This window comes from Reinekea thalattae, assembly GCF_008041945.1.
Classification (GTDB): domain Bacteria; phylum Pseudomonadota; class Gammaproteobacteria; order Pseudomonadales; family Natronospirillaceae; genus Reinekea; species Reinekea thalattae.
In genome coordinates, this window is the sequence record NZ_VKAD01000001.1 from 922,744 (window position 1) to 980,414 (window position 57,671).

General features: G+C 45.3%; 48 protein-coding genes (1 of these 48 running past the window's edge). 27 read left to right on the forward strand and 21 right to left on the reverse strand.

All coding sequences use genetic code 11. The annotated features are described in order from the left end of the window. The first annotated feature begins 121 nt into the window (after nucleotides 1-121). The 5 genes from FME95_RS04195 (at nucleotide 122) to FME95_RS04215 (ending at nucleotide 10,593) form a co-directional block, all read left to right on the forward strand. On the forward strand, nucleotides 122-1,843 hold the full coding sequence (locus tag FME95_RS04195) for a proline--tRNA ligase (RefSeq protein ID WP_147713166.1): 1,722 nt from the start codon (nucleotides 122-124) through the stop codon (nucleotides 1,841-1,843). Nucleotides 1,844-2,113: 270 nt separating this feature from the next. Then, nucleotides 2,114-2,515 (forward strand): CBS domain-containing protein, encoded by a 402-nt coding sequence (locus FME95_RS04200; RefSeq protein WP_147713167.1) that lies wholly within the window; start codon nucleotides 2,114-2,116, stop codon nucleotides 2,513-2,515. Between the two features lie 189 nt (nucleotides 2,516-2,704). Further along, complete coding sequence (ydiJ, locus tag FME95_RS04205; protein ID WP_147713168.1) at nucleotides 2,705-5,737, forward strand: D-2-hydroxyglutarate dehydrogenase YdiJ; 3,033 nt, start codon at nucleotides 2,705-2,707, stop codon at nucleotides 5,735-5,737. A gap of 125 nt (nucleotides 5,738-5,862) precedes the next feature. Then, nucleotides 5,863-8,031 carry an acetyl-CoA hydrolase/transferase C-terminal domain-containing protein gene (locus tag FME95_RS04210; protein ID WP_147713169.1) on the forward strand — a complete coding sequence of 723 codons (2,169 nt, stop codon included), beginning with the start codon at nucleotides 5,863-5,865 and terminating at the stop codon, nucleotides 8,029-8,031. A 207-nt stretch (nucleotides 8,032-8,238) separates the two neighbouring features. Beyond that, a complete protein-coding gene (locus FME95_RS04215) occupies nucleotides 8,239-10,593 on the forward strand; it encodes a putative bifunctional diguanylate cyclase/phosphodiesterase (RefSeq protein WP_147713170.1) in 2,355 nt (784 codons plus the stop codon). A 117-nt stretch (nucleotides 10,594-10,710) separates the two neighbouring features. Here FME95_RS04215 and FME95_RS04220 read toward each other — a convergent pair whose 3' ends face one another. Further along, complete coding sequence (locus FME95_RS04220; RefSeq protein WP_187265438.1) at nucleotides 10,711-11,868, reverse strand: M15 family metallopeptidase; 1,158 nt, start codon at nucleotides 11,866-11,868, stop codon at nucleotides 10,711-10,713. A 200-nt stretch (nucleotides 11,869-12,068) separates the two neighbouring features. Next, nucleotides 12,069-12,500, reverse strand: a complete 432-nt coding sequence (locus FME95_RS04225) for a tellurite resistance TerB family protein (protein WP_147713172.1) — start codon at nucleotides 12,498-12,500, stop codon at nucleotides 12,069-12,071. A gap of 185 nt (nucleotides 12,501-12,685) precedes the next feature. Between FME95_RS04225 and FME95_RS04230 the strand changes: the two genes are divergently transcribed. Next, on the forward strand, nucleotides 12,686-13,084 hold the full coding sequence (locus FME95_RS04230) for a DUF2721 domain-containing protein (protein WP_147713173.1): 399 nt from the start codon (nucleotides 12,686-12,688) through the stop codon (nucleotides 13,082-13,084). Nucleotides 13,085-13,153: 69 nt separating this feature from the next. Here FME95_RS04230 and dapE read toward each other — a convergent pair whose 3' ends face one another. Continuing rightward, a complete protein-coding gene (gene dapE, locus FME95_RS04235) occupies nucleotides 13,154-14,287 on the reverse strand; it encodes a succinyl-diaminopimelate desuccinylase (protein WP_147713174.1) in 1,134 nt (377 codons plus the stop codon). Nucleotides 14,288-14,356: 69 nt separating this feature from the next. Between dapE and FME95_RS04240 the strand changes: the two genes are divergently transcribed. Together FME95_RS04240 and FME95_RS04245 are read left to right on the forward strand one after the other, a co-directional pair. Further along, entirely contained in the window at nucleotides 14,357-14,662 is a 306-nt protein-coding gene (locus tag FME95_RS04240; RefSeq protein ID WP_147713175.1) for a hypothetical protein, read from the forward strand. Then, nucleotides 14,640-15,029 (forward strand): hypothetical protein, encoded by a 390-nt coding sequence (locus FME95_RS04245; protein ID WP_147713176.1) that lies wholly within the window; start codon nucleotides 14,640-14,642, stop codon nucleotides 15,027-15,029. Before FME95_RS04240 ends, FME95_RS04245 begins: the two co-directional genes overlap by 23 nt. 189 nt (nucleotides 15,030-15,218) lie before the next feature. Here FME95_RS04245 and FME95_RS13760 read toward each other — a convergent pair whose 3' ends face one another. Beyond that, nucleotides 15,219-15,677: a cold-shock protein gene (locus FME95_RS13760; protein WP_147713177.1), complete on the reverse strand. Its 459-nt coding sequence runs from the start codon at nucleotides 15,675-15,677 to the stop codon at nucleotides 15,219-15,221. Between the two features lie 231 nt (nucleotides 15,678-15,908). On the opposite strand from FME95_RS13760, the gene FME95_RS04255 reads away from it, so the two are divergent. Both FME95_RS04255 and plsB read left to right on the forward strand, forming a co-directional pair. Further along, complete coding sequence (locus FME95_RS04255) at nucleotides 15,909-16,115, forward strand: SlyX family protein (RefSeq protein WP_147713178.1); 207 nt, start codon at nucleotides 15,909-15,911, stop codon at nucleotides 16,113-16,115. A 107-nt stretch (nucleotides 16,116-16,222) separates the two neighbouring features. Continuing rightward, a complete protein-coding gene (plsB, locus tag FME95_RS04260; RefSeq protein ID WP_147713179.1) occupies nucleotides 16,223-18,670 on the forward strand; it encodes a glycerol-3-phosphate 1-O-acyltransferase PlsB in 2,448 nt (815 codons plus the stop codon). Here plsB and FME95_RS04265 read toward each other — a convergent pair. The 5 genes from FME95_RS04265 to FME95_RS13610 form a co-directional block, all read right to left on the reverse strand. Next, nucleotides 18,667-19,446 carry a class I SAM-dependent methyltransferase gene (locus FME95_RS04265; RefSeq protein ID WP_147713180.1) on the reverse strand — a complete coding sequence of 260 codons (780 nt, stop codon included), beginning with the start codon at nucleotides 19,444-19,446 and terminating at the stop codon, nucleotides 18,667-18,669. The genes plsB and FME95_RS04265 overlap by 4 nt on opposite strands. 24 nt (nucleotides 19,447-19,470) lie before the next feature. Then, complete coding sequence (locus FME95_RS04270) at nucleotides 19,471-19,860, reverse strand: hypothetical protein (RefSeq protein ID WP_147713181.1); 390 nt, start codon at nucleotides 19,858-19,860, stop codon at nucleotides 19,471-19,473. A 69-nt stretch (nucleotides 19,861-19,929) separates the two neighbouring features. Continuing rightward, nucleotides 19,930-20,742, reverse strand: coding sequence for an undecaprenyl-diphosphate phosphatase (locus FME95_RS04275; RefSeq protein ID WP_147713182.1), 813 nt, complete (start codon nucleotides 20,740-20,742; stop codon nucleotides 19,930-19,932). A gap of 114 nt (nucleotides 20,743-20,856) precedes the next feature. After that, nucleotides 20,857-21,561: a tRNA (adenosine(37)-N6)-threonylcarbamoyltransferase complex dimerization subunit type 1 TsaB gene (gene tsaB, locus FME95_RS04280; RefSeq protein ID WP_147713183.1), complete on the reverse strand. Its 705-nt coding sequence runs from the start codon at nucleotides 21,559-21,561 to the stop codon at nucleotides 20,857-20,859. A 200-nt stretch (nucleotides 21,562-21,761) separates the two neighbouring features. Beyond that, the gene (locus tag FME95_RS13610; protein ID WP_187265439.1) at nucleotides 21,762-22,466 is read right to left on the reverse strand and encodes a hypothetical protein; all 705 of its coding nucleotides are present in this window, start codon (nucleotides 22,464-22,466) and stop codon (nucleotides 21,762-21,764) included. 694 nt (nucleotides 22,467-23,160) lie between these two features. Between FME95_RS13610 and FME95_RS04290 the strand changes: the two genes are divergently transcribed. Continuing rightward, a complete protein-coding gene (locus tag FME95_RS04290) occupies nucleotides 23,161-24,195 on the forward strand; it encodes a class I SAM-dependent methyltransferase (RefSeq protein WP_147713184.1) in 1,035 nt (344 codons plus the stop codon). Nucleotides 24,196-24,456: 261 nt separating this feature from the next. Here FME95_RS04290 and FME95_RS04295 read toward each other — a convergent pair whose 3' ends face one another. The 5 genes from FME95_RS04295 to FME95_RS04315 form a co-directional block, all read right to left on the reverse strand. Continuing rightward, nucleotides 24,457-25,185, reverse strand: a complete 729-nt coding sequence (locus FME95_RS04295; protein WP_281289387.1) for a winged helix-turn-helix domain-containing protein — start codon at nucleotides 25,183-25,185, stop codon at nucleotides 24,457-24,459. Nucleotides 25,186-25,493: 308 nt separating this feature from the next. Next, complete coding sequence (upp, locus tag FME95_RS04300) at nucleotides 25,494-26,123, reverse strand: uracil phosphoribosyltransferase (protein ID WP_147713185.1); 630 nt, start codon at nucleotides 26,121-26,123, stop codon at nucleotides 25,494-25,496. A gap of 4 nt (nucleotides 26,124-26,127) precedes the next feature. Further along, nucleotides 26,128-29,757 carry an ATP-binding protein gene (locus tag FME95_RS04305; RefSeq protein ID WP_147713186.1) on the reverse strand — a complete coding sequence of 1,210 codons (3,630 nt, stop codon included), beginning with the start codon at nucleotides 29,755-29,757 and terminating at the stop codon, nucleotides 26,128-26,130. Between the two features lie 6 nt (nucleotides 29,758-29,763). Next, nucleotides 29,764-30,501: a DUF4194 domain-containing protein gene (locus tag FME95_RS04310; RefSeq protein ID WP_147713187.1), complete on the reverse strand. Its 738-nt coding sequence runs from the start codon at nucleotides 30,499-30,501 to the stop codon at nucleotides 29,764-29,766. 47 nt (nucleotides 30,502-30,548) lie between these two features. Then, complete coding sequence (locus tag FME95_RS04315; protein WP_246109318.1) at nucleotides 30,549-32,039, reverse strand: Wadjet anti-phage system protein JetA family protein; 1,491 nt, start codon at nucleotides 32,037-32,039, stop codon at nucleotides 30,549-30,551. A 196-nt stretch (nucleotides 32,040-32,235) separates the two neighbouring features. On the opposite strand from FME95_RS04315, the gene bcp reads away from it, so the two are divergent. After that, nucleotides 32,236-32,712: a thioredoxin-dependent thiol peroxidase gene (gene bcp / locus FME95_RS04320; RefSeq protein ID WP_147713188.1), complete on the forward strand. Its 477-nt coding sequence runs from the start codon at nucleotides 32,236-32,238 to the stop codon at nucleotides 32,710-32,712. A 151-nt stretch (nucleotides 32,713-32,863) separates the two neighbouring features. Further along, nucleotides 32,864-33,844 carry an asparaginase domain-containing protein gene (locus FME95_RS04325; RefSeq protein ID WP_147713189.1) on the forward strand — a complete coding sequence of 327 codons (981 nt, stop codon included), beginning with the start codon at nucleotides 32,864-32,866 and terminating at the stop codon, nucleotides 33,842-33,844. Between the two features lie 80 nt (nucleotides 33,845-33,924). Here FME95_RS04325 and FME95_RS04330 read toward each other — a convergent pair whose 3' ends face one another. After that, entirely contained in the window at nucleotides 33,925-35,703 is a 1,779-nt protein-coding gene (locus tag FME95_RS04330) for an ATP-binding protein (RefSeq protein ID WP_147713190.1), read from the reverse strand. After that, complete coding sequence (locus FME95_RS04335; protein WP_147713191.1) at nucleotides 35,700-36,893, reverse strand: SIR2 family protein; 1,194 nt, start codon at nucleotides 36,891-36,893, stop codon at nucleotides 35,700-35,702. The genes FME95_RS04330 and FME95_RS04335 overlap by 4 nt, the downstream gene beginning before the upstream one ends. A 308-nt stretch (nucleotides 36,894-37,201) precedes the next feature. Here FME95_RS04335 and FME95_RS04340 point away from each other — a divergent pair, with 308 nt between their 5' ends. Beyond that, the gene (locus FME95_RS04340; RefSeq protein WP_147713192.1) at nucleotides 37,202-37,591 is read left to right on the forward strand and encodes a hypothetical protein; all 390 of its coding nucleotides are present in this window, start codon (nucleotides 37,202-37,204) and stop codon (nucleotides 37,589-37,591) included. A gap of 86 nt (nucleotides 37,592-37,677) precedes the next feature. Here the strand turns inward: FME95_RS04340 and FME95_RS04345 are convergent, their stop codons facing one another. Both FME95_RS04345 and FME95_RS04350 read right to left on the reverse strand, forming a co-directional pair. Further along, a complete protein-coding gene (locus FME95_RS04345) occupies nucleotides 37,678-38,052 on the reverse strand; it encodes a hypothetical protein (protein ID WP_147713193.1) in 375 nt (124 codons plus the stop codon). A 178-nt stretch (nucleotides 38,053-38,230) separates the two neighbouring features. Further along, nucleotides 38,231-38,545, reverse strand: coding sequence for an ArsR/SmtB family transcription factor (locus tag FME95_RS04350; RefSeq protein ID WP_147713194.1), 315 nt, complete (start codon nucleotides 38,543-38,545; stop codon nucleotides 38,231-38,233). Between the two features lie 432 nt (nucleotides 38,546-38,977). Between FME95_RS04350 and FME95_RS04355 the strand changes: the two genes are divergently transcribed. The 5 genes from FME95_RS04355 (at nucleotide 38,978) to yfbR (ending at nucleotide 45,359) form a co-directional block, all read left to right on the forward strand. Further along, nucleotides 38,978-40,444 carry a leucyl aminopeptidase gene (locus FME95_RS04355; protein ID WP_147713195.1) on the forward strand — a complete coding sequence of 489 codons (1,467 nt, stop codon included), beginning with the start codon at nucleotides 38,978-38,980 and terminating at the stop codon, nucleotides 40,442-40,444. A 185-nt stretch (nucleotides 40,445-40,629) separates the two neighbouring features. Then, on the forward strand, nucleotides 40,630-41,064 hold the full coding sequence (locus FME95_RS04360) for a DNA polymerase III subunit chi (RefSeq protein WP_147713196.1): 435 nt from the start codon (nucleotides 40,630-40,632) through the stop codon (nucleotides 41,062-41,064). Beyond that, nucleotides 41,061-41,660 (forward strand): hypothetical protein, encoded by a 600-nt coding sequence (locus FME95_RS04365; RefSeq protein ID WP_147713197.1) that lies wholly within the window; start codon nucleotides 41,061-41,063, stop codon nucleotides 41,658-41,660. Before FME95_RS04360 ends, FME95_RS04365 begins: the two co-directional genes overlap by 4 nt. Nucleotides 41,661-41,780: 120 nt before the next feature. Further along, nucleotides 41,781-44,669 carry a valine--tRNA ligase gene (locus FME95_RS04370; protein WP_147713198.1) on the forward strand — a complete coding sequence of 963 codons (2,889 nt, stop codon included), beginning with the start codon at nucleotides 41,781-41,783 and terminating at the stop codon, nucleotides 44,667-44,669. Between the two features lie 81 nt (nucleotides 44,670-44,750). Next, nucleotides 44,751-45,359 carry a 5'-deoxynucleotidase gene (gene yfbR / locus FME95_RS04375; RefSeq protein WP_147713199.1) on the forward strand — a complete coding sequence of 203 codons (609 nt, stop codon included), beginning with the start codon at nucleotides 44,751-44,753 and terminating at the stop codon, nucleotides 45,357-45,359. A gap of 118 nt (nucleotides 45,360-45,477) precedes the next feature. Here the strand turns inward: yfbR and FME95_RS04380 are convergent, their stop codons facing one another. From FME95_RS04380 to FME95_RS04390, 3 genes are all read right to left on the reverse strand, one after another. Continuing rightward, complete coding sequence (locus tag FME95_RS04380) at nucleotides 45,478-46,143, reverse strand: TetR/AcrR family transcriptional regulator (RefSeq protein WP_147713200.1); 666 nt, start codon at nucleotides 46,141-46,143, stop codon at nucleotides 45,478-45,480. 69 nt (nucleotides 46,144-46,212) lie between these two features. Then, entirely contained in the window at nucleotides 46,213-46,884 is a 672-nt protein-coding gene (locus FME95_RS04385) for a sensor histidine kinase (protein WP_147713201.1), read from the reverse strand. Nucleotides 46,885-46,893: 9 nt separating this feature from the next. Next, nucleotides 46,894-48,513, reverse strand: coding sequence for a response regulator (locus FME95_RS04390; RefSeq protein WP_147713202.1), 1,620 nt, complete (start codon nucleotides 48,511-48,513; stop codon nucleotides 46,894-46,896). Between the two features lie 345 nt (nucleotides 48,514-48,858). On the opposite strand from FME95_RS04390, the gene FME95_RS04395 reads away from it, so the two are divergent. The 8 genes from FME95_RS04395 to FME95_RS04430 form a co-directional block, all read left to right on the forward strand. Continuing rightward, nucleotides 48,859-49,938, forward strand: coding sequence for a tetratricopeptide repeat protein (locus FME95_RS04395; RefSeq protein ID WP_147713203.1), 1,080 nt, complete (start codon nucleotides 48,859-48,861; stop codon nucleotides 49,936-49,938). Nucleotides 49,939-50,058: 120 nt separating this feature from the next. Next, on the forward strand, nucleotides 50,059-50,577 hold the full coding sequence (fabA, locus tag FME95_RS04400) for a bifunctional 3-hydroxydecanoyl-ACP dehydratase/trans-2-decenoyl-ACP isomerase (RefSeq protein ID WP_147713204.1): 519 nt from the start codon (nucleotides 50,059-50,061) through the stop codon (nucleotides 50,575-50,577). Between the two features lie 10 nt (nucleotides 50,578-50,587). Beyond that, on the forward strand, nucleotides 50,588-51,811 hold the full coding sequence (fabB, locus tag FME95_RS04405) for a beta-ketoacyl-ACP synthase I (protein WP_147713205.1): 1,224 nt from the start codon (nucleotides 50,588-50,590) through the stop codon (nucleotides 51,809-51,811). 285 nt (nucleotides 51,812-52,096) lie between these two features. Beyond that, complete coding sequence (gene mnmL / locus FME95_RS04410) at nucleotides 52,097-53,014, forward strand: tRNA modification radical SAM protein MnmL/YtqA (protein WP_147713206.1); 918 nt, start codon at nucleotides 52,097-52,099, stop codon at nucleotides 53,012-53,014. Between the two features lie 264 nt (nucleotides 53,015-53,278). Continuing rightward, nucleotides 53,279-53,473, forward strand: coding sequence for a hypothetical protein (locus FME95_RS04415; RefSeq protein WP_147713207.1), 195 nt, complete (start codon nucleotides 53,279-53,281; stop codon nucleotides 53,471-53,473). A 296-nt stretch (nucleotides 53,474-53,769) separates the two neighbouring features. Continuing rightward, nucleotides 53,770-55,251 (forward strand): GLUG motif-containing protein, encoded by a 1,482-nt coding sequence (locus FME95_RS04420; RefSeq protein ID WP_147713208.1) that lies wholly within the window; start codon nucleotides 53,770-53,772, stop codon nucleotides 55,249-55,251. 327 nt (nucleotides 55,252-55,578) lie between these two features. Continuing rightward, the gene (locus FME95_RS13615; protein ID WP_187265440.1) at nucleotides 55,579-57,003 is read left to right on the forward strand and encodes a GLUG motif-containing protein; all 1,425 of its coding nucleotides are present in this window, start codon (nucleotides 55,579-55,581) and stop codon (nucleotides 57,001-57,003) included. A gap of 328 nt (nucleotides 57,004-57,331) precedes the next feature. Continuing rightward, a protein-coding gene (locus tag FME95_RS04430) for a hypothetical protein (protein WP_147713209.1) crosses the window boundary here: on the forward strand, nucleotides 57,332-57,671 show its start. It continues 1,121 nt past the right edge of the window; only the first 340 of its 1,461 coding nucleotides appear in the window; its start codon is at nucleotides 57,332-57,334; its stop codon lies beyond the right edge, outside the window.

The window sequence follows — 57,671 nt, forward strand, 5'->3', positions numbered from 1 at the left end:
TTCAACTGGTCTTACCTTCTGAAAAGCTGGTAAACTTCGCGATCGAAAATTTCTTGTTCTAATTCCCGTCAAGGCATGAGAGTAACGCTGCCTTGGCGACTTCTAACATAAGGATCGCTCAATGCGCGCAAGCCGCTACCTTCTGTCGACGGTTAAAGAAACCCCAGCCGATGCTGTCATCGACAGCCATAAACTCATGATTCGTGCGGGCCTAGTTCGCCAACTTGCTTCTGGTCTATACAGCTGGCTGCCGACAGGGCGACGCGTGTTATCTAAGGTCGAAAAAATCATTCGCGAAGAATTGGATCGAGCTGGCGCCCAAGAAGTGCTCATGCCAACGGTACAGCCTGCTGAGTTGTGGCAGGAGTCTGGTCGTATCGATCAGATGGAAGGCCAAATGCTGCGTATTAAAGACCGACACGATCGTGACTTTGTTTATGGCCCAACACACGAAGAAGTGATCACCGATATTGCTCGCAACGAACTCAAAAGCTACAAGCAATTACCGATCAATCTGTATCAGATCCAAACCAAATTCCGTGATGAGTTCCGTCCTCGCTTTGGTGTAATGCGCTCTCGTGAGTTCATCATGAAAGATGGCTACTCCTTCCATGTTGATCAACAAAGCCTGAGCGAAGAATACGACAACATGTATCAAGCCTACAGCCGCATTTTTCAACGCTTAGGTCTGGACTTCCGCGCTGTACTGGCCGATACCGGTGCAATGGGCGGTAAAGCCTCACACGAATTCCAAGTTTTAGCCGACTCTGGTGAAGACTTTATTGCTTACGCCGTCGGTGGTAGTTATGCGGCAAACATTGAGCAGGCTGAAGCGCTGATGCCAGCAGGTGAACGCGCAGCACCAAGCCAAGAAATGACTTTAGTCGATACGCCAGATGCTAAAACCATCGACCAGCTGGTTGAACAATTTAACCTACCGATTGAGAAAACGGTGAAAACACTGATCGTTGAAGCCAGCGAAGACAGCGAGCACGAGTTGATTGCTCTGATTATCCGTGGTGATCACGAACTCAACGAGCTAAAAGCTGAGAAGCTTGCGCAGGTTAAAGCGCCGCTGACCATGGCCGACGAAGCCGCGATTAAACAAATCATTGGTGCAGCGCCAGGCTCGCTTGGCCCTGTTGCTCTAAAAGTGCCATTTATCGTCGATCGCGCTGTTACACTGATGTCTGATTTCGGTGCCGGCGCCAATATCGATGGTAAGCACTACTTTAATATTAACTGGGATCGTGACGTCGCCTTAGGTGAGGTTGCCGACTTACGCAATGTTGTCGCTGGTGACCCAAGCCCTGATGGCGTAGGCACGCTCGACATCGTTAAGGGTATCGAAGTCGGCCATATCTTCCAGCTTGGCGATAAATACGCCAAGGCACTGAACGCAAACGTACTGGATCAGGCCGGTAAAGCCAGCACCATGCTAATGGGCTGTTATGGCATTGGCGTAACCCGAATCGTTGCTGCGGCTATTGAACAGAACTTTGATGAGAACGGCATTAAATGGCCAGGTGCCATTGCACCGTTCCATGTCGGCATCGTGCCGTTGAACGCCCATAAGTCGCCACAGGTGATGGAAGTCGCAGAGAAGCTTTACCAAGAGCTACAGGATGCAGGCTTCGATGTGTTACTGGATGATCGCGACAAGAAAACCAGCCCTGGCGTTAAGTTTGCCGATATGGAATTGATCGGCATTCCACACCGTTTAGTGGTTAGCGATCGCGGCCTCGAAAACGGCATGATTGAATACAAAGCAAGAAATGAAGCCGACAAGGTTGAGATTGCATTAAGCGAAGCCATCAGCCATATCAAGGCGCAGATGAACTAGCCGGTTTAAGTAGCAGAAAACCTCCAATCCCTAAAAACCGAGCACTGCTCGGTTTTTTTTCGCTTGCGGTCAGCCCCCTACCGCTCAAGTATCTAAATCTAAGCACTTAATAAACCTAAGCACTTATAAACCTAGGCACTTATAAACCTAGGCACTTATAAACCAAAGCACGACAAATCGAGTCACCTGACAACATTTACAACAGCCACAAGTCTGACTAGTGTTAAACAAAGCAGTACTCAATAACAACAACCAAAAAGGAGCTGACTTATGGCTGTTCATGCTATGACAGTGGCCGACTGTATGGTGCCACCCAAACTGACCTTGAAAGCTGAAATCACCATTCACGATGCGGTACGTAAAATGATTCAGGCGCACGTTATTGGTGCTGCGGTATTAGACGAACAGGCGCATGTTGTTGGCTACATATCCGAACAAGACTGCCTGCAACACTTACTGAACGAAAGCTACCACCACGAAGGCCAAATGCTGGTCAACGATGTGATGCATAAAGATGTGCTCTTTGCCCTGCCTGATATGTCGATTGTCGATCTAGCGCAGCTAATGTGCGGCAATAAGCCTAAGAAATACCCAGTCTGTAGCCCTAGTGGCCGCTTACTTGGCATCATCACCCGCACACAGGTATTGCAAGCCTTACTAAAACAGGGCTGAGTGCTGCCATCTAACCCAAGAGATTATTCAATATCTCTTTTATACAGTCGCCTAGCCAGCCATTGGCGACTTAGCGGATTCACTGACCCTAAGTTCACAGATTGATGCCCTGTTTTACCTCAATGACTCGATATTCACGTCATTTTCATTAAAATAGCGCCCCTTATTGTTTTTGGAGCCAAAACCCTGATGCTACCCCGCCTACACGAGATCGACTCGGTACAGCAGTCTTACCTTGCTTTTTTAAAAGCATTGCAAGAATGTGGGTTCTCAGGTGAGCTTTGCCCAGACTACGCCAACCGTACGGTACTGGCGACGGACAACTCCATATACCAAGTTCTGCCGCAAGCGGTTGTCTACCCAAAAAACACCCAAGATGTGCAACATATTTGCCGCCTAGCCGCGACCGATGAATGGCAGCACATCGTGCTTTCTCCTAGAGGTGGCGGCACCGGCACCAACGGCCAATCGTTAACCGATGGCATTGTCGTCGACCTATCTCGCCATATGAACCAGCTGTTGGAAATCAACGCTAAAGAGGGTTGGGTACGGGTGCAAACCGGCGTCATTAAAGACCAGCTAAACCAAGCTCTAAAGCCGTTCGGTTTGTTTTTTGCACCTGAACTTTCAACCAGTAACCGAGCAACCATCGGCGGTATGATCAATACCGATGCCAGCGGCCAAGGCTCAGTTAGATATGGCAAAACTCGCGATCACGTGCTGCAACTCTCTACCGTATTGTTAGGTGGCGAACTCATGCACAGCGCTGCAATGTCGAAACAGCAATTAGAGCCGATGCTGTCACAGCAGGATCGTATCAGCCAGGTACACGCTACCGTCAACGATATCTATCAGCGTCGCGAACAGGATATCAAAGCCAAATTTCCACCACTGAATCGCTGCCTGACAGGCTACGATTTAGCGCATATTTATGAACAGGATCACTTCAACCTCAACAGCGTGTTGTGCGGCTCCGAAGGCACCCTAGGCTTTATTGTTGAGGCCAAGCTCAATGTCTTGCCTATTCCGAAAACCTCGGCTCTGGTTAACGTTTTTTATGACTCATTTGAAGCTTCGTTGCGTGATGCACAATCGCTAATGAGTGCCAAACCAGCATCGATTGAAACCATCGACAGCACGGTATTAGGTTTAGCTAAGCAAGACATCATCTGGCATACCGTCAGCCAGCACTTCAATGCGCCTGCTATTGAAGGCATTAATTTGGTCGAATACACCGGCGACAGCGAAGAAGAACTGCAACAGCAGCTTCAGCAACTGACGCAAAGGCTCGAGTCAGAAACCGGCAAAGCCGGTAAAAACACCGGCTTTTCTATTGCTATGGGCAGCATTGATGTCAAACAGATTTGGACGATGCGTAAAAAAGCGGTCGGCCTATTAGGCAACGCCAATGGTGAACGACGTCCTGTCCCCTTTGTTGAAGACACCGCAGTACCACCTGAAAATCTTGCCGACTTCATTATGGAATTCAGAGCCGTACTGGACAGAGAAAAACTGCGCTACGGCATGTTTGGCCATGTCGACGCTGGTGTTTTACACGTTCGCCCTGCTCTGGATTTAAAAGACGAGCAACAGTTTAAATTAATTCGAAAAATCACCGCCGAAGTCGTTGAGCTTGTTAAGAAATATAATGGCTTACTTTGGGGTGAACACGGTAAAGGTGTGCGTTCAGAATTCTCACCAGATTTTTTTGGTGATCTGTACCCAGAACTGCAAAACCTAAAGCGAGCGTTCGATCCCTTTAATCAGCTAAACCCCGGCAAAATTGCCAACGCCGACGATAAGGTAGAGCTGCTAAAAATCGATCAGGTAACAACACGTGGTGAGCTGGACAGAACCATCTCATTAAAAAACTGGAGCCAGTTCAGCAGCGGTATGTATTGCAACGGCAACGGCGCCTGTTTCAATTACGACCCGCTCGATGCGATGTGCCCGTCCTATAAAATAAGCCTAGACCGCAAGCAGTCACCTAAAGGTCGGGCCTCATTAATTCGTGAATGGTTGCGTTTGTTAGAAAACAAATCTTACGATACAACCGAATTAATAAAGCAGCGCCAACTGCCGCTACTGCATTTTATTCCTCGGGCGTTTAACAGCTTGACGAAAGGCTTTGGCCAATACGATTTTAACCATGAAATCGAAAGCGCAATGTCGACCTGTTTATCGTGCAAATCCTGTAAAGGCCAATGCCCTGTTAAGGTTGATGTTCCGGAGTTTCGATCGCAGTTTTTGCAGCACTATTACAGTCGCTACCTAAGGCCGCTGAAAGATTATTTTATTGGCATGCTCGAATTTATTATGCCGCTATTAACGTTAACGCCCGTTAAATGGCTGTATAACTTCTTTATGTCTCAACGGCCTATCAAGGCGCTGTTAAAACACATTGCAGGTATGGTCGACAGCCCACTGCTGTCGTCAGTTAATTTTAAACAGGAATTAAAAAAGCGCGATGTCCATTACGCCACAGCGAAAAACATCGATGGCCTCAGTGACACTGAAAAAGCACGCTCATTAATTATTGTGCAAGATGCTTTCACCAGCTTTTTTGAAACTGAAACCTTTATGGATATTGTCGACTGTCTTAAGTTACTTGGCTTCAACGTCTTTATAATGCCCTATCAGCCGAACGGAAAGCCGCTGCATATTCATGGTTTCCTTAAACTCTTTAAAAGGGTTTCAAATAAAGCCTTAAAGAGATTAACCGCGTTGCAGCAAAGCGGCATTGCTTTGGTTGGTATCGATCCGGCGATGACACTAACCTACCGAACTGAATACCAAAATTACACGGATGGATCAGCCGTTAACGTCCAGCTGTTGCAAGAATTTTTACTGCAAAACCGGCCTTTATTGCAGAGTCACGCACAGTACTTCAAACCAGGAGTCGCTAAACTGTTAGGCCATTGTACTGAAAAGACCAATGCACCTGCAGCGGTGAAAGACTGGGTCGCGATATTTAGCGCTCTCAATCAAGAACTACGCGAAGAACAGGTTGGTTGTTGCGGCATGGCGGGAACTTTCGGCCACGAAACACGCAACCGAGACAATTCTGAACAAATTTATAACCTCTCTTGGCGCAATGTCATCCAAGAGAACGAGCCTGAAACGCTACTTACCACCGGTTACTCTTGTCGCTCACAAGTAAAGCGACTTAGCCACCAGCAACTTGCTCACCCACTGCAATACTTATTAAAACAGGCTGTCTAAACATCAGCCAACCGATTTCCATGAACCGCGACGAAAACCAAATCGTACGATAAAACAGACTAAACAATCAGTTTAGCACCGCCTAACGGCGCTAAATAAAAGAGAGATTAAGGACCCGATTGATCATGTGTTCGACATTAAAAACTACAGATTACACCAACCTTTTGGAACTCGCTGAGGAGCTTTTCAAAAAACTCGACGGCAATATTGTTATGGGCGTGCCCATTGGTATTGGTAAAGCAACACACATGATTAATGCAGTCTATAACGTTGCTAAAAAGAACCCTCAGTACCGTCTAGAAATTAATTCAGCCTTGTCGTTAAACCGACCTAAATTAAAAACCGACCTTGAGCGCCGACTACTAGAGCCGTTCTTTGACCGTCAGTTTAAAGATTTACCCGAATTAGAATTTGCTAACGATGTTCTTAGTAAAAAATTACCTGCTAACGTCTCCATTGTTGAATTCTATTTTAAGCCGGGTGAAGTATTAAAAAACCCAAAAGCTCAGCAATATGCACTGTCCAGCAACTACACTCACGTACCGCGTGATTTGATGGCTCGAAATTGTAATCTGGTTTGTCAGATGATCGGCAAAAAAGAAGAGCAAGGTCGCACTCGTTACAGCCTAGGTTCCAACCCAGACGTTACCATCGACGTACAAAATATGATGCGTGAGGCAACTGCTCAAGACGGCAAACCACGCTTCATGATTGGTCAGGTCAACGACCAAATGCCATTCATGCCAAACGATGCTGAAGTAGCTGCAGACTTTTTCGATCTTATTCACGACGATTCAGCGCTGTACAGTCCGATCTTTGCAACGCCTTATACTCCAGTAACACCAGCTGATCACATGATTGGTTTTTACACCAGTCTGTTAATTAAAGATGGTGGCTCGTTACAAATTGGTATTGGTTCATTAGGCGATGCCATTGTTAACTCTTTGTTGGTCAGAAACAGCCAAAACGACATCTACCAACGTCTCATTGGTCAAACCGAAGCTTTGTCGAAATTCCCAGTCGTAAAATCCATTGGCGGCTCAGAACCATTTGAGCAAGGGCTATACGGCAACACAGAAATGCTCGTACCAGGCTATCTGGAACTGAAAAAGGGCGACATCTTAAAGCGTAAAGTTTACGACGACCTGCACATCCAAGAACTGGTTAATCAAGGCTTAGATCCAAACCAGCCATCATTAGAGTGGCTAGACGCCTTAATTCAGTTAGAAAGAATCACTCCGCACTTAACACAAAGTCACGTTGACTACCTAAAACAGTGGGGTCTACTAAAAGCGGAAGTGAGCTACAACGATGAAACGCTGAGCTATGAAGGCAAGTCCGTTGCCGCGTCATTAACAGCCGACGAAACTCGTCAATGGCTGACACAACATGGTTTAGGCGATCGCATTTTAGGAGCCCGAGTTATTCACGCTGGCTTCTTTGTTGGTGGCCACCAGTTCTATGATTCGTTGCGTAACATGCCAGAAGCTGAACTCAATGAATTCAATATGACGTCGGTAATGTTCACAAACCAAATTAAGGGCAACGAAGAGCTGCGTATTAAGCAATTGCAGCACGCGCGCTTTATTAACACCTGCATGAAAACAACTCTCTCTGGTGCTGCCGCAAGTGATGGCTTAGCAGATGGTAAAGTTGTTAGTGGTGTCGGTGGCCAGTTTAACTTTGTCACCATGGGTCATGAAATTCCTGACGCTCGCTCTATTCTAATGATGCGTTCTTGCCGCCGCCGTGGTGCCGAAGCAGTCAGTAATATTGTTATGAATTATGGTCACGTCACCGTACCACGCCATATGCGCGACATTGTGGTCAGCGAATACGGCATTGCCGACTTACGTGCAAAAACCGACCAAGAGATCATTGAAGAGTTGCTAAAAATCACCGACTCACGCTTCCAAGAAGATCTGATCCAAAAGGCCAAGCAAGCGGGCAAGTTGCGTCCAGATTACAAACTGCCTGAAAGCGCCAAGCACAATACCCCTGAAGCACTCAGCCAGCTGTTAGCAGACTTTAAAGAACAGTTCCCTGCCTTCCCGTTCGGTTGCGATCTAACCGACCAAGAAGTGGCTATTGGTGGCGCATTGCGCCAGCTAAAAACCAACGTCGATAAAAAATGGCCATTGGTAAAAGCGTTGCTGTCTAAGGTGTCTGTAGAGCGTAAAATGGAAACCAAGGAATACTTAGAACGACTTGGCTTGTATGAGGTTAAAGGCATCAAGCAACGCATTCTAAGAAAGCTGGTTATCAGCGTTTTACCATCCCAACTAAATCGCTAAATTAAACGCGCAAATGTAATCAACTGATAGGATTCTGGCTCAGACTCTGCTATATCTTAATAGCAGTGGCTGGGTCAGTGTTCTATTTGTTCAGCCGATATTGTCTATACTGATAACGGTTCAAAGCAGCCGATAAACAGAGGCAACAGGGTTACATCAGCCTATTTTTAGTGCCTTTTAGCAAGCACCCAGAAAATTGAGTCGTCGATGAAGTTACAAAACAGATTTATTACAAACATCGGGTTTCTAGTTGGCATCATCTCACTGCTCTGTATTTTCTTTATTCAAAAAAATATTCGCCAATACAACTCCGAACAATTGGATCGCCAATTGTCAGCTCAACTAACCACCAGTAGCGACTACTTTAATGAGGTTATAAATAACACCCAGTCCAATCTAAACCTAATTGGACAAAATATCCTGGTGCAAGATTACCTCGCTGCAACACAAGTGGATCATAAGCAATACGCACAGGCGTTGATCGTCCGTCTATTCAATCAATACATTACTCTGAATGATGTTTACTCTGAAATCAGCATCATATTACCAGACGGACAAGAGGCTATTTCGGTTCAGCAGACGCCTTCTGAAAATGAACCTATTAGCTACGACTCAAGTCTTGCACGAATAGAGTCAGACCACCTAGAGTACATCAATAACATTTCGTTTCTCTTGGAACATACTCAAGAGGATGATCGCCTTGCTGCCTATTACCCTATTATCAGTATTCCGCAACAGCATCCGCTAGGCTTCCTCAAAATATCCATTAGTCTGCCGTTGATCTCAAACAAGCTCAGCTCTAAGTTATTTATTATCGGCTTTTATTACGACAGTAAAAATATAATAGACGACACCATCAGCGCTGAATTTGGCCTCAGCATGACAGATAATCTGGATAGCAAAGATTACTTTTATCAGCAGAACGAAATTTTTGATGATTTTTATATTCGCACTATTCGCAAGGTCGATGTCTTAAGCGCAGAAACAAAGGCGCTAATATTAAGCAGCTGGCTGTATATTGCTCTGGCGATTATCCTAATTGTGCTTATCAGTATCATTATTTTAAGAAAAACGATTCTAGAGCCTTTAGACCTATTTGCAGGCCTAGTAGAGCGGTCTGATATCTACAGTCATAAACCAGAGAAGTTCGAAAAATTTAATGACTATGAATTTAAAGCCCTCACCCGCAGCCTCAATAAACTCATGGTTCGCTTGCAGCGTTCATCTGACACCCTTAAAAAACAAGCGCTGACCGATGAACTAACTGGCTTGCCTAACCGCGCCGCCTTTTATGAGCTCATTGAAATTCATAAAAAAAGAGACAACCCTGATCGTCTATCGGTTATGTTTTTAGACCTCGATGGCTTTAAACAGATCAACGATAACTACGGCCACCTAACCGGTGACCTGTTATTAAAAGCCGTTGCAGAAAAATTAAAATCCTGCATCCGCAGAGATTATAGAAACAAAGATTCATCGCGCCGAGATACTGTTATTCGGTTAGGTGGCGACGAATTTGCCATTATCATTAATAAAGACAGCCAAGCCGATGTGGTCGCCAATAAAATTATTAATGAGCTTAGAGAAGGCATCGAGATTGCCAATCACACCCTCTATACCGGCGTTAGTATTGGCATTGCGATTTATCCTGACCACACCATCGATCCAGAACTGCTCATACAGTACGCCGACATTGCGATGTACGATGCCAAGCGAAACGGTAAGATGCGCTACTCTTTCTTTTCTGAAGAACTGGCCGAAGGCGAACGTGAAAAAATGTCGATTGAAACGGCAATTCGCCAAGGCATTCAACACAAGCGTTTCTTTGCTTATTTTCAGCCAAAGATCAATTGCCAAACAGGCGAAATTGTTGGCGTTGAAGCATTAGCTCGGCTGAAAGACGAACACGGAAATCTCATTCCGCCTTCCAGCTTTGTACCGTTGGCGCATGAATTTGGCATGCTCGATCACATTACATTAACCATGGCGGAACAAACCTGCCAAATGTTACAGATCATTCAGAACCCTGAGCTGGTGATATCGCTAAATATTACGCCATCACAATTAAATGACTCAAAATTAATCGTCGATATCCGAAAAATTATCCATCGCTACCGAGTCTTTACGCGCCAAATTGAGTTTGAAATTACTGAAGAAGAGCTGATTAATAACGAGCTTGAAACCAAGAATAATCTCGACTTTATTCGTCAGTTCGGCTTTAAGACTGCGCTGGATGATTTTGGTGCTGGTTATTCTTCTTTGGGTTATCTGAAAAAATTCCAGTTCGATACCCTGAAGTTAGATAGAGCCTTTATCAGTACTGACGATTACGACAGTGAAGCCTCTATTGCGGTGATAAAATCGATCAAAACATTGGCGACAACACTGGATATGGACATTGTCTCTGAAGGCGTCGAAACACAACGGCAAGTCGACTTTGTTGAAAGTTTAGGCATCCATATTATCCAAGGCTACTACTACTCTAAACCGATTCCTGCGGCGGACTTTTTAAAGATGTATGAACGAAACACCAAGATGTTTACAGAACAAAGCAACTCCTAGTCAGTAATAACCAAGCTGCACTGTTAGTTGTTAGTTGCTAGAGCAAGCACGCTATCGATAAAAACAACAGCACAAAAAAAGCCCAACAATGGGCTTTTTTTAAAATTTAATATGCGATTAGACGACGCGAATATGCCAAGGCTCGTAACGTACACCGAGTTTATTATCGGCCGTATATCGAATACGGACATAACCTAAGCTCTGTAGCTTTTTAAACTCGTCTGTTTCAGCAAAGGCTGCAGTAAAGTTGCTTAAGCCTGCCCCAACCTGACCAACATCGAAATCACCGACAGCATGGTAGGAGTGCCCTGGCGGCGCAAGAGAGCGAGAAGCACGAGACATGTTACCGCTGGCATGAACCACCTTTGCCAAAAACAGTTGTGATTGCTTAACGATATTGCGCACACCACTGGTTAGGATCAGTGTTGGACCAATTTCGTTACGAATCTTGTAGTAAAACTCTTCCGAATGCCCGCGATAAACAAAGTGACCTGTTTTTGGCACCTTGACGACATCGCTGGTTGCAATGATGTTGGTTGGATTATCGACGACCTTATCGCCATAAAAACCTAACCGGCTGGAATCTGCATAGAACAACATTTCTAAAAAGGCTTTTTCTTCTGCAGTGAATGCGCCTATTTGTGGAGCTGAATTGGCGTATTTCATAGCATCATCTAATGAAATGAGGTTAAAGTTGCCAAAGCCGACATAACGTTGAACGCGGTTAATACGCTCCAACGTCTGTACTAAAATACGGTATTCGTCTTCAATCAAGATAACATCATCAGTGAAGTCTTGTTCAAAGTTGTTAATTTTTTCTTGCGTCGTCTGAGCAGAAGCAACCGGTACGGCGATTTTAGCTTTTTCTGCGGCTTCTTTGTCGGCTTCAGAAAGTACGATTTCCTCTACCGGCTCAGGTTGTGGGCCTACCGCAGGGAAAGGTTCGTTTTGAGCAACCGGTGCTTGTGGGAATTCAGAAGGAGTCAGCGATTCCGCTTTCTGCTGTTGCGCATAAGACACGGCCGGTCTTGAATGCACTGGCGATGCTGGCGGCTCAGCCAGTTGCAGCGCTGGGCTTGGACTGGTCAATAAGCCTTCATCACCAATAGCTTCAAAGGCTTCAGGAACCTCTAATGTCGCCTGTGTCGCTCGCGCCTCAATATCAGGTCGATACGGCGAAGAACGGCGTAAGAACATATCTAAGGATGCGTAGCCGGCACTGGCAACTACCGCAGACGCTGACAACGATTGAATAATAAAATCACGGCGCTTCACTAAACTTCCCCAAATCCAGATTTCTTTGCAAAAACTGACACAATACTGACTTAAGTATCGCTTATTTTCAAAAAATCGCGAATATTTTTCAACGGCATAGGCTGTACACCGCATTATCGCTCGAATTTACCATAAAAATCAGTTAAACGATGCCTAAGATTGAAGCATATCAGGGATTGGTTCTCATTTCGAACAGTGCTTTAGTGCTGCGCAGCTGACTTAGCCTTAATAAAGTGAGAATGATAAAGGTGCAGCAGCTCATTGACTCGGCGTATGCGGTGATCTTCGTATTTATCTAGATCACCATCGGCTAAGGCCACTCGCCACATATCCACGATCAATTCGAAGCGCTGCTCTTCATCCCAATTATCGGTAATCACCTTAGTGAATTGATACAGATCGTGTGATTCCTGCTGCTGTTGGTAAGCCGTATCGATAAGCTGCAATACTTCCACCAATGGGCTGCCGGTACGTCGCACTAAGATATTGGCAATGCAATCCCGCTCGCGTTGATCGGCATCCAAATCTGCCAGCATAACTTCGATTAGCAGCGCAGCGGCGCATTCGTCCACCGACAACGGCTGATCCGGCTCAGACTTGTTTTCAAAAAAGGCCAAAATGCGATCTAACATGGTTATCTCCTATCTACTACCTATTATTTACAGAGCGAGTCTAGGGCCAATCTAAGGTAAAAAATGACCTATGCATTGAGTCAATTGCCCAGATCAACCGTTAGGTGGCTAACAAACTATACTATTTGCCGTTGTTTCATTATCTTTCAATCGTGGCTTGCTTATTTTTGGAGTAAATATTCAGTATGACTATCACGACACCTGCTCTACTTTTTCCAGCAATATCACTGTTACTGCTGGCCTACACCAACCGTTTTTTAGTCATTGCCCAGCTGATTCGATCTCTCTACAAGCAAAACGATGAAAACCCCGACATGGATATACGCAACCAAATACTGCATCTCAGAGTACGTATTATCGCCATACGCCGCATGCAAGTGGCCGGCATTCTGTCGTTTATTCTCTGTGTTATTACCATGTTCACCATCTACATTGAGCGCGAAGTGATCGCACATCTCATGTTTGGCGCATCACTGATTTTGCTGCTAGCGTCTCTGTGCTTTAGCCTTTACGAAGTTCAAATTAGCGGCCAAGCACTGAATTTGCAGTTGAAGAATCTGGAAAACAAAAGCGAAGATAAATAATGGCCTATGTTTTTGCCTAACTCACTCTTGCCTAGCTTCAGTAAGCTACACCAAAGCTAGGCAGAAAGATTAAGCCAGCAAATTAACCATCAGCTGATAATAAACCTCGGTCAGGGTATTAAGATCATCAACACTGACGCATTCATCAACCTGATGAATAGTTTTATTCAAAGGTCCCAATTCCAAAACCTGAGCGCCCGTTGGCGCAATAAAGCGGCCATCTGAGGTACCACCGGCGGTCGATAATTCAGGCTCACGGCCGGTTGTCGATTTCACTGCGGCAATAGCCGCTTCAACCAATTGGCCACGCTCTGTTAAAAACGGTAAACCCTTGAGCTCAAAGTTAAGTTCATATTCAAAATCGAATTGATCCAGCAATTCGGCCACGCGCTGCTGCAATTGCTCTGCTGTAACTTCGGTGCTAAAGCGGAAGCTAAACATAATTTCAGCTGAGCCCGGAATAACATTCGTTGCCCCTGTGCCCGCCTTAATATTTGAAATCTGGAACGATGTCGCGGGGAAAAACTCATTGCCCTGATCCCAAACTTCTTTGCTTAATGCTTCGATTGCAGGCGCAGCAAGATGAACCGGGTTCTTCGCCAAATGCGGATAGGCAACATGGCCCTGAACACCCTTTACGGTTAAGTAACCCAGCATAGAGCCACGTCGTCCATTCTTAATAACGTCACCAAGTTGCTCAGTACTAGAAGGCTCACCGACCAAAGCCCAATCGATTTGCTCGCCTCGACGGGTCAACTCTTGCATCACGGCATCGGTACCGTGGTAAGCATCACCCTCTTCATCGGAGGTGATTAAATAACCTAAGCGACCCTTATGATTTGGGTAATCGCGGATAAATCGTTCGGTGGCAACGACAAACGCAGCGACACTGCCTTTCATATCGGCAGCGCCACGGCCGTATAGCATGCCCGCATCGATAGTGGCTTGAAACGGAGGGAAACGCCACTGATCAGCGTCACCTGCGGGAACAACATCGGTGTGTCCAGCAAACACTAAAAAAGGCTCGCGCTGTTCACCATGTACAGCCCAAAGGTTATCGACATCTTCTATGCGCATGTGCTCTATATCGAAGCCACATTGGCTTAAGCGGTCCGCGATCAGAGGCTGACAACCCTCATCCTTTGGCGTAACAGATTGACGTTGAATTAGCTCGCAGGCCAGCTGAATGGTTTCAGAGTTCATAAAAGACTTACTCAATTAACATAAAGGTCGTTATCATACGCATTTACAGTCCCATAATTAAGGTTAAAAATGAGCGCCAGAAACAAAGTCGTTTTATGGCTAAAAGAACATACCGAAAACAGCGCCCGAGCGATTCGCCAATTCACCACCGGCGGTTTTATCTTTAGTTTTGGGTTGTTCATTATCATTTTGGCAGAAAGGCTGATACCGCCGAGCCTGCAACAAGAGCTGGCAGCATTACTCGGTCTGCTACTGTTAATCACGGGCGCTGCCATCGCATTATGGGGCTATCTCAGCCTTAGCCTGTTTAAAATCGCCCTACACCTACTCGATAAAGAAGAGCCAAAAACTGATGACTCAAGCGCCAGACATTGAAATCTACATACCAAAACTCACCACCGAGGCTGCCATTCAATGGTTGCAGGGTTGCTTTAGTCAAGTGCAATTAACGGCTAAAAAGAAAGGCATGCCTAAGCATGCTCAGCCGATTTTATGTCAGCATCAGCAACAAGAGATTGCCGGACTGGTTTTCGAGAAGGTATCTGGTCACTACACCAGCATTTGGCTCGACTCCAACCAACTGCCTTGGCGCAATGACCAAGAATTTGCCTACGCCGCAGCACAACACTTTAACTGCGCTGTACGCTTTGTTGCGCAAAGCTGGCAACAGCAACAAGACCCTGATGCATGGTCAGAAATCACCCCCCAAGGCGATGTACAGGAGCTGATTTGGGCTTCTTAACGCTGCGACTCTCGCCTCTGCCTGCCAAGTAACAACCAACGATCAAGACCAAAGACTGTCTTTTAAAGCATTCGTGTTTTAAAGCATCCGTCTTTTGAACAGTCGGCCTGAAAAGCAGGCATAAAAAAAGCGGCTAATGCCGCTTATCGTCAACTACTCACGCTATCCCGATGAGCGGGACACACATGATTAATGGTTTTGACGCAAAATAGTAACGTCTTCTGCTTGCAAGCCTTTAGAGCTTTCAACCACACCAAACAGTACTCGTTGACCTTCCTGTAACGAACGGTGACCTCGGCCACGAATTGAGCGAAAGTGGACAAAAACATCCTCGCCATCTTCTCGGGTTAAAAAGCCAAAACCCTTGCTGACGTTAAACCATTTCACCACGCCTTCTTCACGGTCGTCTTCTTCAAGCACTTCTGACTGTGAAATAACAATGGCTAAAAAGCTAACAAGTGCCACAACCGCCACAATAAGTACGAACGCTATGCCTTTAGCAGGCGTAAAAGAAAAATCAGCCAACTCAACAATCGTTAACTCAGCAACACCCGTCACCAACGTTAACAAGGCCGTAATGACAAACGGCACAGGTAAGGCGACTAATAAACATATACCAACACGAACTAACCAAAACTTAAACTTCATAGTAAACACTCATATTCCTATCAAAGATAAACATCTAACAAAAATAAACACCTAACAAAACAAACTCAGCTGGCCTCTGTCATAATAGTTTAGTCGTTCTTTATAAAATAATGTCAATGAAGCAGAACGGGATCATCACTATTATCAAAAAAGTTAACCAAAAAGCGCAACCAAGTAGGCATAATGCCAAACTTTACGGCAAAATGGCAATGAAACTAACGAGACCAATTTATGAACGACCACGATAAAATCATCGATTTAGAAAGCCGACTAACCTACATGGATGATACGGTTGAACAGCTCAATCAGATTGTCAGTGAGCAACAACTTAAAATAGACTTTTTAGAACGACAGCTAAAACAGATCGCCAGCGACTATAACGAATTCAAAGAACAGCTCGCGCCCGACATTGTCGACACTAAACCACCACACTACTGATTTATCGCCAGCGTCCGCTAGGGTACGCAATTCAAGGCTGCTACAATGGCAGTTTAGAATCGAAGCGGCTAGAATAGCCGCTCTTTTATTAGAGGTATTCATCGTCAATGTTTGTCTTACGTCGCATCGTGCAAAAGGTTTTATTCTGGTGGGTTCGCGTGGCCGAAAACCCGCATCACACTAATTTTGATGAACTGAAAAAACATAAAAACTGTATCTATGTACTCGAACATCAATCTACTTCTGATGCGCTAGTTTCTGACCACCAGCTGCAAAAGCACGGCTTGGCCAGTATTTACGATGAACTCGACATTCCAAATCTTAGCAATGAATCCCGTCTATTGACCGTACATTCACGTAATTCTGTGATTCGGGCTAAAAAAGAAGGTATTAACAGCCGCCTTAAAAACCTATTAGAGTTTTTAGCCGATAACCCAGAGCAGGACATTCTGTTGGTGCCTGTTGCGCTATTTTGGGGGCGCGCCTCTTCCGCCAAACTGGGCGCTGTTAACGCGCTTTTCAGTTCCAACTGGACTGTGATTGGCCGTTTTAAAAAGCTGTTCACCCTAATATTTAATGGCCGCGATACCTTTTTTGAAATTAACGAACCCATTTCCTTACGCGAAATTTTTGATGAAACTCCCGACTTATCGATCGCTTCACGTAAGGTCGCGCGTATTCTTCGAGTGCATTTTCGCCGCGTACGTACTGCTGCCATTGGCCCAGACTTATCGCACAAGCGTGTACTCATTGAACAGCTACTGAAAACCGACCCAGTACGCAAAGCAATTAGTGCGCACTCCAAGGCCAAAGGCGTTCCTATTGAAAAGTCACGCAAAGTCGCCTTAAAAAATGCACAGGCCATTGCTGCGGATCTTTCCTACAGCACGATCCGCATGTACGACATTGTGCTTACCAAACTTTGGAATAAGATCTACAACGGTATCGAGCTGCACGGTATTGAGCCAGTCAGAGAGTTAGCCAAAGATCACGAAATTGTCTACGTACCCTGCCACCGAAGCCATATTGACTACCTGCTATTAAGTTACACCTTGCACCGTAACGGCCTAAGCGTGCCGCACATTGCTGCCGGTGAAAACCTAAACATGCCCATTGTTGGTGGCATTTTGCGTCGCGGTGGTGCTTTCTTTATTCGCCGTAAATTTGGTGGCGATAAACTCTATACCGCAGTCTTCAATGAATATATCCATACTGTATTCTCACGCGGCTTCCCGGTGGAATACTTTGTCGAAGGCGGCCGTTCCCGTACAGGCCGTATGCGTTCACCGGCAACCGGTACACTGGCAATGACGGTACGCAGCCACTTACGCAATTCAGAAAAACCGATTGCGTTTATTCCGGTCTATATCGGTTACGAAAAAGTCTTTGAAAGCCGCTCTTATGTTGGCGAACTAAAGGGCAAGGATAAAAAGAAAGAAAACCTGTTCGACTTAGTAAAGTCAGTGAAACATTTAAAAAATTACGGCCGTGTTTACCTGAATTTTGGTCAGGCGATTTCATTAAACAGCCAGCTGGAGCAACATAAGCCGGACTGGAATGAAGCGACCTATGGCCCGAACGACCGCCCTGAATGGATGTTTTCTTTTGTTGATCAATTGGCGATTCAGGTGGTTAAACGCATTAACTCAGCCGCGGCGCTAAACCCTATTAACATGGTCGCGACTGCCCTGCTTTCTACTCCGCGACAAGCCATTGAAAGCAGCCTGTTGTTAGAACAGTTAAAGCTGTTGAAAAGCCTTCATCAGGCGGTACCACTGAGCGAGCATATTACACTGCCAGAGAGTCGCCCTGAAGAATGGGTTGAATACGCCGTTGGCATGGGCACCTTGCAACGCATTCCACAAAAGCTGGGTGATCTATACGGTTTGGATGGTCAAAACACCATTACCATGTCGTATTACCGTAACAACGTGCAGCATATCTTTGCACTGCCATCGTTAATTGCTGCGTTAGTGGTGAGAGCCGAAGGTGTCGCAAAGTCGGCACTGATGGAACAGATCGGAATGATTTTTCCGTACATTCAAAACGAACTGTTTATTGAGCTGTCTGGCGAAACACTGCAAGCCAAAGCCGAGCAAACATTGGCGTTTATGGCTGAGCAAGGCATTCTGTCAATCGACAAACAAGGTCTTGTTCAAGCGCCAGACAAAGCCTCAGACAATAACTTACAGTTGCAGTACCTTGCCAATATTATGCTACCAACGCTGGAGCGCTACCTCATTACGCTTTCAGTCTTGGTGCGCTTAGGCTCAGGTAACTGCTCGCAAGCCATTCTTGAAAACCAATCGCAGCAAATGGCGCAGCGACTGGCATTGCTTAACGGCTTGGATGCACCAGAATTCTTCGACAAAGCCCTGTTTAAAAGCTTTATTCAAGCTCTTAAAACCAAGGGTGTGTTAACGCTCAACGAAGAAGCAAACTTGGCTTACGATGAACGTATCCATAACATTATCTCGCAAGCTTCGTTTGTTATCCCAGATGATGTCTGGCACAACATTCACCAAATCATTCAGCGATCAACGCAAGAAGGCTAATCGTCTGTCAGCGCCTTTTTGGCGTAGATATCGAATCGACTGCTCTTACCAATAAGAGCGGTCGATGGCTTTTTATCATCCAACCAAGGCGCGTTTTTAGGCCTTTTCACCACCACTCGATAATTTGCTAACGCCAATGCTGGCGCAAGTAATGAGTCGGCATCTGCATCGGCACCAACAAGCTGGTGAAAAATCGCCATATCCTTTTTTACCTTGGCCGACTTAGAACGGTCAGGAAACATTGGGTCCAGATAAACCACATCAACAGAAACCGTCTCAGCAACGGCACCCAAGTTCAGTAACGAGCCATTTAGTAAGGTTAAGCGAGCCGATAGATCTGTTAACTCAGAAGCAGACAAGCGTTCTAAACCATTTTGTAACAGCAGATTGACCACCGGATGACGTTCAAACATATAGACAGTCGCACCTTGTGAGGCCATGACAAAGGAATCACGAGCCAAGCCTGCGGTGGCATCTAAGATTGTTAAATGCTTACGTTTTTTTAAACCAACCGCCTTACACACAGCTTGACCAGCGCCGCCGCCGTAAAGACGTCGATGCTCTGAACTGGATGATAAAAAATCAACACTGACCGCATGCACCTTCGGCCAATCGCTGCTAGCAATTGAGAGCTGGCCATTGTCGATCAGAATAAAGGCTTGATCGCTCGGTTGGTTTGGCTGAATGTCGATCCAATCCAAAGCTTGGCAAGTCTGCAACAGAGACTGGTGGCTCGGCTCACTGGTATCTGGGCAATAGAGGGCAATAGGCTGCATGAAAGAGTCGCTCGATAATTGCGGTTAAACGTAGGTATCTACACCAAACAAACTGGGGTTTTGTGCGCTTAATGAATCAGCATCCTCTGCTGCCACGGATAAATATTGGTTCACCGCAGCCTGAGCATTGCCACCGCTGGCGCGTTGTACAGGATGCTCAGGATAATACTGATGATTGCCAGACTCAGTCTGGGCTGAAGAATTAACACTATATAAAGCTTGGGCTTGGCTGGTTGCACTTTGCAAATCGACATTGGTCGATTGTGATGAGGCCGCTGCCTCTTCTGTTGCGCTGTCGACAGTTTGCGCAAAGCCACCGGATTGGCCTGCAGAATCATCCGTTAACGGTGCGCTATTGCGGCGGCCAGAAGCCGCCACCGATTGATACGCATTAATAGAAGCCGGTATTTTCATGAATAGTCTAAATCCGATCAGCTCGATAATTTAACTAGGTCAGTCACCAATTAGGCTAGCCGCCCTGAATTAAAAAGCACCGCTAAAAGCGATGGCGAACAACAGCGCACCTAACAATAATCGATATATTACAAAGACTAAGAAACCACAGCGTTCGATCCAACGCAAGAACAAAACAATACAACCCAGCGCACTGATAAAAGACAATGCCACACCAAGCAAAATTGCCGAAACATCGTAGGCCGCAGGCGATTGCACAAGCTCAACTGTTTTTAATCCTCCGGCACAGAGAATTAACGGTATCGACAACAAAAAACTAAAGCGCGCAGCTTCTGATCGGCTTAACCCCAAAAGCAGCCCTGCTGTCATGGTAATACCGGATCGGGACGTTCCCGGGATCAATGCAACTGCCTGAGCGATACCAATGAACAAGCTGTTGCGCCAAGTTAATTGCTGATTCTGAGACTGCTTTTTAGCAGCACTGTCGGCATACCAAAGCAACAGACCAAATAACACCGTTGTTGCGCCAATCACTAAAATACTGCGCAGGTGCGTCTCAATAAGATCGCCAGCAAAAAAACCAACAATGAGCGCAGGAATAGTGCCGATAATGATAAACCAAGCTTGGTTTACCAACGCCTTCTGATATGGCTTTTTCAATAAAAAATAGACAAAGTTAACACTGATATCAGCGATTAAGCGGCGAAAATAGATCATCACCGCCATTAGCGAGCCGACATGCACAGCAACATCAAATGCCAAACCCTGATCCGGCCAACCAAATAATTGAGAGGGCAAAATAAGGTGTGCCGAGCTCGATATCGGTAAAAATTCCGTTAAGCCCTGAATCACCGCAAGAACAACTAATTGGTAAAATCCCATACTGCTCGTCTCTTTTGTTAAGCACCGAATGCTAATTTATTAAGTATTAAATGCTAAGTGATAAGTACCAATAGGAAAGCAATCAGTACCGATATCGACCTAAAACTAATCTAACTAACTACCCACCTTAGGTTTATTGTCCCAAGTAACTTTATCACGCAAATAAATCGGGATTGCTTCTTCTGGTGCAACCGCTTGCGCCGAATTAGATTCTAATAGCTGTTTTGCTAACGCTAAGCTGTGCTGAGCGTGTGGCAATAAAATATCGCCTAACACTTGCCCAGAAAAATGTTGTAACGACTCTGCTAATGGATAATCGGTTTGCCAACCATTCCCAACTAAAACCGCCTGAGGATCCAGCTCTAGCTGAAGATCTTTCGGGGCAATGACAACTTCATCGCTGACCGACTGTGGAATATTACCTAATTGAGCAAGTTGATAACGGCAAAAATACCATTCTGACATTCGCGCATCTAACGCCACCCAAATGCTTTTGGCACCAGTTAAAGAGGCGCTGTACGCAACCGACTGTAAAGTACTGACAGGCAATATTGGGCAGTCGGCCGCCAACGCTAAACCCTGAGCAACCGATGTTGCAATACGCACACCGGTAAAGGAACCCGGCCCACGCCCGACAACAATCAGATCGAGATCACTGGCAGTAAGTCCAGCCTGCTGTAACAACTGTTGGATTTCTGGCAGCAGAATTTTGGCATGTTCACGCGGACGCGATTCATGGAAAGTGTACTGCTGGTCAGCCGCTTGCAAAGCAATAGAGCACAGATCAGCAGTCGTATCGATAGAGAGTAAATTCATCATGTAGATTAACTAAAACCAAAAACGCCGCGAAGTTTAGCATAGTTGCTCGATTAACACAGAGCATTGCTTTACTGCTCAGGCTTTCCGCAAGCACAACCATTCGCGCAATAAAAAACCCGCATTAACCGAAGCTAATGCGGGTTTCTTTGCCCTGCTGGATCGCTATTTTAAGCCAGCAACGCCTGCATCTAAGCTAAGCATTAAGCTTTTGCTTTACGAGCTTTAGGCTTTGATTTTAGCTTTTCTGCCTGTTGCTTTTTCAACGCAGAGATCTTGGTCTTAATTTTACGACCTGCGGCAGCAATTTTAGTCTCTTCTTTTTTCTGGAAAGCCTTCACTTTACGAACATTGGCTTTTTCGCGAGTCAGAAGCCATTTTTCTTCGAAAGAAGCTAAGGCTTTTTCTAAATCGCCCGCTTTTTTCTCTTCTAGGCCCTGTGCAAATGCCGTTACTCGCTCTGCAGACTTCTCTTTAACAGAATCGATAGAACCTTCTACACCAGCAAGCTTCAAGTTGAAAGCAGCTTCTTTTGCTGCTGCTTTTGCTTCAGCTAGATTAGCCTGTGCTTTTGCTAGGCCTGCTTTAGCAGCGTCTAACTGACGAACTGTTGCAGCTGTTTTACTAACACGAGCCTTAGCAGCAACGGTTGCTTTCTTCTCTTTAGCCTTGGCTAAACCTTCAGTTGCTTTTTCTACTACTAAGTTTGCCTTTTCTAGTGCTTTTTCAGCAGCGGCTACAACTTTGTTAGCAACAACAGGTTGCGCTACTGGTTTTTTTGCGGCTGCTTTTTTAGCTGCTGGCTTCTTAGCGGCTGTTTTTTTCTTTGCAGTGGTCTTTTTAGCAGTTGTTTTTTTAGCTGCTGGTTTAGGTCCGCGCTTAGCGGGAGTTTTCTTGGCTGCTGCCATTGTAGGTTTCCTCTTTCCACACACTTAATAAATTAAGAATAGTTATATTTTATAAGTTTTGTCGTTAAATTATGATTTTTAATCAAAAATTTGTTTAATAATAAACCAAATTTCATTCAATTTAAAAAAAAATACTGTTTTTTAAAAAACAAAAACAATTTTCAAAGAATATAATAATCAACTAAGCAAGTTAATGTGATGTTAGTCACCCTTTAGTAGAAGCCAATAGCGCTGAAATGAAATGCACTAGTAGATTGAACAGTTTTACAAAAACAAGACTGTGCAAACGCTGTTTTCAATTAGGGTAACTTTGAATATTTTTTTGCTTTTTTGTTTCTCGTTGTCGTGATCTGCCCGTTTGATGTTGTTTTATTTTTAGCTGCTTACTCTTTCTGCCTACTTATCTTCGTACCGACTTATCTCTCTAGCAACTTATCTTTCCACCGACTTAATCTTCCTATCTAACTTCTGAGTCACTTCACTTTTGTTCAACTCATAATGAACAGATACCGCTTGGCAAAGCTGTAACGATGAAACACTGCTAATTGTTTAGCCAATTTCTCTGATTAAATTACGCATTTGGCGGTTTATTTTCTCTTTAACCTTCAATACTGAAAGCCGTTTCATTAAAATAACTAACACCCTCCCATTGCCGCGACAGGATAATGGCCAATTAGGCTGTTTATAAAAACTTATGCACGCAACTTTGCAAATTCTTGATCGTCATCGAGACACGCTCAATAACCATAAAATTCATTGGTTCGACAGCCCAGAACAGAGCGATCTAATAAAGCCGCACGACCAACAGTACAATCTGAACTGGAGCAGCAACAACCAGTTATCTATCGATGATTTAAGCATCACAACAGCTGAGTTAAATATTTTATTTTTCCCAAAATCGAAAGAACGTTTAGATTGGTGGCTTGCTAAGATTAGCAGTCAATTAGCTGAAAACCAGCAACTTTGGGTTGTCGGTGAAAACAACAGCGGAATTAAGAGTATAGAAAAACGCATCGGTCGCTATTTTGATAGCTTTAAAATCGACAGTGCGCGTCATTGTGCTTTAGTTGAATTGCGTCTTAAACAACCTCTTGAGCAATCCTCAAGCGATTGGCAAAGCTATGAAGTGAAGCTTGAAGCAATTAATGAGCAAACCAACAAGGAAGCAGATGAAACAGCAACCGATGCTCAATCTGCGAATAAAATTTATAGCTTGCCCGGTGTTTTTAGTGCCGCCAAGCTCGATAAAGGCAGCGACCTGCTGATCCAACATTTACCCAAGCTGCGTGGCAAGGTCTTAGAATTCGGTTGCGGTGCAGGCGTGCTTTCATTGGCAATTGCGCGCCAGCCGTCGGTCAGTGGACTGGTTGTAACAGACATCGATGCGCTGGCGATTCATTCAACCCAAAAAACGCTAACCGCCAATGCATTGCAAGACAAAGCGACGTTGCATTGGTCTGATGGATTGCACAACCTACCTCAGCAGCAATTTGATGCCATTGTTACCAATCCGCCATTCCATCAAGGCATTAAAACCGCTTACGCGGCCAGCGAACACTTTTTTAGCCAAGCGCATCTCTGGCTAAAACCTGGTGGTCAGCTAATTTGGGTCGTGAACGACTTTTTACGTTACGAGCCATGCTTGGATGCACAGTTTGATACCACTGTTGAACTGACTCGCCAGCGTGGCTTTAAAGTCTTGTCTGCAACAAAAAAGGCTAAGCGATAATTAAAAAAACACCCTTTTAGCAGCCAAAACAGCCGTTAGTAAAACTGAAACCCGCTAGTAAGACGACAATCGTTAATAAACTAATGTCTGCTAGCAAGACAACAACATCGGTTTCGGTTGCTGAAAGGGGAATTCTAAGGTCGATCCTGACCAGCCAGCCGACGGACTATGAAGTCTGCATAGCTAGAGCAAGTGACAAACAATCAATGCAGTAATGAAAACAACAGATAGGGAATAAAAGGCAGCAAGCCAACGCTACTTCTACTTAGCTTCGCCAACAAATAGATAGCCCTTAGAGCGGACCGTTTTAATGCGTCGAGGGTGAACCGGATCGTCACCAATTTTAGGGCGAATACGAGAAACCCGCACATCGACAGAACGGTCTTGGCCATCGTATTCAATACCACGTAACTTACTAAAGATATCTTCACGCGATAACACTTCACCAGCATGACTGGCTAATAACCAAAGCAGATCAAATTCGGCGCTGGTTAGATCAATCGATTTACGATTCAACCAGGCTTCTCGCATTGAGTTATCGATCACCAATGGGCCAAAAGCCAGACGATCATCGGGCAGTTTTTTATCATCGTCGAGCGAGCGTAATTGACGACGTAAATAGGCGTTACACTTTGCCAGAATCAGGCGAGGTGAAGCGGCACGCGACAGAAAATCATCAGCGCCCATGTCTAAACCCAACACCTGATCCAATTCATCGACTCGATGACTGAGTAAAAAGATACCGCCATGAAAATCTTTGCGGCTTAGCTTACAGATGGTTAAGCCCGACTCGGCTTTCAAATCCATCTCGATAATCACAATATCGGGCTGCTCTTCTTGAATGCGAGCCAACGCCATAGTCGAATCAGCTTGCACCGAAACTTCATAGTCATTACCAGAAAGGTACTGCTGTAATGAAGCCGCAGAATCGACATTATCGTCGATCAGCAAGATCTTCTTTTTAGAGTCACTGTGTGAAATTGGCGCCACGATTACCTCAACATTGCATGAGAGCCACAAGTATTGAAATTTATAGTCATTAAAGGATTTAATCTAGCCGCATTTTTGCAAATTGCGAACCATGACCATCAATAGGTCGCTGTTTTTATTCTTGTCGTACTTTCTAAGAGAAAATATAGCTTAGTATTTCTATTATTTGAATTATGCCTTTCATAAAGAATAGTATAGATAACTAAGCTAAGCTCAGGCAGGGAAGTTAAAAATAGACTGAATTCCGCAGAATACTGACGATTCTGCGGAATTGAAAATACCGTCTAGGCAAGCTTATCTATACGAACTTATCGAGTTCCGAAAAGTTTATCGCCAGCGTCACCTAAACCCGGAACGATGTAACCTTGCTCATTCAGGCATTCATCCATCGCGGCAACGTAAATATCAACATCTGGGTGCGCATCTTCAATCGCTTTAGCACCTTCGGGCGCGCCAATTAGGCAAAGCCCCATAATGTCTTTACAGCCCTTTTCTTTTAACAGGTCAATCGTTGCAATCATAGAACCGCCAGTCGCCAGCATTGGGTCGACAATTAATGCGGTACGTTGATCAACGTCTTCAACCACTTTGTCAAAATAATAGACCGGCTCTAACGATTCTTCATCACGATAAAGACCAACAACGCTCACCCGAGCAGAAGGGATCAGCTGCAAAACACCGTCCATCATGCCTAGGCCTGCACGCAAAATAGGTACAACGGTGATTTTTTTACCCTTAAGGCGTTCCACTTTTAAAGTGCTGTTATCCCAAGCGGTAATTTCGACATCGTCTGTCGATACCGAACGAGTTGCCTCGTAAGTTAACAGGTTGCCAATTTCGGCAGCCAGCTCTCGGAATTGTTTTGTCGATATGCCCTGCTCACGCATGACACCAACTTTATGCGCCAGCAACGGGTGCTTTATCTCAATAACGGCCATCTGTTTATATCCCCTCTAAAAAATCGAGCTCTGCTTGCTTACGAATCACTTTACGGTGATTCGCCCATAATTCTTGAATTTTTTCTTGATTACATTGCTGTCGGTCGACCAACACTCGCGTTTGCAACTCGCCGCGCTTCTGGCCATTCAGTAGCGGTACTTTTGAGAACACGAACTGATTCGAAATTAAGTCCATAAACGGCCCAGACTTACTGGTTGGCATAATAAACAGCAGCTGCAACCCAAGGCTTTCGGTCAAATAACGAATCACTTCTTTGGATCGTGTTTCATCCATTTTAGAGAAAGCTTCATCAACCAATACCATGCGTAAATGGCTGTCACCTTCATTAAAGCGGAACGCAGAAGTAATCGCCGCCGAGCGAATAATGTAAGCTGGCGTTTCCAGCTGGCCGCCAGAACCGGTGCCGTATTGGCTCAAAGCAATCGGCTGTTTGCCTTCTGGTTGCTTGTAAATTTCATAGCTGCGGTAATTACGATAATCGGAAATTCGCTCCAGCTCACGTAACGCTCGCTGCTCGTCATTATCGAGCAACATCGCCATCAGCTGATCACGAATCACCAACGAACGTTTACTTAATTCGGCATTAAACAAGGTATTGCCTTCGCCGATCGATGGGCTTTTATAAACCTCATCAAAAAAGTGGAAGTATTCTTTGTATTCTGGCACCCAATCCCAACCGAACCAGTAGTTTTCGCGGTCGGCACCAAAGCGATGATGTTCTAGCTCTTTGTTCAGGTCTTCGAGAACTTTCTTACCCTCGTTAATGGCCTGATAAATAGAGTGACAAAGGTTGGTAACGAACACGCTGTTAAAGCTTTCACGCAGCTGCGCTAGTTGATCGACCTTTTCTACCAGCAGATTATTTTTAATGCGGTTGTGAACCTGATCGACCTGCTTACGCAATTGCACCATGCCTTTAAAGAAGCTGACATCGTGCAAATTGCTGTAGTTAAGTTCCACCACAACGGCATCTTGCGGCTGGCATTCTTGATTGTGCTCTTTCAGCAACAGCTCGACATCGTGCGCTTTAGCATTAAGCTCACTTTCAATAGAACGGCGCTCCGCTTCTTCTTTGTCGGCACTGGACTCACGTGCTTGCTGGTCGGCTTCGGCCAGTATTTTTTCAACTTCAAAGTTTGGCCACAGCTCAACAATTTCGTGCAGGTAAGCTTCTTTTTGCTCGGCATGCAGTTCGGTTTTTTCTTGCTGTTCGCTGAGCGTATTACACTGGCGCGTTAATGAATTGATACGCTCTAACAGCTGGCCTTTTTCGCTGTCGCCTTGGCGAATTTTGGTTTCTAACTGTTCTAGCTGCTCGGCAACTGTTTGGTATTCATCATCGATGCCTTGCGCATTGGATAAGTCCAATGCTTCAAGCGATTGCTCAGCCTTATGAATTTCGCGCTGAGTTTCCAGCATGTCGCGCATTAAAGTGCCGTGCTCGCAATGATGCAGGCGATTCACATCGACATACAGCTGTTTAGCTTGCTGCGCTTGTTCTTGTACTTCGTTAGCTTGGCTTGCCAACTCATTGAGTTCTTTTTGCTTGGCTTGGCGAGCGTTTTCGCGTGCGGATTCACCAAATACCAATTCACTTTCTGGAATGTCGCAACGATACATGGCATAAGCGCCACTGCCTAAACCATTGGCACAAACGCCGCGACGGGTTTGCTTAAGTTGCTCAACATTCTGGCATTGCACAACACTTCCGTAGCTTGCGGTGACATAGGCTTTTGCGACAGCATGATCGAACTGCATAAGATGCAGAACAGAATCTGCCGGCACATTTACCTTAGCGGCATCTTGGCGCGCCTTACTGCCTTGAATAACCCGAGCGCGGTTTTCACGCGGCAAGTTACGCACAATTTTAATGGCTTCTTGCTCGTATTCGGTTTCTACCAAAATGGCAAAACGAACGCCGCCTAAATAGCCTTCGAGTGAGGTTTGCCACTCTTTATCGGTAATTTCAACGTGGTCACACAATACGCGCGGATCAGCTTGTGGGCATTCTTTGCGAATCGCCTCTAAGGCAAGACGCACATGATAGGGGTAATTCACCTGCGCGCTGGCAAGGCTATCGATATCTTGCTGTTTGCGGCTTAAATTTTGACGAACCTGCGCCAGCTTTTGCTCGCGGCGATCCACCAAACGCTGCAACTGGTCGCGCAACGAAACGCCACCTTCTTGCGAGGCTTCTTCAAACCAAAGCTGACGCCAGCTGTTTAATACGTCTTGCTGTTGCAACGCTTGGTCAAGATGTTCTTCTAACGGCGAAATATCGACCCAATCTTGCGTTAACATGCGCTGAAAATCGATCGCCTGCGCGCCAAACTGGCTGACTTGCTTGGCCATTTTGGTTAAGCCTTTATCGGCTAATGCTGGCAGTTCTAGCGCCATTGAAGTTTTGTGCAACTGCTGCTGAACAGACTGGCTGGCCGCAAGGCTTTGCTCAACTAAATTACTTTGTTGCAATAAAGTGGCGGATTTTTTTTCTAACTGTTCTTTGCTTTGTCGCGCCCGCGTTTCAAAGCGATCCTTTTCTTGCAGTGCTTCAATACCACGGCGCTGCGCTTCGAGTGTGACTAATTGTTCGCGTGTTTGTAGCCTGCGTTGCTCGCTGACTTCCAGTTCGGTGGTTAATTTATCGAACTTGCTGCGAACCGATTGCTGTTCTTTTTTGGCATCCAAATAGCGTTTTTGATCGACATAAAAACGCGACTTAGCGGCTACATAGTCGGCAACGTTATAGTCAATCCAACGGTCGATATAGTTGCCAGACTGGCCGCGTGCTTTATCTAAACGAGTAATTTGAACATTGAGTCGGTTGGCTTCGTTTTCTAAACCGTTGATGGTTTTCATCAAATCCGAAACAGTACGAATAGCTTCGCCTAAATCCTTTTTCTCGAGGATTTCTTGGGCGACAAAACCGTCGATGCTTTTCACCGGCTTATAAGCCATAAAGCGAGAAAAAGCCCGCGCTGCGTTCATTGCTTCGCGTTCGCTAATGGCATCATCGCGGCCACGCAAGGCAGCATAAAAACGTCTTAAATACTGTTTCTTGGTGTCGTACTTTTCAGCCTTTTCAATACCGCGCGACTGTAGGTGTTTTGCTAATTTATCCAGCGATACCACCTGCGAACCGGCATCGGTTTCTTGTAAAAAGTCGGACTTGCTAAGTTCAGTGCCCGGTAAAATCAGATAATCGATATGCGATTGGCGCGCCACCGGCGTGTTACCGGCTTTATCCAAATAAGCAGAAACACCAATTACCGCAGTAAAGGGCTCGGCGTTTTCACCCTTGGTTGGGTAAAACACGGCAGCAAGATAACCGACGGTTGGGTCCGGCCGCGCGTAAGAGCCATCGTCACAACCTAATACATAAGAAGCCAGTGTTCGTACTTGCTTACCACGGCCACGCTGAGTCGCTTCATCTTGGCCTGGGTTGTATTGAAACAGAGTATCGTGTGCTGCGGTCATAATGGTTTGCAGCGCATCGGCAGCGGTGGTTTTACCAGAACCATTACCACCAGAAAGCAAATTAATCGGGCCAAAATCAAATTCTAACGCTGGGATATTGCCCCAATTGATGTAGACGAATTTTTTCAAATGCATTGGGCGTTATTCCTTTTCTATCGCTGAGTCTGAGCCTTCGGTTTCAGCTTCGGCCTGCTCTTCTGCGCTCTTTTCTTCTAACGACTCTTCTGAGTCTTGTTCATCTGATGGCTCTTCATCTAAGTTCTGACCTTCTAATGCCGAAAGCACATCGTCGGAAACATAATGAATAATCATCGGCCGAATCCGAATCCATAAGTCTTGCGACTCTTCTGCAATTTCTTGGTTTAACTGGATTAAACGCAACTGCTTTAAGCGAGCAAACAGCGCGCGGCGCTCCGTGAGTTTCTCTGGCAAGGTGCGGCGCAATAAATTACGTAACGCGATGCTGATGTTTTCGATAGACACCATAACGCAACCCTGCTCATCGAGCTGGCCTTCTTTTAAGGCGCGATCATACAGGCTGCGCATGGCGATAACGCAGGCGACTTCGGCTTGCGTTAACTTAACTCTCATGCCGCTATTGAAGGGCGTATCCTGATCGCTCACGCCGGGGATTTCTGCACCGGGTGGGAACAGACGAACAAAGTTAAAGCGTGCGTCGTGGTTAATGCGAATCGATAAAATAGACAAGTATTCGACAACCAATTCTTCGACGCGTAAATAGCGGTCGTACAGCACCTGTTCGGTTTGGCTTTCGTCACGGCACAACACGCCGTAATCCAACAGGCGAATCATCAACTCGCTGTATTCGTTGCGGCTAATGCCGGCTTTTTCTAACTGAAGATCCAGTTCTTTAAACATGGGTTCTGCTCTTTCCTTTGGTACGCAACGTACGCTCTGTGCGTATGTTAACGCGCATCTTTTTCTGCCTGAGTGCTAGCTGCTGGCTGACATAAACGAATTTCAAACACATCTTGGCGCTCAAAATAATCTGTCGTCGCCGCCTCACCTTCTACCGGCGTCACTTCAAAACTTAAATCGCTGGCCAGCGAACTGCGGCTGCCAACTTCAATCACGTGTGATAAGGCCAATAAATCCGTAGCGCTGCTGACGGGTAATTGATCGCTGCGCACCGTTTTACCGGCGGCTAAATTCTTCGCTAAATAGTCGCGCACCTGCCGATCGTTAACCAAAAAGGCCTGATCCAACAGCTGCTGCACCATTAATTCTTTTTGCACATCGGTATCGAAATCGTCGAGCTGTTCGTTCACCATATTCAATTCAAATTCGCGCCGCGCTTGGCGGTTATGAATGTGCACACTGGCGGGGTCTAACAAACCGACCTGCGGCACCGACATTAACTCACCTGCCAAGCTCAATAGCCGATCCTGCTCTTGCGTCGGCTTTTCAGCAAAACGAGTGCAAACTTGGGCAATATCATTATGGCTGGAACTGGCCAAATAGCTCATCTGCCGAATAATAATATCGGCGCGTTTGGTAAAGCCTTGCAACGCTCGGCGCAAGGCTGGCAGCATGATATCGCTGGCAGATTGCATACGTGTTTCGATGCTGTCCAAAATCATAAACAACAGGCTTTGGCCTTCTTGCACCATTTCTGGCAACAAGGCTCGCAGCCTTAGTTCAACTTGCTGCTTAAAGGCCTTTGGCTGCTTGCGAATTTTTGCGCTCTGCTTGGCGATTTCATCGCGGTACTTTTCAACGCTGTCGGCAGAAAGACGAATGGCTAAATCGGGCTGGAAACGCTTTTCCATAAAGTCGAAAAAGTCCGCCGTGGCCTGTTGCACCAGCATTTGGTCGCCCATTTGCTGCACCAACGAACGCTTACGGTCGTCCAACTCAGAAATGATGTCGGTAAAGTCACTCAAAATGCGCTCAGAATATTCCCAAGCATCGAGTAAGTCGTAGGCTTCGCCGTTCAGCAAAAAGGAGTTCATGGCGTTACGCACGTTACGGGTATTACGATGACGCGTACGCACCGAGGCAGAGTCGGCATGAATAAAGGGTTCGGTAAACAACCGGCCATGACGACTAAAGTTAAAGCTGCTTTGCAGCGTGGCTTCATCGACCTGCTTTTCCACCCAGCCGTATTCGATCAGCTGATTCAGCACCCAACTGGCTTGGTCGCGCGCATTACGAAAACGGCTCGGTTCGGCATCGCCCTCTTCGCTCGCCAAAACCGGCGCGCGTACTAACGCCGCACTGAAGGTTTCAATGACATCATCACGCGACAACGCATGGCCGTAGTCCGCACTGGAGCTGGTATACAAGCGACGATACAGCTCGCGCAAGCACTCAATAATCTGCTCGCGGTACTTGGTGGTTACGGGTTTAAAAAATTGCTCTCGGCTTTGCTCGAAAAACATAATAAAATCAGTCATTTGGCTAACTTATACTAACAGGCAATAATAACCGAAAAGCGGCCATAGAGCACCTTTGATTGCGCTTTTCCGGCACCATTATGTGAACCATACGACTCTGTAAAGCGTTGTTAGTTAGGCAAAGGCGCGGTAGCCTAGCCGCCACTAATTATTATTAACGCCAAAATCGCGTTATTTCTTATTGAGGAGCTTAACTATGTCTGCACTTAACTTGCCTAGCGTCGGCGCACCCGCACCGGTATTTAGCACCGTCAACCAAGAAGACAAAGCCGTCTCTTTAAGCGATTTTAAAGGCAAAAAGGTTGTACTGTACTTTTACCCAAAAGCGATGACGCCGGGCTGTACCACCCAAGCCTGCGGCATTCGTGACACTAAAGCCGAATTTGCCAAGCGCAATGCCGTTGTACTTGGTATTAGCCCAGATGCACCAGTGCGATTGGTGAAATTTATCGAAAAAGAAGGTTTAAACTTCGACCTATTAAGCGATGAAGACCACGCCATTGCCGACCAATACGGCGTTTGGGCACTGAAAAAATTTATGGGTAAAGAATACGAAGGCATTCACCGCCTGACCTTTATTATCGACGAGCAAGGCAACTTGGCGCACATTATCGAAAAGGTGAAAACCAAAAGCCACCACGACGATGTGCTTGCTATTTTAGACAGCCTGTAACGCTCATTAGGTGCAGCGCGGCTGCGCCTTTGCCTTAAGCTATTAGTCTTTAAGCTATTAGCTTTTAAACTACAGCCCTCTTTTAAACTGATCGCCAACGCATAGCCGCAGCGCTCACTCTTTCACGATTAACACCAGCTAGGTAACTCAGATGTCTCACTTTTTAATTATTAACACCGGCGGCACCATCGGCATGACGCAAGGCGAAAACGGCCTTGAACCTAAAGCTGGCGAACTGGAGCGCGCGTTAAACTCCAACCACCCAGATTTAGCCGAATGGCAACAACACAGCATCAGCTGGAAACACTGGCAACCGCTGCTGGACTCTTCCGAGCTGCAACCAGAAAACTGGTTCCAAATCCGCAAAGACATCTTAGAAGCGCCAGAAGAAATCGACGGCTTTTTAGTCATTCACGGCACCGACACCTTGGCGTTTTCGGCTGCTGCGTTAAGTTATTTGATGTCCGGTTTTGACAAACCTATCGTGATGACTGGCGCCATGTTACCGGTAAGCGCAGAAGGCACAGACGCCACAGCAAACCTAAAGTTAGCGCTGAAAGCCTTAACCGAACAACGCAATGAAGTCGTCGTTGCCGTTGGCCCGCAAACCTTACCGGGCAGCCGCGTTACAAAAACATCGACCTCATCGTTCAGCGCTTTCAGCTCACCTAACTGGCACGAAAGCAGCTGGCAACAACCGAGCAGCCAACAACCATTAAGCTTTAGCAAACCGTGGAAAAAACACAGCATCGCCGTGATCACCCTATTCCCCGGGCTTTCAATTGAACCGTTAATGACACCAGACAGCTGGCACCACCGCGCCATTCTGATCAACGCCTTAGGCAACGGCAACGCCGCCTCGACTACCGAGTTTTTACGCTTCTTAAAAACCGCCAAAGAGAAAAATATTCCAGTATTTGTACGCAGCCAATGCCTCGACGGCGAAGTGGACTTTTCACTCTACGCCGCAGGTTCACTATTTAAAGATTGTGGCGCCATCAGCTGTGGCACCATGACGTTTGAATCGGCAATAACCAAAATACAACTGCTGTGTTCCGAGTTTGAAACAGCCGAAGAAATTGTTACCGCCTTCCAGCAACCGCTGGCGAGAGAGTGGCAGAAAGAGGTTTAGGTTTTTTTTGGGTAAGGTCTTTAGATGTTGAACTTTATCAATATAAACTACCTTACCCATTACAAAGACAAATTAACTGATTAGCTTTCACTCCAAAGCGCTTCTATATCGATATCGTCACTATCAGGCTTACTTCCCTTATCCATTTCTTTAAACTGAACAACCATTGGAATATCAAATGACGTACCGGTGATGACTGAGCAGCCTTTAGGTAAATTAGGGATCATCTGTCTAGAAAGATCATCCAAGGAGCTAATGGTATTCTCCAATAATTGCAAGTCTCGATCATTGACTAAGCGATGTATAAAAAAGTTATGTAGTTGAGACATGATAGTTGGAGAAATATCAGCAGGCCTCTGACTGGATAAAGTCAGAAAAAAACCAAACTTTCGCCCTTCCTTAATGATTTCTTCAAACAATTCTAGTCTATAATCTTTCCAGCTTTCACTTTCTCTGTTCGACTGGGTCGAAAGAATATTATGAGCCTCATCAATAATCAGATGAAAGGTTTTTTCAGGTGGACTTTGATTTATAACTGTCTGTTTATGAATACCGTAGTAATACTTAGCAAGCAAAAGAGGCAATATCTTTTTGATTTCTTGATTGGTTTTTCGTAAAGAGATGATTGAGAGCAGCTTAGTTGAAGGTAGATCTTCACCTACATAAAAAACACGGTCAAGTGACGTTAACGATGCCTCAACCCTCTTCAATAGAGGCTGTATATGATCAAACTGAACATAACCGCCAACTAGGTCAGAAAGTAATTGACTGTAGATTCTCAATCTAAGTTCATCGAATGATGACAGGTGCTCTGCATCAATACCCTCCACTGCGGCTCTGCAATGAACATTATATGTAGCGCTACCATCCCCTCCGTCAAAAAAGTCATTAGCTCCAACAATAAAAAACTTATTTTGGCTACTATGCCAGACTATTTTACCAATAACTTCTTTCAAATCTTGCGACTCTACAATATTTGAAATTTCACGAATCAAGTCAACAAACTCTTTCCTTGGTGCGGTACTTAAAAAAGCTCGTTCAATCGTTTTTTTAACGTAAGTAGTTAGACTATTTTGAGTAGCTTGATACCTCTTCCTTCCAGAAACAATACGCTTTAAAAATGGCTTTTGAGTGTTTTCAGTCGCTTTAAATAAGATGCCAAAAATTTCTTCATCCCAAAAAATGTCTTGTGTTAAAGGGAATTTATCGCCATCTTGGCGTCCTGTATCGAGATTGAATACCTCCTTAAACCCAGTATCTGGAATTAGCTGGCCTTGGGTGTATTCACCATTAAAGTCGATCACAACAAAGTGGCTTTTATTGTGTATGTTATCTCGTTTGTTTTGGAATAGTGTCGTATAAAGATTCGTTAGTGTATTCGACTTGCCACTCCCAGTATTACCGAAAACACCAATATGTGTATTGAACAACCTTCTCCAAGGTAGTGACACTGCTATCTCTTCCTTGAGTGTTTCACCAACTATAAAATTCTCATCAGGCTTGCCATATATCGATTTAACTTGAGCCTCACTCATCAAGTAAGCAATATCGCGAATCATCGGTAAATGCTTAATCCCTTCGTGAAATTTATCAAACTGGAAATACCCGATTGGTGTTAATTCTACTTTTCGAATATAACAATTGTTCTCTTCATCCTTGAGTCTTTCATCCAAGTACTCCCCTTGAACTCTAGCGACAATATCTTTAAATCCACGGCGAATTAATAAAAACTCCTGAATCGAAACACCGTTGAACTTTTCACCATTGTAGAAAAGAGTGTCTTTATTAGACTCCTCATAAAGCTGAAGGACAATGCTAGTGCCTTTAACCGAAACCACCTCACCAATAGCAATACTCATAAACTGGAAGCCTGTATAATTTGATGATCAGCCTCTGAAGGGGTTTCTGATTTAGATTCACACAACTCTTCTTTAGGCTGATTTACAGTAAACCGTGTTGAGTTAAACCTAGCAAAATCCATATCGCCTTCATCTGAATAAATAAACTGAACATTCGAGAAGCCTTCAAACTTTTTCTGCATAGATTTATATTCATATTGATTGAAGCAAGATACGTACAAAGTCAACGATGGATTGGATAATGACCTTTTTACTAGGCTTAAAATATGTTCGTCTGCAAAAGAAAAACCAAATGTGATAAGCACTGAATTAGGCCGCTCTAACTCATAGCTTAAATGGCGTAAAATTTGATAATAGGTTTCTTCGAATACAGTCTCATGGAATTTCCACTTGGTTGGATTGACTATCGGTATCTTATTATAGTTCCCCCAGAAGGAACTGATATCAAGAACTTCGAGGTCGTTATCACGCTTGAAGCTATCAATAGCTGCAACTATTTTCTCATCATTCTCAACAATATCTTTAAAGGCACTTAGTAACTCTTTTTCATCATCACTAAAATCAAAATAAAATTCACAATCGCCATAATTTATTATGATTTCACCATCTGCCTCACCCTTCTCCCAATTAATGGAACCATGTGCGTGAAGGAGGTTTATTTGCGGAATATACTGATCGTAACGGTCAGAAAAACTTCTATTTACGATTCGATGGTTAAAGCTCTCAATATTAAATATTCGCCTCTGAAAACCAGAACCACCATCATTCACATAAAACCTTTCTTCTTTACTGATTAACAACTCTTCGCTGGCAGATTCAAAGCAATTATCATAGTTAGTAGTAAATATATTCGCTCTTTTACTATTTGACTTTTGCCGATTTAATAGCTGAATAAGGGTTTTCATAAAGAGTTTATATTGATCGGTAACGCCCTGCTTTTCTTCATCACAACCTTCTTGCACTAATAGACCGGGTTTAATGCAAGTATTGTAATAGTGCATAAACAGCAAAGTCTTTACTTGATCATCACTCTCATATTTTTTTGCCAGCGTTTCGAAGGTACAGTTATTCCCGTCTTCATCTTTAATTTTCAAAGCCAATGTTGGTAAAAAACCATATGATGCGCCCGCACCGATTAAAAAATTTAGGTTTTGTTCATAAACATCAAGTAAGTTAAATTTATCAGTCATTTGAAATCCATATCTAAGAGTTACGCTATACCGATATAGCCTAGATGTTAGCTTCGAAAATCGCTTAGTTACCGTCGACTATAAAATAGTAAATACATTACTGCATTCAGAAAGTCACTTTCAACGTTAGCTTAATATTAGTTACTAAACCCACCAACCTTACGACTTTCTCTTGTATTTACCTTGCATCTCAATAAACAATACCAACCTATTGCGGATAATCGGTTATCCTGCCACTCAACCGATAGACACTATTTAGTATTCAGCCGCGAGGCTATTTGCCTTTTGGCACTGTAAGGAGTTTTATTTTGACCACTGGTAGCTGGGAGCCTGGCGCTCCTACCTCAAAACCGAGCGAGGCGTTATTGCTCAGTGCTGCGCAGTATGTAAATGCGGAGCAGTTTGGCGATGCGCCTGCGGCAGAGGTTGCTGGGTTGCAATCGCATATGCAGATGAACCGCGAACACTGGAGTGCGGTGCTAGAAACATTGGATAGCGACACGCTGAAAAAGCTGGCGCGCTTTTTTACTTTGGCCGAAAGCCATTGGGCCGATTGGTTTGGTGGCGATAAAAACCCGACCATTTGGGTGTGCAAAGAGTTAAAGGCGCGTGGTGAGTTCCCAGATAAGGAGCTGACGGCGTGGATTAAAGCAAATACTGAAAACCGATTTTTACCGTACGGTAATGTGTTGGGTTAGGTTTCTTCGTTTTTGATGCTAAACACCCTAAACAGCAAACAAACTAAAAACGAGGCCATGAGCCTCGTTTTTTTATGTGTTTTGGATTAGAAGAACTTATCGATTGGCCAAACGCTGGCGAGCCGGTCTTCTACGCGCTCAATGTGGCAAACATCGGTATGGATTCGTGCAATGGCAGCCATTGAAAGCTGAAATTCAGTTTGATCATCGATACCACTGACTTTAATGGTAATGCTGATTCGCTGATGTGTTCGTAACTGCGCTCTAAACTCGACCTTTTCATTCGAGAGATCTTGCAACACGCTGTTTAACCCTTGCTGATTCAATAAAGGCTCAGCAAGCGTTAACCACCAGACGCGTTCCCAGCATGTTGCTGAAATACGGCGACGCGGCGGCAAAGGGGGAAACTCCGCACTAGAATAGGATACGGCTCTATTTAAGCTAGCTTCTTTCATTTGCATGGACCACCTAAACGTTCAAACTCTTAGCGTTTTCGATTGTTTAGATAAGTTTACGTTCGTAAAGTTATCACCTAGTGTTCAAATAATGCACAGCTTATGGTGAAAAAAGCAACAGGGTTCGAAGAGATTAGGCGCACATTCGCGCTATTTAGTCGTTAAAATTAGACATTACGCACATTTACGAGCAGTAAAGATTATACAAAACACTGATGATTGCTTCGGCTTCTTTACTGGCAATGCGGTAATAAACGGTTTGGGCTTCTTTACGTACGGTCACTAGCTCGTCGCTACGCAGACGCGCTAAATGCTGAGAAAGCGCAGACTGGCTCAGCGGTATTTTCTCGTTCAACTCGCCTACGCATTTTTCGCCACCGGCTAGATTACACAGTATTAATAGGCGGCTTTCGTTGCTTAATGCTTTGAGCAAGCTTGCGGCACCGGCTGCGTTTCTTTCTAGTTCTTCTATTGGTAAGGCGGATTGAGTATCTGTCATAGCTATTTAGTTATCATGCGGTTGAGGGTTGAAATGAGTGTAATCGAACTCAAGCTTAGGTACTAACTTTAGCCTAGGTACCAACTCTAGCTTAGGTTATTGGCTCCTGTTTTGAAGCAACTGTCGCTGAGTGTCATTACAGGCGACAGCATACGGGTTTTAGCGTTGCGATTCATCGTCATTTCGGGCGACTTCCTATATTTTTGGCGTAAATCAGGGCAAACTAGCGCCTTAAATAGCGCGATGTCTTAAATTGATGAAGCTAGCTGAATGAACCCTGTTTGACATGCAACCAAGCTTTGCTGTCGGCGAGATCGCCAACTTCTACGATGGCGGCGCGGCAATTTAAGCATATCGCCCTTCTCTGACTTATTTTTAGGCGGCTTATTTTTAAACGCCCTATTTTTTAGACTTTAAATAAACGGATACCTGATGAAATTATTTTCTGCCTCTTTTGATCTCTCTTCTGTTGCCCAGCAGCAGCTGTTTGTTATCCATTTTAGCGACAAAGAAAGTAGCAGCATCGCTGCACTTAAAGCTAGTTCTAGCGTGGTAGCGCAGCTGTTAAACAGCGATGCTATCAGCACAAAACTGGGCAACGTCACGCCGTTAATTGGCCATAGCGATTTACCGGCTCAGCGCATCAGCTTTATTGGTGCTGGCAACTCTGCGGATTTTAACGAAACCGCCTTCTTTAAAGTGGTGGCGAGTCTGGCAGGCGAACTAAAAAGTTCAACCGTGACATCTGCTGCGTTTACCCTTGATGACCTAAAACCTGCACAGCGCTCTATTGAATGGACCGCCGCTAAAGCCAGCGAAGCGCTATTGGCCGCTCTGTACAAATACGATACAACCAAGAGCAAAAAGAACGAGCCAATCAGCGTTACCGAAGTTGCATTACTAAGCAGCCAAGGCGATTTGGATTCTGCCATTAGCACAGGCCAAGCAATGGCTAAAGGTGTAAACGTTGCGCGTGAACTCGGCAACTTACCGGCGAACATCTGCGACCCAGATTACCTAGCACAGCAAGCGCGTGAATTAGGCCAAAACTACAGCCACATCGATGTCGATATCTTAGAAGAAGAGCAGCTGTTAGAGATGGGCATGGGCGCTTTTATGGCAGTTTCGCAAGGCAGCGACAAGGCTGGCAAAATTATTGTAATGAAATACAACGGTGCCAGCGCCGATGAAAAACCACACGTTTTGGTTGGCAAAGGCCTAACCTTCGATTCCGGCGGCATCAGCATTAAACCGGCTGCCGGTATGGAAGAAATGAAATGGGATATGCTCGGCGCGGCGTCGGTATTTGGCGCAATGAACACCATTGCCGAACTAAAGCCTAAGCTGAATATTATCGGCGTTGTGGCAACAGCAGAAAACATGGTTTCTGGTGGCGCAACTCGTCCGGGCGATGTTGTTACCTGCATGAACGGCAAAACCGTTGAGATCATCAATACCGATGCTGAAGGCCGCTTAGTACTGTGCGACACGCTCACCTACGTTGAACGTTTTGAGCCGGCTTCGGTAATTGATATCGCGACATTAACCGGCGCTATTGTTGTTGGCCTTGGCCACCATGCTACAGCGGTTTACGCCAACAAAGACGAGCTGCAAGCGCAAATCGTAACAGCTGGGCAAGAAACTTGGGATCGCGGTTGGGCAATGCCAATGTGGCAAGATTACCGCGAGCAATTAGACTCACCCTATGCCGACTTACGCAATGTTGGCAGCCGAGCTGGCGGCTCTATTACCGCAGCGCTGTACCTTTCTGAATTTGCCGAAAACTACCCTTGGGCGCATTTAGATATTGCCGGTACTGGCTGGGAAAATGCTAAAGCTGGAGCAACCGGTCGCCCTGTTGGCATGTTGGTGCAATACTTGTTGAATCAACAAGGCTAACGAGACTGAAAAGCCAACTGGCAGCAATGCCTGCTGACTAAACGTGCGCTTGTTAAACAGCTTAGCAAGCGCACAGTTTCTCATCTGCTGACCAGCTAACAGGCTTTAAATAGGCTCAGATTTGAACAAACACTGATTTAAGTAGACACTGATTTGAGCAACCAACAAACGAACGAACACACCGCATGACTAAAATAGACTTTCATATCTTAGCTTCTCACCAAGACATTGAACGCCTGCAGTATGTTGCAAGGCTGGTTATGAAAGCTCAAGCGCGCGGTCATGATATTTTAATTGCCTGTGCATCTGCAGAACAAAGCAAAGCAGTAAGCCAAGCATTATGGGCTGCTAGAGCCGATGCCTTTTTGGCCCATACCGAAATCGATCAGGCGGCACACTCGTTACAACTTAGCCATACGGACGACTGCGGTACGCACCACGATATTTTGATTAACCTGTGCGAGCAGGTGCCGAGCTATTTTTCACGCTTTATTCGAGTTTTTGAAGTTGTCAGCCAGCAGCCGGATTTATTAGAATCGAGCCGAGCTCGCTATCGTTATTATCAAGACCGAGGTTACGAACTCAATCGACACGATCTACGCCAGCGGATGCCACAATGAGTCAGACATCAAATAAATCCTTGATCAAAGAGTTGGAAACCATTCGCCAAAGTCTCGATGAGATTTTAGAAAATGCAGAAATTCCAACCCTGGATGACATCATCGACCAGGCAGCGCTCGGCCAAAAAAGTTTAGACGGCATCAACCCAGACAACCCTTTCCTTTCCAGCGATTCGCTGTCCGAACTGATCAAAATTCGCAATGAAGCGGTTGCCCGCTTGCAAGAAAGCAAACAGGCGGCAAATGCCAATAAGCCATCAATAACCAGCGCCAGCTCTGCCTCGACAACATCAGCACAATCACCATCACAAACACCAACAGGTGCGGCACAAGAGGCCGAACCTCTAATACCTAACGAGCAAAGCGCCGAAGCCGTAACGCTTTCGGCTGATGCCGACCAGCTCATCGCCCATATGGACAGCTGCTTCCGCAGTTGGAAAAACCAGTTAGTTAGAAAGTACGTGAAAAAATTTGAGCAAGAATTAAACAGCCAGCTAGAGCATGACTTCCAGCTCTTTGTGCAAGAGCAGCTCAAACAGCATCAGCTTACCGAAACCGATCAGTTGCTTAATCGACGCAAACCGCCGTCGAAATAGTGCCATCGAACGAGCCATAAAAATCACAAACAGCACCTGAACTCTTCAACACAAACAGGTATAATGCGCCGCTTTATGCCTTATTGACCGTTGCCTGTATAACCAGAATCAGAGAATCTCATGGATAAGACTTACCAGCCGAATCAAATAGAACGTAAACACTACGACCAGTGGGAAAGCAATCACTACTTCCGCCCGAGCGGCGAAGGTGATCCTTACTGCATTATGATTCCGCCACCGAATGTCACCGGCAGCCTGCACATGGGTCATGCTTTCCAACAGACTATTATGGATGCTCTGATTCGCTACAACCGAATGATGGGCAAAGATACGCTTTGGCAACCGGGCACCGACCATGCCGGTATTGCAACGCAAATGGTGGTTGAGCGTTTACTTTCTGCTGAAGGCAAAACGCGCCACGACTTAGGCCGAGAAACCTTTATCGACCGTGTTTGGGAATGGAAAAACCAGTCTGGTGGCACCATCACCAACCAGATGCGCCGCTTGGGCGATTCGGTTGATTGGGAGCGTGAACGCTTCACCATGGACGAAGGCCTAAGCGAAGCGGTACGCGAAGTGTTTGTACAGCTGTACGACGAAGGCCTGCTTTATCGCGGTAAACGTCTAGTCAACTGGGACCCTAAATTCCACACGGCGATTTCTGACTTAGAAGTGGAAAACCACGAAGAACAGGGCCACTTGTGGCACTTCCGTTATCCATTGGCCGACGGTGCCAGCACAGCAGACGGCAAAAATTACTTGGTCGTAGCCACCACTCGACCAGAAACCATGCTCGGCGACTCTGCTGTTGCGGTGCATCCAGAAGACGAGCGCTATGCTTCGTTAGTCGGTAAATTTGTTGATTTACCGTTGGTTGGCCGTCGCATTCCTATTATTGCTGACGACTACGTCGATATGGAATTCGGTACCGGCTGCGTCAAAATCACCCCAGCGCACGACTTTAACGACTATGAAGTAGGTAAGCGTAACGGCGCGCAACTGATTAACATCTTCAATGCCAGCGCGGCGATTTTACCTGCAGCTCAAGGCTTTGATTACGAAGGCAAACCATTGGCCGATTTTGACGGCAGCTTGCCTGAAGGCTATGCCGAGCTAGATCGTTACGATGCGCGTAAAAAGATCATTGCCGACTTTGATCAGCTTGGTCTACTCGACTCCATTAAAGATCACACCCTTATGGTGCCTCGCGGTGACCGCTCTGGCGCAACGGTTGAGCCTTGGCTCACCGACCAATGGTATGTTGCCGCTACAAAGCTGGCAGTACCTGCGGCCGATGCGGTGCGTTCTGGCCAAATTGAATTTGTGCCGAAAATGTTCGAAAACGAATACTTCCATTGGATGGACAACATCCAAGACTGGTGTATTTCGCGCCAACTTTGGTGGGGCCACCAGATTCCGGCTTGGTACGATGCTAACGGCAAAGTTTATGTTGCTCGCAGCGAAGCCGAAGCTCGCAGCAAATACGGTTTAGATGCTTCTGTAGAACTTAACCGCGATGAAGATGTACTCGACACCTGGTTCAGCTCTGCATTGTGGACTTTCTCTACGTTGGGCTGGCCACACGATATGGAAACCGTACAACGTTTCCACCCGACTGACGTACTGGTAACCGGTTTCGACATCATTTTCTTCTGGGTGGCGCGCATGATCATGATGACCATGCACTTCATCAAAGATGAAAACGGCAAACCACAGGTACCGTTCAAAAAAGTTTATGTTACCGGTCTAATTCGCGACGAACACGGCGCGAAAATGTCGAAATCGAAAGGTAATGTTTTAGACCCGATCGACTTGATTGACGGTATCGATCTAGACAGCCTCGTTGCCAAGCGCACCAGCGGTATGATGCAACCGAAGCTTGCAGCCAAGGTAGAAAAGAACACTCGCAAAACCTTCCCTGATGGCTTTAGTGAGTCTGGCACCGACGCACTGCGCTTTACTCTAACCTCGTTAGCATCGCTGTCGCGCGATATTAACTTCGATGTAAAACGCCTCGAAGGTTACCGCAATTTCTGTAATAAATTATGGAACGCTGCGCGCTTGGTACAGATGAACACCTTTGAAACTATTGAAGGTAGCGACGAATTTGGTGCGCCGTTGGATTGCGGCCAAAATGGTGGCGAGCTTGAACTGTCGCTGGCCGATAAGTGGATTCAATCGCGCTTACAAAACCTGATAACAGAAGTTCATAAACACTACGCGCAATATCGTTTTGACCTGATGAGCCAGTCGCTCTATTCCTTTATTTGGGATGAATACTGCTCTTGGTATCTTGAACTTTCTAAGCCGGTATTTTGGAACGAAGACAGCAGCGAAGCTCAGTTACGTGGCACACGTAAAACGGTTGTCAGCGTACTAGACAGTTTGCTTAAACTGATCCACCCAATCATGCCGTTTATCTCTGAAGAGATTTGGCAAAGCATTAAGCCTGTCACTGGCGCAACCGGCGACTCAATTATGCTTGAGGCCTTCCCTATCGCTGAGCCAAGTAATGTTGATGCCAGTGCCGAAGCCGATCTTGAATGGGTTAAGGGTGTCATTACCGGCGTACGTAATATTCGCGGTGAAATGAACATTGCACCGAGCAAAGCCATCGCTATTTTATTGCAAAATGGTACTGCCGAAGATGAGCGCCGCTATAAAGAAAACGAAACCTTCTTAAAGCAACTGGCTAAGTTAGAAAGCATCACTTGGGTTAATGAAGGCGACGAAGTTCCGCCAAGTTCGACGGCTCTTGTTGATCATTTAAAAGTGTTGGTACCAATGGCTGGTTTGATCGATGTTGATGCTGAAAAAGCGCGCATTAACAAAGAAATCGATAAAACCAAAGCCGAACTGGCACGCGTTGAAGGCAAGCTCAACAATGAAAAATTTGTTGGTAAAGCACCAGAAGCGGTGATTGCTAAAGAGAAAGAAAAAGCAGCTGCGTATCAAAGTAAGTTAGCGGATTTAACCGGCCAGCTAACGCAACTGGATGCGCTAAAATAGCCGAAAGCAAACGGACTTTCGCAAAAGTCGGTGCCACATTCGTTGTGCACCGACCCACTTTTTCGAACAAAGAGAGTGACTATGGCTTATCGTTTTTTTGCTTATCTTGATCGCCTACGTTGGATAAAACGCTGGGGTTTAAAACGCAATATCACCAACGAAAACGTCATGGAACACAGCTGGCAGGTTGCTACCATCGCTCATGCATTGGCGATTATTCGCCAAGATGTACTGAAGCAACCATTGGAAGGCTTTACTGCCGAACAGGTTGCGACAACCGCTCTGTATCACGATTGCAGTGAAGTCATCACCGGTGATCTACCAACACCGATCAAGTACCATTCTAAAACCATTACCGACGCCTATAAACGCATAGAAGATGAAGCGGAAAATGAGCTGCTATCGCTGCTGCCTGAAGCGATGAAGGCGCGCTATCAACAACATCTATTGCACAGTGAAACTCATCCAGGTATTGCCGAGCTGGTGAAATCGGCGGACTTGATCAGCGCCTATTTAAAATGCCAAAGCGAAATTAGGGCGGGAAATATTGAGTTTAACGATGCCTTTCAGGATATCGAAAACAGCATCCGGCAACGAAATTCAAAAGAAGTGGAGTATTTTATGAGTCACTTTGTCGACTCCTATGTACTGACGCTCGACCAGTTATTAAGCCAACACCATCCAAAGTAACGCTCGCGGATAAGCGGCTAAGTATTAATTTCTATCTAGCCAAGCCTAAACAGCTGATCAGCTTCATTGGAGACATCCAATAAAGCTGACAAGAACCAACACCAACCATCAGCAAATTTTATTGCGGCACCGACAAACCTAGACCGCCTAGAATAATCGTCGCAATCGTCTTAGTCGCCTGTTCAAAATCTTCTGGCTCGTAAGCTTCTTTGCCCAACGCCCATTGAATTTGCGTAGCAAAATCGGCGTAGTGCTGGGTGCTACTCCAAATTAAAAAGATTAAATGAATCGGTTGGATTGGTTTGATCTTACCGGCGTCGATCCAAGCTTGGATCACCGATGCCCGCTCTTTAACCCACTTACCTAAGTCATCCGATAAATAGGGTTCTAAATGCGGTGCGCCCTGAATGATTTCAGTGGCAAAAATTTTCGACGCCAATGGATGCGTAGAAGAATAATGAATTTTTTCTTCGATATAGCTGTACAACACTTGGGCTGGATCTGAGTCGACGGTAATATCATTAAATGACTGGTTCCACATCACTAAGATGTCAGCCAACAAGGCACCATAAAGACCGTGCTTACTTTTAAAGTAATACAGAATATTCGATTTAGGCAGCCCAGCGCGTTTAGCCACCGCATTTAAGGATGTGCCCTTAAATCCATTTTTGGCAAATTCGACTTCAGCAGCCTGAATGATGATGGATTCATTTTTTTGCCGAATCCGACCTATTTTTTTTGATGTTCTGAAAGCTTCATTCAGACGATGTTGCGCGCTTTCCACGCCTATCTCCTTACTACGATTATGGCTATTGCTGGCACACTGTACCACAACCCAGAGAATATACTCAGACTATGGCAACCAAAGGTCAATGACCGCGCCTTCTTTTTCAGCTAGGTTGCTTAATTCTATGTAGCCTTTGCGATCTTTATTCACATGCAGCTGAGCTATTTGCTGACAGAAATACAAACCTAAACCCGTTGCGCCTGTACGATAATTCAATGCTTCTGGCTCGTGTGGTGTGCCTAGCATGGCTTTAGGAAAGCCTTCACCATCGTCAGTCATGCGGATATTTAACCAACCGTCCTGCTCTTGTATTAAAAATTTAATTGACGCCTTGGTATAACGAATACTGTTGGTGATCAGGTTAGTAAGCAGACCTTCTACCAAATTAGGGTCGATGTACCAAAGACCTTCTGGCGTGTTGTCACGAATTTTGACATCAATACCGCGCGCTTTTAATAAGTCGCCATGGCGAGAAATTGAATCTTCAACCACATCGTTGACCATGACATCTTCAAAGCCAGCCACCAGCTGCCCCTGTTCCATTCGATAAAGGCCCAGCATATGAACCATGCCATTATTTATGCGAGCGCATTCCAGTTGGATTCGCTGGATATCCTCAGCCACCTGGATGTCTAATTCACTGGCACGATCAACAAGGTGCAGCAATTGGCTGTCTATCAGCCCGAGTGAATTTTTAACATCATGAACGGTCGATGCCATCATTGTTTGAATATCCACGAAAACCTCCTAAAGCTTGGAAAACTGTTCTTTGAGCTTTTTATAACGCGTGTATTGGCCATGCTCTCGCGGCAAGTAATCTAAACGTTCCAAATAACCTCGACATTCTTTTACGATCACCGGGTTAGGTTTGGCCGCTTTCATCATGCGCACTTGAGATTGAACCAGATTCAAAATAATACCTGAGTGACGAGGTGACAGCTCCATTGCCTGCTTAAACAGTTGTATCGCTTCACCGTATGAATCTTTTTCATACAGTTTAATACCGCGAACATTCAACTCGTGGGCTTGCTGACGTATGGCCAGAGAAACTGGCTCGGCTTGTAATAATTTTAACTCTTTGATGATGGCAGGCTTTCGCTTAAAGCGTTGCGAGAAGCGACGAACCAATTCATCACCATCGTTATAACGGCCCGCTGCGTAAAAAGTACCAACAAGGGTTAACGCCGAAATAGAATTAATGTGATCGACATTATCTAGCGTCATCGCTAGCAGTCGATCAAGCTTATCTCCAAAGGTATGCGAACTTGGATCACTCGAAGTTTTCACAGAAATCGCATCAAGAAAGACTCGAGCATTCACTTCTTGACCATATTTGGATCGCATCCGTTTAGTGATTCGGATAATTTCTTTGCCGATCTCGCGCGCACGAGAACGTGAATTAGGAATTTCTTGCTCAATAGACAGGTTATGAACATAACGCTGATAAAGCTCGACCGATTCATGCATGGTATTGGTCGACATCGTCACAAGATCTTTTAAGGATAAACTCGCACGATGATAGTCGCCGTTTTCGAGTGCAACCGACGTGAGACGATTTAATCGAGAAAAATTTTGTGGCGACAGGCGAATGGCTTGCACTAAAACCTGCTGTTGCTCTTTTTTATTACCGCGTTTACCTAACACATAGGCAAGATAATCGTAGGCTTCGATTTGATTCAAATCGTTCAAAATCAAATCGCGCAAATTATCTTCGGCAGTTTCTAATTCACCTTTGGCGATTAAAATTTTGCACAGCTCCATATGCGCCCAGCTTTGGTATCGACGATCTAACAGGCCCTGTAAAAAACTTTCTGCATCACCATAACGCTTACGCTGTATAAGCGACTCTGCATAAAATTTTTGCGCCTGTGCACGATAGCGAGGATAGCGCTTAATCACCTGAACCGAAGCTTTACCTAAACGCACCCAATCTTTGCGATCGCGTAATACTGAAATTTTGTGCATGATACGACGGCGTTCAAACCAACGCGAAATACGAACGTTCAGAATATCGGCAGTAAAGGGTTTAGACAGGTAATCGTCTGGCTGGTGCTCCATTGCACTGACCACAATGGGCTTAGAAGTATCGCCGGTAATTAGGACAAAAATCGTTTTAGGCGTAATCAGTTTGTCGTGTCGCCATTCTTCTAGCAGGCGTAAACCATTTCGACTGTCACCTAAATTATAGTCACAGAGAATGAGATCAAAGCTGTTTTCCTGTAACATTTTGGTAGCTGAGTTGGCGTCATAGGCGTCCATCGCCGTTTTAAACCCTAAACTGTACAGCATCGATTTGGTTGACCGTCGCACTTCGGCAAAGTCATCGACAATGAGTACTTTTAGGCTTTGTAATTCTTTTAGATCCATTTAAGACTGATTCTTCTTAGCGAATAAAGGTTAAAGTGGCTCACTATTTAAAGCTAGCTTAACTATAATAAATTGCGTTAACTGGCCGATATTTATTTAAAATTTGGAAGCACTCTATAAATAATGAAAAAGCTGACTCCCATCTCCGTACTCGTTCTTTCTATATTATTCGCTTTCGTACATGCCAATGATCTCGAAAACTTGAGCGAACAAGAACTGATAGAGCAATTAGAATGGTCGATTAACTCTAACAAGCTCGATTATGCTCACGTTTTAGTCAACACCCTAACGGAAAACAGATCTATTGATAATAACTTTTTCTGGCTCAAAGGAAAGCTGTTATTCATGAGCAAAAAGTATGGCGACTCGGCTATTGCTTTTCGATCAATTTCCTATAGCAGCCCTCATTATTATCAAGCACGGCTGCACCTAAGCGATGCTTTATTTCATATGAAAAAGTATCGGCAGGCGCATTATGTTCTAAAGCAATTATTGGCATTGGATCCACCAAAGGACATCGCCAAGCAAGCACGTAAACAGCTAAAGCAAGTCGAAGAGCAACTGGCTATCGACCGACCTCAAGTCAGCGCCCTAGCTGAAATTCGACTGGGACGTGACAGCAACAGCAATTACAGCCTAGCAACGCCCAATGATTACCCGACAGCGCTGCGCAGTTCAGACAGTATAGACTCTAATTTCATGAGCTTCCGATTAGCGGCGGATTGGCCGATTAAAATCAACGATAATTTTGCCAATCACTACGGTATCGACTTCTCCGGTAGCCAGTTTTACCAAAACAGCAGCGCTAATTATCAACGGCTCACGCTGATCAATGAACTTATCTACCCTGAACAAAACACCAGCCTGCCAATGTCTGCCGGCTTAGTGTGGAAGGATGATAGCTACTGGCAAACCGAATTAACCGGGGCTTTTCAGTATCATTCCGATAATCAACAACAGACTCGCTCTGACTTTAAGCTTGGCAGCAATATCAACCTGTCAATGAGTGATGATAATTCCAGCCAAGTTGAGTATTTCAGTAGCCTAGATGTCTACTTCGACACCACAGCAAGCAAGCACCGCTACCAATTAAAGCTCAATACCGTTTCTGAATCCTCAACGCTGGACTTCCCTGCAGACTGGTTTGGCTTCCAGATTGGCTACGATATCGAAAAGACACTGTCAGATAAGTATCAAATAAACCTTGGCATTGCTCACCAAATGCGCCGTTACAACGATAAAGACCCTGACGAAAACAAATACCGCCAAGATAGCGTTTTAAACGCCCATCTGGAGTGGCAATGGCAGATTAATCGTCATTTAACAACCAGCAGCTATATAGACTGGCATGATGTTAACAGCTCGATTGGTGATTACGGCTATCAACGCTATACATTGTCTCAAAGCCTAACAGCTGCCTTCTAATGAAGGCGCCATATTGCTAGACACCTGTATATTTGAATATTCTTTTTCCTATCTAGCACGAATAAAGTTAGTTTTTTTTGGTATTGTGTCGGCTCTACTTTCAAAATCACGGAACAGAATATGTCTGAACGCCCGAATTCTTTTGACAAAGCCGACTTACTAGAGTGTGGCCACGGCCGCATGTTTGGCCCAGGCAATGCTCAATTACCTGTCGACAACATGTTGATGATGGATCGCGTTACCCTTATTTCTTCTGAAGGTGGTGAATACAATAAGGGCATTATCCGCGCCGAATTAGATATCAATCCAGATTTATGGTTCTTCCAATGTCACTTCCCTGGCGACCCTGTTATGCCAGGCTGCTTAGGCTTAGACGCTATGTGGCAGCTGGTTGGTTTCTTTTTAGGTTGGCGCAACAACCCAGGCAAAGGTCGCGCGCTCGGCGTTGGCGAGCTGAAATTTAAAGGCCAAGTCATGCCAACGGCTAAAAAGGTCGTGTATAAGCTAGAGATTAAGCGAGTAATTGAAAGCAAGCTCGTTATGGGTATTGCCGATGGCATCGTCGAATGCGACGGTGAAGAAATCTATTTTGCAAAAGACCTTAAAGTAGGCCTTTTCAAACCTGAAGACACCAAATAAGGACACACAAATGAAACGCGTTGTTGTCACAGGCATGGGCATTGTCTCATGCATCGGTAACGATATAGACACCGTTACCGACTCGTTAAAAGCAGGCCGATCTGGCATTAGCTTTGACCAAACCTATGCAGATATGGGCATGCGCAGCCATATTAGCGCCAAGCCTGTTATCGACCTTGCCGAGCACATTGATCGTAAATCAATTCGCTTTATGGGTGATGCGGCTGGCTATGCTTATGTCTCTATGGATCAAGCCATTAAAGACGCAGGCCTCACTGAAGAACAGGTATCGAACCCTCGCACCGGTATCATTGCCGGCTCTGGTGGCGCTGATTCAGCTAGCCAAACCGAAGCTGCTGATATTATGCGTGAAAAAGGCGTAAAACGCGTTGGCCCTTACCGAGTAACCCAAACCATGGGTTCTACTGTATCTGCTTGTCTTGCAACTGCGTTTAAAATTAAAGGCGTTAACTATTCAATCTCTTCTGCTTGCTCAACCAGTGCTCACTGTATTGGTAACGCAATGGAACTGATCCAATTAGGTAAGCAGGATGTTGTTTTTGCTGGCGGCGGTGAAGCCTTACATTGGACCATGAGCTCGTTATTCGACGCCATGGGCGCATTATCAACCAAATACAACGACAACCCAGAAGCGGCTAGCCGAGCATACGATGCTGACCGTGATGGTTTTGTTATTGCTGGCGGCGGTGGCATGGTTGTCTTAGAAGAGCTAGAGCACGCAAAAGCACGCGGCGCGACCATTTACGGTGAGCTAGTTGGCTATGGCGCAACTAGCGATGGCTACAACATGGTAGCTCCAAGCGGTGAAGGCGCTGTACGTTGTATGCAAATGGCTCTCGACAATGTCGACGGCAAAATTGATTACATCAACGCTCATGGCACAAGCACACCGGCTGGCGACATTACAGAATTAAACGCTGTACGCCAGGTATTCGGTGACGAGCTGCCTGCTATTGCTTCGACAAAATCGCTAACCGGCCATAGCCTTGGCGCTACCGGCGTACAAGAAGCGATCTACTCTCTTATCATGATGGATAAAAAGTTTATCGCTGCGAGTAAAAATGTCGATAACCTAGACCCTGAAGCAGGTGACAACATCAACATTGTCACAGAGCTGCAAGAAAACGCAGAGCTGAACCTTGTGATGTCAAACAGCTTCGGCTTTGGCGGTACAAACGCAACACTTGTCTTTAAACGCTACTCGGACGCTTAAGTGCTTTTTAACTTAAGTGCTTTTTAACTTAAGTGCTTTCCTAACTTAAGTACTGTTTTAGCAGATAATTGCCGAGACGCGGAAATACATCAAAACGGGCATCCATCTGTATTCAAGATGCCAACATAAATAGCCAGCCACAACAGTCACTGTTGCCGCTGGCTTTTTTATTGCCTGACGCTTTAAATTAGACGAAGACCATAAAAACTGACAAGCCTCAAGTTACACAGCACCAACCTCGTTATTATTAAAAATCCTGCCACCACTTAATAATATATATCGATCATGGCACTAAACGATTACGTCACTACTTTTGGCCAATACCTCAAAGCCAAATACGGTGAAAAAATTTACAAGCTATCGTTGCATGCCAACGTTACCTGTCCAAATCGAGATGGCAGCAAAGGCATTGGCGGCTGTACTTTTTGCAACAACAAAAGCTTTTTCCCCAACCACATGAATGCAAATGCCAGCATTAGTGAACAGATTGAATGCAACGTTGTACAGCTGCAAAAAAAAACCCAAGCAAAAAAATTTCTCGCCTATTTTCAAGCCTATTCAAATACCTACGGCGACATCGAATACTTAAAAAAAATATATGTTGAGTCTCTTAAACCTGACTGCGTTATTGGTTTGTGTGTTGGCACTCGACCCGATTGTATTTCGAACGACGTATTAAATTTATTGCAAAAAATTAAAGACCTAGGCTTCGAAGTATGGATTGAATTGGGGCTGCAAAGTGCCCATGACGTAACGCTCGAACGAGTCAATCGAGGTCATACTTTCGTTGAATATCAAGACGCTGTTCGACGAATAAAAAACGCTAAAATTAATCTCTGTACTCATCTAATTGCTGGACTTCCCGGTGAGAATAAATCAATGATTTTAGACTCTTGGCAGCAGGTACTTAATGAAGGTGTACAAGGCATAAAGTGGCACCCATTACATATTGTTAAAGGCACTCAACTGGCTCGTCAATGGCGTCAAGGTGAGTATCAACCAATCACTCAGGAAGACTATATTGATATTGTCTCGGATGCCCTAGCAGCAACCCCTGCGGAGGTTATCGTGCATCGAGCAATGTCCACAGTCGCACAAAAACAACTGTTATTAGCGCCGCATTGGACTGAGAATCGCTGGCCAATAATGACAGGTATTGAAGCTAAATTAGCGCAAGCAAAACAGTTAAAAACCAGCGCCTAATTGAATTTTTTTTAACCCTAAAGGAAGACATTATCGATAAATAATAAGCCAACTCCCCAAGTAAAAAAGATAATTTCTCAGCCACAAAATAACCCCTTTACAATCATGACCAGTTAGACAAAAACTAGAAGTGCAGTCGGTTATTTGACACAATCAGCTTTTAAATTTGAACAGATCTTAGCTTGGCATTTTGACTCGCTAAGAAATACCTACTCATCACATCTTCTTATTGTTTTTGATGTATTAAGAGGACAGAGAAACTTAATGATCTCTCAAGACCAAACACTCGAAGCTCTAGAGCAAGCCATCGAAGATGCCGAAGCTGCTAAACGAGCATTCGTCAAAGAAAACCCAAACGGCACTGGCGACAAAGCCGAACGAATCCGGCTGTATAACCGTGTTGAAGCTGCTCGAAAATCATTAAGAGAATACAAGAGATTAAACCCTCAGCCGCTTTAACTCCCTTCTCTATAAATCCAAAATAATCACTCTAGCCTAACTCTGTTGTTAGGCTTTTATACAATGACCTACAGGGCACATCGACAACTTCACAAAACAGACAGATCGGTCTATTTATTGAGCTTTGGTTATGTATAATCACGCCTAAATAGACAGTTGGCTCTGATTTTCATTCCTACCACCTCGTTAATCTAAAAAACCATCGTCACACTCTCAACCCAGCACCTCTATCGGTGCCTTTTGCATAGCTTCGATTGAGCGGCTGCATTAGGACCTGTTGTATAAAGGAAAAAGCATTGAAACCATTACATCTCATTTTTGTTTGCAGCCTAGTATTTTTAGTTAGCTGTAGCTCTTCAAGCGATAATTCTTCACCTGCTGATACCGACGGCGATGGCGTGAGCGACAATGCCGATGCATTCCCTAATGACCCTGCTGAAACTACTGATACAGACAGTGATGGTGTTGGTGATAACGCAGATGCTTTCCCTAATGATCCATCTGAAACCACCGACACAGACGGCGATGGTATTGGCGACAATGCCGATGTAGATGATGACAACAATGGTCTGATTGATATAAGTAGCCTAGAACAACTTGACTGGATACGTAATAACTTGGCTGGTACATCTCTAGACGATGGCATATCACTGAATGGCAGTGACGAGGGTTGTTATATCGTTACTGGTTGCAACGGTTATGAGCTTACTCAAGACCTCGATTTTGACACCAATGACGATGGCGTGATGAATGCGGATGACACCTATTATGACTATGACGGTGATAGCAGTAACAGTGGTTGGTTACCAATCGGCACAGAGGCAGCACCTTTTACTGCCATTTTTGAGGGCAACGACTATGAAATAAAGAACCTCTACATCAACCGCCCATCGGCAGATACAGAAACCAGCGGCTTAAATATTGGGCTATTTGGCTATATAGATGGCAGCACCAGCACAGCAGAACTTCGCAATATTGGACTAGTCGGTGAGCTAATGAGCGTCACAGGTTATGAAAACACAGGCGGGCTTGTTGGTTACGCAAGCGACAGCAGCATTACAGCAAGCTACACCACCGGCGCAGTTACTGGGGATACAAACACAGGCGGGCTTGTTGGTTACGCAAGTGACAGCAGCATTACAGCAAGCTACACCACCGGCGCAGTTACTGGGGATACAAACACAGGCGGACTTGTTGGTTACGCGACAAACGACAGCAGCATTACGAAAAGCTACGCCACCAGCACAGTTACTGGGTCAGGCAGGTATACAGGCGGGCTTGTTGGTCATTTGAGATCTAGCAGCAGCATTACAGCAAGCTACGCCAGCGGCGCAGTTACTGGGCAGCACGACATAGGCGGGCTTGTCGGTTATATGATTTTTGGCAGCAGTATTACGGCAAGTTATGCCACCGGCGCAGTCGTTACTACCTTCGTCGATAGTACCGGCGGGCTTATTGGGCTTGTGATCGCTACCAGCTCCGTCAGTACCATTAGTATTACCAAGAGCTACTGGGCGACCGATAGCAGCGAGCAAAGTGACGCCACTGGCTCAATATCTGGTGATGCGCTGGAGCTTGATGATACCACTGGCGCAACCCTCGCCGAGCTAAAATGCCCAACTGCAGCGAATAACATCACTTGCTTATCAGAAACAACAGGCGAAACGCTTTATGCCGGTTGGGATGCTATTGATCACGATAACGATGATACAACAGATCCAATTAGCCCTTGGGTTTTTGGTGACAGCGATACATTACCAACGCTGTCGTTTGATTAAGCTGTCGCTGAGTTGAACTTTTTAACTTTGCCGTGAGCCTACAAAATTGAAAGGAGCCATCGGCTCCTTTTTTATTTTAATAGCGTCTATACAATTACCAATAAAGTTACATCGACAACCTCACAAAATATACAGACTGGTCTATTTATTGAGTTTTGGTTATGTATAATCGCGCCTAAATAGACAGTTGGCTCAGATTTTCATTTGCACCCACCTCGTTAATCTAAAAAACCATCGTCACACTCTCAACCCAGCACCTCTATCGGTGCCTTTTGCATAGCTTCGATTGAGCGCTGCATTAGGACCTGTTGTATAAAGGAAAAAGCATTGAAACCATTACATCTCATTTTTGTTTGCAGCCTAGTATTTTTAGTTGGCTGTAGCTCTTCAAGCGATAATTCTTCACCTGCTGATACCGACGGCGATGGCGTGAGCGACAATGCCGATGCATTCCCTAATGACCCAGCTGAAACTACCGATACAGACGGCGATGGTGTTGGCGACAATGCCGATGTATTCCCTAATGATCCATCTGAAACCACCGACACAGATAACGATGGTGTTGGCGACAATGCCGATGCATTCCCTAATGACCCAGCTGAAACTACCGATACAGACGGTGATGGTGTTGGTGACAATGCTGATGCATTCCCTAATGACCCATCTGAAACCACCGACACAGACGGTGATGGTGTTGGCGACAATGCAGATATAGACGACAACGACAATGGCTTAATCGAAATCAGCAGCCTAGAACAACTTGACTGGATACGTAATAACTTGGCTGGTACATCTCTAGACGATGGCATATCACTGAATGGCAGTGACGAGGGTTGTTATCTCGTTACTGGTTGTAACGGTTATGAGCTTACTCAAGACCTCGATTTTGACACCAATGGCGATGGTTTCATGGACGCTAACGATGACTACTATGACTATGACGGCGATAGCAGTAATAGTGGTTGGCTGCCAATCGGCACAGAGACAGCACCTTTTACTGCCATTTTTGATGGCAATGGTTATGAAATAAAGAACCTTTATATCAATCGCTCATCGGCAGATACAGAAACCAGCGGCTTAAATATTGGGCTATTTGGCTATACAGATGGCAGCACCAGCACATCGGAGATTCTCAATATTGGACTAGCCGGTGAGCTCATGAGCGTCACAGGTGATCAAAACACTGGCGGACTTGTTGGTTATGCAACAGAATTCAGCAGCATTACTGTAAGTTACGCCACTGGCGCAGTCACTAGCTCGCGTAGTGCAGGCGGGCTTGTTGGCAAAAGCGAAAAGATTAGCATTACAGCAAGCTACGCCACTGGCGCAGTTACTGTGTCCTCGTTTTATGCCGGCGGGCTTGTTGGCTTGGCGAGTACCGATAGCAGCATTACAGCAAGCTACGCCATCGGTGCAGTTACTGGATCGGATTATACAGGCGGACTTGTTGGCGCTGTGTCTGGCACTGACGTTAGCATTAGTGCCAGTCACTGGGCGAGCGACAGCAGTAACCAAAGTGACGCTATTGGCACTTCTTTCGGTACGTCGACCGTTGACGCCACTGGCGCAGAGTTGACTCAGCTGCAATGCCCAACTTCAGCGAATAACATCACTTGCTTATCAGAAACAACAGGCGAAACGCTTTATGCCGGTTGGGATGCTATTGATCACGATAACGATAATACAACAGATCCAATTAGCCCTTGGGTTTTTGGTGACAGCGATACATTACCAACGCTGTCGTTTGATTAAGCTGTCGCTGAGTTGAACTTTTTAACTTTGCCGTGAGCCTACAAAATTGAAAGGAGCCATCGGCTCCTTTTTTATTTTAATAGCGTCGATACTATTACCAATGTAGTTACATCGACAACTTCACAAAATATACAGACTGGTCTATTTATTGAGTTTTGGTTATGTATAATCGCGCCTAAATAGACAGTTGGCTCAGATTTTCATTTGCACCCACCTCGTTAATCTAAAAAACCATCGTCACACTCTCAACCCAGCACCTCTATTAGCGCCTTTTGCATAGCTTCGATTTAGCGGCTGCATTAGGACCTGTTGTATAAAGGAAAAAGCATTGAAAGCATTGAAACCATTACATCTCATTTTTGTTTGCAGCCTAGCATTTTTAGTTGGTTGCAATCCTTCAAGCGATAATTCTTCACCTACTGATACCGACGGCGATGGCATGAGCGACAATGCCGATGCACTCCCAAATGACGCATCTGAAACTACTGATACCGACGGCGACGGCATAGACGATAACAGTGATAACTGCCCATCAGCCACCAACGAAGACCAAGCCGATAGCGACGGTGATCTAGTCGGTAATGCCTGTGACATCGACGACAACGACAATGGCTTAATCGAAATCAGCAGCCTAGAACAACTTGACTGGATACGTAATAACTTGGCTG

Coding starts and splice junctions, on each gene's coding strand:
- FME95_RS04345 (WP_147713193.1), bottom strand. CDS start 38,052: ATGCAAATGAAAGAAGCTAGCTTAAATAGAGCCGTATCCTATTCTAGT.
- FME95_RS04315 (WP_246109318.1), bottom strand. CDS start 32,039: ATGACTGATTTTATTATGTTTTTCGAGCAAAGCCGAGAGCAATTTTTT.
- FME95_RS04335 (WP_147713191.1), bottom strand. CDS start 36,893: ATGACTGATAAATTTAACTTACTTGATGTTTATGAACAAAACCTAAAT.
- yfbR (WP_147713199.1), top strand. CDS start 44,751: ATGGCTTATCGTTTTTTTGCTTATCTTGATCGCCTACGTTGGATAAAA.
- fabA (WP_147713204.1), top strand. CDS start 50,059: ATGTCTGAACGCCCGAATTCTTTTGACAAAGCCGACTTACTAGAGTGT.
- FME95_RS04360 (WP_147713196.1), top strand. CDS start 40,630: ATGACTAAAATAGACTTTCATATCTTAGCTTCTCACCAAGACATTGAA.
- FME95_RS04225 (WP_147713172.1), bottom strand. CDS start 12,500: ATGTTAGATCGCATTTTGGCCTTTTTTGAAAACAAGTCTGAGCCGGAT.
- FME95_RS04310 (WP_147713187.1), bottom strand. CDS start 30,501: ATGTTTAAAGAACTGGATCTTCAGTTAGAAAAAGCCGGCATTAGCCGC.
- FME95_RS04230 (WP_147713173.1), top strand. CDS start 12,686: ATGACTATCACGACACCTGCTCTACTTTTTCCAGCAATATCACTGTTA.
- FME95_RS04270 (WP_147713181.1), bottom strand. CDS start 19,860: ATGAAAATACCGGCTTCTATTAATGCGTATCAATCGGTGGCGGCTTCT.
- FME95_RS13610 (WP_187265439.1), bottom strand. CDS start 22,466: ATGGCAGCAGCCAAGAAAACTCCCGCTAAGCGCGGACCTAAACCAGCA.
- FME95_RS04365 (WP_147713197.1), top strand. CDS start 41,061: ATGAGTCAGACATCAAATAAATCCTTGATCAAAGAGTTGGAAACCATT.
- FME95_RS13760 (WP_147713177.1), bottom strand. CDS start 15,677: ATGAAGTTTAAGTTTTGGTTAGTTCGTGTTGGTATATGTTTATTAGTC.
- fabB (WP_147713205.1), top strand. CDS start 50,588: ATGAAACGCGTTGTTGTCACAGGCATGGGCATTGTCTCATGCATCGGT.
- FME95_RS04240 (WP_147713175.1), top strand. CDS start 14,357: ATGAGCGCCAGAAACAAAGTCGTTTTATGGCTAAAAGAACATACCGAA.
- ydiJ (WP_147713168.1), top strand. CDS start 2,705: ATGCTACCCCGCCTACACGAGATCGACTCGGTACAGCAGTCTTACCTT.
- FME95_RS04200 (WP_147713167.1), top strand. CDS start 2,114: ATGGCTGTTCATGCTATGACAGTGGCCGACTGTATGGTGCCACCCAAA.
- FME95_RS04355 (WP_147713195.1), top strand. CDS start 38,978: ATGAAATTATTTTCTGCCTCTTTTGATCTCTCTTCTGTTGCCCAGCAG.
- FME95_RS04245 (WP_147713176.1), top strand. CDS start 14,640: ATGACTCAAGCGCCAGACATTGAAATCTACATACCAAAACTCACCACC.
- FME95_RS04325 (WP_147713189.1), top strand. CDS start 32,864: ATGTCTCACTTTTTAATTATTAACACCGGCGGCACCATCGGCATGACG.
- dapE (WP_147713174.1), bottom strand. CDS start 14,287: ATGAACTCTGAAACCATTCAGCTGGCCTGCGAGCTAATTCAACGTCAA.
- plsB (WP_147713179.1), top strand. CDS start 16,223: ATGTTTGTCTTACGTCGCATCGTGCAAAAGGTTTTATTCTGGTGGGTT.
- FME95_RS04305 (WP_147713186.1), bottom strand. CDS start 29,757: ATGCATTTGAAAAAATTCGTCTACATCAATTGGGGCAATATCCCAGCG.
- FME95_RS04215 (WP_147713170.1), top strand. CDS start 8,239: ATGAAGTTACAAAACAGATTTATTACAAACATCGGGTTTCTAGTTGGC.
- FME95_RS04370 (WP_147713198.1), top strand. CDS start 41,781: ATGGATAAGACTTACCAGCCGAATCAAATAGAACGTAAACACTACGAC.
- FME95_RS04415 (WP_147713207.1), top strand. CDS start 53,279: ATGATCTCTCAAGACCAAACACTCGAAGCTCTAGAGCAAGCCATCGAA.
- FME95_RS04265 (WP_147713180.1), bottom strand. CDS start 19,446: ATGCAGCCTATTGCCCTCTATTGCCCAGATACCAGTGAGCCGAGCCAC.
- FME95_RS04330 (WP_147713190.1), bottom strand. CDS start 35,703: ATGAGTATTGCTATTGGTGAGGTGGTTTCGGTTAAAGGCACTAGCATT.
- FME95_RS04210 (WP_147713169.1), top strand. CDS start 5,863: ATGTGTTCGACATTAAAAACTACAGATTACACCAACCTTTTGGAACTC.
- FME95_RS04275 (WP_147713182.1), bottom strand. CDS start 20,742: ATGGGATTTTACCAATTAGTTGTTCTTGCGGTGATTCAGGGCTTAACG.
- FME95_RS04390 (WP_147713202.1), bottom strand. CDS start 48,513: ATGGATCTAAAAGAATTACAAAGCCTAAAAGTACTCATTGTCGATGAC.
- FME95_RS04290 (WP_147713184.1), top strand. CDS start 23,161: ATGCACGCAACTTTGCAAATTCTTGATCGTCATCGAGACACGCTCAAT.
- bcp (WP_147713188.1), top strand. CDS start 32,236: ATGTCTGCACTTAACTTGCCTAGCGTCGGCGCACCCGCACCGGTATTT.
- mnmL (WP_147713206.1), top strand. CDS start 52,097: ATGGCACTAAACGATTACGTCACTACTTTTGGCCAATACCTCAAAGCC.
- FME95_RS04350 (WP_147713194.1), bottom strand. CDS start 38,545: ATGACAGATACTCAATCCGCCTTACCAATAGAAGAACTAGAAAGAAAC.
- upp (WP_147713185.1), bottom strand. CDS start 26,123: ATGGCCGTTATTGAGATAAAGCACCCGTTGCTGGCGCATAAAGTTGGT.
- FME95_RS04195 (WP_147713166.1), top strand. CDS start 122: ATGCGCGCAAGCCGCTACCTTCTGTCGACGGTTAAAGAAACCCCAGCC.
- FME95_RS04255 (WP_147713178.1), top strand. CDS start 15,909: ATGAACGACCACGATAAAATCATCGATTTAGAAAGCCGACTAACCTAC.
- tsaB (WP_147713183.1), bottom strand. CDS start 21,561: ATGATGAATTTACTCTCTATCGATACGACTGCTGATCTGTGCTCTATT.
- FME95_RS04395 (WP_147713203.1), top strand. CDS start 48,859: ATGAGCAAAAAGTATGGCGACTCGGCTATTGCTTTTCGATCAATTTCC.